The organism is Bradyrhizobium oligotrophicum S58 (assembly GCF_000344805.1).
Lineage (GTDB): Bacteria > Pseudomonadota > Alphaproteobacteria > Rhizobiales > Xanthobacteraceae > Bradyrhizobium > Bradyrhizobium oligotrophicum.
Genome location: NC_020453.1, coordinates 7,880,051 through 7,937,721 on the forward strand (window position 1 = coordinate 7,880,051; position 57,671 = coordinate 7,937,721).

Consider the following 57,671-nt stretch of genomic DNA (forward strand, 5'->3'; position numbering starts at 1 on the left):
TACTGCCGCATCTCCGGCCGGATCTCCTCGAGCAGGAATCGCATATGCGCGGAGATCGGGTAATTGCGCAGCACCGCATGGCTCTTCTGAACGAGATCGCGGATGCCGAGCAAGGTGAGCGCGCCGAAGATCAGAAGCGGCACGAGAACCAGATCGAAGATCTTGCGATCGTAGATGCCGAGGATGAGCAGCATGGCCGTCACCACGCTGCAGATCGTGAGCACGATGAAGCGGGGAGAAAACGGAAGCAGCAGCGTATCCATGGGATACCTCATGGGAGGTCGGGGGCCGTCGTGGTCACGAGTTATACTTCGTGTATCGCGAAGCAATCGTTACAGAGGCTAGCACACCGCACGACCGGCGGTGCGACGGCATCGATAGCCGTAGGCTATCGCGTTCGCTGCTGCGAAATCGATCCGCCCGGCCCATTCCTGCGTCGGCGGATTGAAGCAGGGCCGCGAACTCCGCGCCACCGCCCGCCGGACCGATTGACCTGGTGGCGCCGATATGTATCAACCTTCGGTGAACAAGCCGGCATGCGCCTCGCGCAGCTGGCGCTTCAACAGCTTGCCGCTGGGGTTTTTCGGCAGGGCGTCGACGAACACGATGCGCTTAGGGGTCTTGAAGGTGGCCAGCCTGCTCGACGCCTGCCTGAGCACGGCATCCTCCGTCAATTCGTGGCCGGACTTGACGACGACCACGGCGACGACCGCCTCGACCCAGCGCGGATGCGGCAGGCCGACCACCGCGACCTCCGACACCTCCGGAATGAGATAGAGCGCCTCCTCGACCTCGCGGCTGGCGACGTTCTCGCCGCCGGTCTTGATCATGTCCTTCTTGCGATCGACGATGGTGATGTAGCCTTCGTCATCGATGGTCGCGAGATCGCCGGAGTGAAACCAGTCGCCCTGGAAGGCCGCCGCCGTTCGCTCGTCGTCGTGGAAATAGCCCAGCATCAGATGCGGCGAGCGGTGCACGACCTCGCCGACAGCCCCCGGCGCAACGTCGTTCATGTCGTCGTCGACCACCCGGGTCTCGACGTTGAGCACGGCGCGACCGCAACTGCCCGGCTTGCGCAGCTGATCATCGGGTCCAAGCATCGTCGCCAGCGGCGCGATCTCGGTCTGGCCGTACAGATTCCACAGCCGCACCTTGGGCAGCCGCTGCGCGAGCTCGCGCAGCACCTCGACCGGCATGATCGAGGCGCCGTAATAACCCTTGTGCAAGCTGGATACGTCCGTGGTCTCGAACAGCGGCGAACGCAGGATCGAGATCCACACCGTCGGCGGCGCGAAGAACGAGGTGATGTGATATTTCGCGATCAGCGGCAGCAGATTGTCGGGCGTCGGAAACGCCGTGATGATGTTGGTGGCGCCGACATAGATCGAGGGCCCGAAGAACACGTCGAGCTGCGCGCAGTGATACAGCGGCAGCGCATGCAGCGTGACGTCGTCAGCAGCAATGCCGGCGTCGACCACGCAGCTCACATACTGCCAGATGACAGCATCATGCGTCAGCATGGCGCCCTTCGGCAGCGATTCCGTGCCCGAGGTGTAGACGATCTGCGCGACGTCGCTGCCTGCGATTTCGACCGCGGGCACGGCCGCCGTCGAGGCGGCAAGCTCAGAAAAGTCGATCATGTCGCCTTGCCGCTCGCTCGGGCCTTCCGACGGCAGCCAGATCAGTTGCTCGACGGCCGGCACCAGCGCCTTGGCCGCACGAGCCACGCCGGCAAAGCCGCTGTCGGTCGCGAGCAGTCGGACGCCGGCATGCGTGAGGATGTAGGCAACCTCCTCCGGCTTGAGCATGAAATTGATCGGCACCAGCACGGCGCCGAGCCGCGCCAACGCGAAGCGCAGCGCGGCAAACGCATGCGAGTTGCGGGCGAGGATGGCAACGCGCTCGCCCTTGCCGACGCCGCGGGCGGCGAGGCCTGCCCCGAGACGATCGGCGACGGCGTTGAATTCGGCATAGGTCCAGCTGACCTCGCCGCAGATCACCGCCGTCTTTCCGGGCGTGCGCGCAGCGCTCCGCCGCAGCAGGTCACCGAGCGTCTGCCTGCGAACGATGGACTCCATGGCCGCTCCCCTTGTCGTCACGGGGATGGCCGCCGTTCAGGCAATCCAACTCCCCTCCCTGCTTCGCGCCGGACGTCTGAAGGTCCGGTTCTGCGGCCGAAAATCGCACAGCCGCTCGGACGCGTGCAAGGAGGATATTGCCAACGAAAAGAGCGCCCCGATTGCGTCGAGGCGCTCTTTCGAAAATGTCAAAGTCGAAAGCTTGACGGCTCAGCGCTCGACGAACGCCTTCTCGATCACGAAATGCCCGGGCGCGTTGCCGCTGCCTTCGAGGAAACCGCCGGACTCGAACATGGTCTTGAGCTCGTCCAGCATCCCCGGGCTGCCGCACATCATGATGCGGTCCTTGGCGATATCGAGCGGCGGCTGGCCGAGATCGTTGAACAGCTGCTCGGAGGAGATCAGGTCCGTGATGCGGCCGCGGTTGCGGAACGGCTCGCGAGTCACGGTCGGGTAATACTGCAGCTTGCCGTCGAGCAGCTCTCCGAACAGCTCGTCGTCGCGCAGCTTGGCCACGACGCTCTCGCCATAGGCGAGCTCGGCGACCTGGCGGCAGCCATGGACGAGCACGATGCTCTCGAACCGGTCATAGACATCCGGGTCCTTGATCAGGCTCACGAACGGCGCAAGGCCGGTGCCGGTCGACAGCAGCAGGAGCCGGCTGCCGGGCAGCAAATTGTCCGGGATCAGCGTACCGGTCGCCTTGCGGCCGACCAGGATCGTGTCGCCTTCCTTGATCTGCTGCAGGCGCGACGTCAGCGGGCCGTTCTGGACCTTGATGCTGAAGAATTCGAGCTCTTCCTCGTGGTTGGCGCTCGCCATGCTGTAGGCACGCAGCAGCGGGCGGCCTTCGACCTCGAGCCCGATCATGGCGAACTGGCCATTCTGGAACCGGAAGCCGGCATCGCGGGTGGCTCGGAAGGAGAACAGGGTGTCCGTCCAATGCTGAACGGAAAGAACTTTCTCTTTGTAGAACGCGCTCATGATGTTCGTTTCTTCACGCAGGCTGAGATTGGAAGAAATGGCTAGCGATGGTAAAAGTCCGCAACTCCCTGTAACTCTTTGGGAATTTCGCCGACTGATGTACACAAAATCGGCCGGAAATCAACCCGCTGCAATGCACAATCGATAGCGGGTAAATGCATGCCAGCCCGTTGCTTCTTATGTCATCGCCAAACTCGTTTGTATACTAATGATCTACGCAATTTACTTGCGGCGCCGGCGCTTTCACAGCACTTAAATTCCGCAACCCTGACCAATGCCTAGGCAATGCCAACTGCGCCCCGGATCCTGATCAATGCGGTCAAGCGCTACTGCGCCGAGCACGGGATCGCGCTCGACATCCGCGCCGACGGCTGGCTGCTCGTGCTCGGCCATCCCGCCGGACGCCACCTGATCTTCGGCTATGACGTTGGGCTGAACAGTGCCGTGGCGCACAGAGTGGCCAGCGACAAGGCGGCGACCGCGGAGCTGCTGACGCTGTCGGGCGTGCACGCCGTGCCGCATACGTTCGTCATCGCGCCGGCGTTGAGCGGGCGCGCCGAACCATCCTGGCCTGCGCTGTTCGAACTGCTCGATGTGCATCCGCAAGGCCTCGTCGTGAAACCGAACGAAGGCACGTCCGGGCGCTTCGTGACGCGCGTCGCTCGACGCGAGCAGCTGCTGGATGCCGTGACCAGCCTGTTCGCCGCCAGCCTCAGTGTCGCGATCTCGCCTTTGCTCGACATCCAGGACGAGGTCCGCGTGGTGCTGCTCGATGGCGTCCCGCTGCTCGCCTACCGCAAGGAGCGAGCACGCGTGATCGGCGACGGCACGCAATCGCTTCAGGCGCTAGCGCTCGCGGGCGTGGCTCCCGAAGGTCGCGGTCGGATGCTCGCGCGCCTGCGGACCGAGTTCAGCGCGGCCGAGCTCGCGGCGGTCGTGCCGGCCGATGAGGGCCGGCTGCTTGACTGGCGGCACAATCTCGAAGCGGGCGCGAAACCGGTGCTGCTGGAGAGCGGCCCGGCACACGAGGTCTGCGTGATGCTTGCAAGGGCCGCAGCGACGGCGATCGGCATCCGCTTCGCCTCCGTCGATGTGGTGGCGGTGAACGGAGGCTGGCAGGTGTTGGAGATCAATTCCGGGATGATGATGGAAGCGCTCGGCAGCTTCCATCCAGATCTGGTCTACAAGGTCTACAGTGCCGCGCTCGACAAGGTCTTTGCGAAGCCGTGACAAATGCCATTGGCTTCGGCGATCGCGTCAGTTGTTCGCGCCCGGACTGTCGTCGAGGACGTGGAAGGCCTGCTCGAGCTGCGGCGAGATCGCCACGTTGAGCCGCTCGCCGGTCGGCAGGCGACCGACGAACCACTTATTGTAGAGCGGAATGAGATCGTGATTGGAGCCGAGCCTCCGGAACGCGCGCTCGACCACGGCGGCGAGCTGCGGCTCCCCCTTGCGGAACATGATCCCGTAGGGCTCGTAGGACAGATAGTCTCCGGTCACGCGGAACTTGTCCTGCGATTTGTGCCGCGCGATCAGGCCGGAGAGCAGGATGTCGTCGGTGGCGAAAGCATCGACCTTGCCATCCACCAGCATCTGGTAGGACTGCTCGTGATCGGGCGCGGTCACGATCGTAAGGCCAAGCGCGAGTTTCGTGTCGACCTGGTGCATGGCGGCTTCGTTGGTGGTGCCCTTGGTCACCACCACGGTCTTGCCTTTGAGATCGGTCGCCACCGAGATCGCCGAGCTCTTCGCCACCATCAGCTTGGTGCCGGCGACGAACATCAGCGGCGAGAAGGCCACCTGCCTGGAGCGTTCGGCATTGGCGGTGGTCGAGCCGCATTCGAGATCGACCTTGCCGTCGAGCACCGCTGCGATCCGGTCGTCGGAGGTCACCTTGACGTAGTCGATCCGCAAGGCGGGATCGTCGATTTCGGTGCCGATCTCCTCGACGATCGCTTCGCACAGTTCGAGGCTGTAGCCGATTGGCCGCCCCGCCTGATCCAGGAAGGAAAACGGCGGCGAGCTCTCGCGATAGCCGAGATGGACGACGTGCCTCAACTTGATGGCGGCAAGCGTCGGCGACAGGCCCTCGCTGCTGCTCTGCGCCACGACAGGACGCGCAAAGGCAAAAGCCAGCACCACTCCGGCAGCAACCCATGCGACGCGTGCGCGACAGCGCATGGCCCCCTCCATCAGTTTCCGGCCATGGCCGGGACCTCGCCGGGGATCATGTCCGGCGGCACCACGTCGGACGGCCCGAGCGCGTGCTCCGGCCCGAGCTCGCCTTCCCATTTCGCAACCACTGAGGTGGCGAGCGTGTTGCCGATCACGTTGGTGGCGCTGCGTCCCATGTCGAGGAACGTGTCGATACCCATGATCATCAACAACCCCGCCTCGGGGATGCCGAACTGCGACAGGGTCGAGGCAATCACCACCAGCGACGCCCGCGGCACGCCGGCGACCCCCTTGGAGGTCACCATCAACGTGGCCAGCATCGCCAACTGGGTGCCCAGCGACATCTCGATCTTGTAGGTCTGGGCGATGAAGATGCTGGCGAACGTGCAATACATCATCGTGCCGTCGAGATTGAAGGAGTAGCCGAGCGGCAGCACGAAGCTCGATATGCGCTTCGAAGCGCCGAACCGGTTCAGGCCTTCGAGCGTCTTCGGGTAGGCGGCTTCCGAGCTCGCGGTCGAGAACGCGATCATCAGCGGCTCGCGGATCAGCTTCAACAGATGGCTGTAGCGCGGCCCGATCACCACGAAGCCGACCACCACCAGGATCGCCCACAGGATCAGCAGCGACAGATAGAAGCCGCCCATGAACACGATCAGCTTCCACAGCACGCCGAGCCCGTTCTTGGCGACCGTTGCGGTGATCGCGGCCCACACGGCGAGCGGCGCGAACAGCATGACGTAACCGGTCACTTTCAGCATGATGTGGCCGATGTCGTCGATCAGCTGCAGCAGCGTCTTCGACCGCTCCGGCAGCGCGCCCATGGCCACCGAGAAGAAGACCGCGAAGATCACGATCTGCAGGATCTCGTTCTGCGCCATCGCATCCGCAATCGAGGTCGGGATCAGATGTGTCAGGAATTTCTCGACAGAAAAGGCCGACACCGGCAGCCCTGTCGATTGCGTCTTGTCCGGCAGGGTTCCCGGAAAATTCGCGCCGGGCTGCAGCAGGTTGACCATCACGAGGCCGAGCAGGAGCGACACGAAGGAGGCGCTGATAAACCAGCCCATCGTCTTGGCAAAGATGCGCCCGAGCTTGGCGCCGGAGCCCATATGGGCGATGCCGCCGACCAGGGTCGCAAACACCAGCGGCGCGATGATCATCTTGATCAGGCGCAGGAACAGCATGGCGATCAGGTTGATGTCGGCGGCGAGCTCGACCCGGCTATCCGGCATCAGATTGAAGATCAGCGTCCCCATCACGATGCCCAGCACCATCGCAATCAGGATGTATTGCGTGAACCTGTTCGACATTCCCTACCCCCAAACAGAACTCCCGGCGGCGTCGAGTTTGGCAGATTTTGACAAGGGCGCAATATGTCGCATCCTGTTAGGACGGGGATTTGCCGATGGAGCATCGATGCGAGACGAGCACGCAGCGCACAATCTGAGCAGGTGACTACATAGCGCGCGCACATTTGCACCGAGAACCGGCAAGACGGCCGACCGGCGAGCGCCGGGCCGCGGGGAACACGCTGATGGCGCTGACCAGCCTTCCGGCCGGCGAGAACCGCGGCGGGCCGCATTGTCCGGGTCCAGTCGTTCCCGCGACCGCAGATTCCACTGGCGCACTCCGTGCCGACGGATTAGTGTCCGGTCCAAAATAAACAGTATACTGTCAATTGGGAGAACGCCCTTGCGCATCGCCGTGCTCGGCGGCGGCCCTGGCGGGCTGTACTTCGCCTATCTGTGGAAGAAGCGGCATCCAGCCGCAATCGTCGATCTGTTCGAGCAGAACCCGGCCGGCGCGACCTGGGGCTTCGGCGTCGTGTTCTCCGACCAGGCTCTGGAATTCCTGCGCGCTGACGATCCCGAGACTGTGGATGCAATTGCGCCGCGGATGGAGAGCTGGCGCAACATCACGCTGGATCTGCACGGCGAGCGCGTCGAAATCGACGGCGTCGGGTTTTCCGCGATCGGCCGGCTCGAACTGCTCAAGCTGTTGCAGGCGCGCGCCGAGAGCGTCGGGGTCATGGCCCGCTATGGCACGACCATCCAATCGCTCGATCAGCTCCAAGGCTACGACTTGATAATCGCCGCCGACGGGCTGAACTCGCTGGTACGGCGCAGCTTCGAAGGCGATTTCGGCTTCTCGGTCTCCTATTCCAGCAACAAGTTCGCGTGGTACGGCACATCGAAGACCTTTGCCACGCTGTCGCAGACCTTCGTCGCCACCGACCGCGGCACCTTCAACGCGCATCATTATCGCTATGCGCCCGACATGAGCACGTTCCTGGTCGAATGCGATCGCGCGACCTGGCAGGCCTACGGCTTCGCCGAGATGTCGATCGATGAGTCCCGTGATATCTGCGAGCAGGTATTCGCCGCCACCCTCGACGGCCATTCGCTGGTTTCCAATCGTTCGGTGTGGCGCAACTTTCCCTGGGTCTGGAACGAACATTGGTGGCACCGGAACATGGTGCTGATCGGCGATGCCCTGCATACCGCGCATTTCTCGATCGGCTCGGGGACGCGGCTGGCGATCGAGGACGCTATCGCGCTGGCCAAGGCGCTCGATACCGAAAGCAGCCTCTCGGACGGGCTCGCGCGCTATCAGGCGGAGCGGCAGCCGATCGTCAAGAAGCTGGTCACCGCGGCCCGCACCAGTGCCGACTGGTACGAATCATTTCCTGTTCACATGAAGCTCGATCTGATGGATTTCGCCTACAGCTACATCACCCGTTCGGGACGCATCGATGACAACCGGCTGCGGGCGATGGCGCCGCAATTCATGGCGCGCTACGCAGCATCTCGCAACGAAGGAGGTCGGGCATGACGAACGGGATTGCCGATCAGGTTCCTTCCGACAGCGCCGGCGCCCGCGAAATCGGGTTCGCGATTCCCGCACGCTATAATGCGAGCCGCGTGCTGTTCGACAACCTCGCCCGGGGCAACGCGAACAAGCTAGCCTTGATCGGTCCAGCCGGCCGGCGCAGCTATGCCGAATTGTGTGCCGACGCCTGCCGCTGGGGCCATGGCTTCACCTCGCTCGGGCTGAGCCGCGGCGACCGCGTTCTGCTGTTCCTCGACGACACGCTGGCCTATCCGGCCGCGTTCTTCGGCGCCGTGCGCGCGGGCTTCGTACCGCTCCTGGTCAACACGCTGACGCCGCCGGACCTGCTGCAATTCTATCTTGCCGATTCCGGCGCCAAGGTCGCGGTGGCCGACGCCGAATTTGCCGGACGGTTCGACGCGCAGGCCTGTACGGAGACGGCGCTGCAGACGCTGATCGTGGTCAATGGCGAGCCGCCCACGACCGCGGCGGCGTCGACGGTGGCGGTCGATCAATGGCTGCCAACCTTCGCCGATCAGCTGGCAGAGGCCGACACCGATCGCAACGAGATGGCGTTCTGGATGTATTCGTCCGGCTCCACGGGGCGGCCAAAGGGAATCGTCCATCTGCAACACGACATGGCCTATAGCGAGCAGGCCTTTGCCCGGACCGTGCTGCGGCTCAAGCCGAACGATATCTGCTTCTCGGTGCCGAAGATCTTCTTCGCCTATGGCTTCGGCAACGCGATCACCTTTCCGTTTTCGGCCGGCGCAACCACCCTGCTGCTGCCGGGTCAGCCGAAGCCGGCCGCCATCTTCGACGCGATCAACCGCTTCCGTCCCACCGTGTTCTTCGGCCTGCCGACCCTCTATACCGCGCTCACCAAGGCCGACGGCGCGAGGGAAGCTGACTTCTCGTCACTGCGCCTGTCGGTCTCCGCAGCCGAAGTGCTTTCGGCCGACGTCTTCAATGGCTGGAAAAGTCTGACCGACCTGGAGATCGTCGAAGGCCTCGGCTCGACCGAGGTGCTGCACGTCTATCTCTCCAACCGAGAGGATCGGAAGAAGCTCGGCGCCGCCGGCCTGCGGGTGCCCGGCTACGAGATTGCGCTGCGGGACAGCGACGGCCACGATGTGGCGACCGGCGAGGAAGGCATCCTCTGGGTCCGCGGCGATTCCAACACGCCGCTTTACTGGAACAGGCCGGACAAGACCGCGGAGACGATCCGCGACGGCGGCTGGATCTACACCGGCGATCGTTTCATCCGCGACATCGACGGCTTTCATTTCTTCCGTGGCCGCGCCGACGATCTGATCAAGATCTCCGGGCAGTGGGTCTATCCGCTGGAGGTCGAGCTCTGCCTCGCCGAACACCCGGACATCCGGGAATGCGCCGTGTTCGCGCATGAACTTCCGGACCGGCGGATGAGCCTGAAAGCGGTCGTCGTCACCAACGGGAGGTTCCATGACGAGGCGGTGACCACCAAGGCGCTGCAGGACTACGTGAAGGCAAAGCTGCTGCCATACAAATATCCGCGCGAAATCGTATTCATCGGCGAACTGCCGAAGACCGGCACCGGCAAGATCGACCGTCAGGCGGTGATGCGGCTATGAGCGACCTCAGCCAGAAACACCGCCAACGGCTGCGATCAGCCGGTCTTGCCGAGATGCTCGAGCGCATCCTCCGCGCGGAGCGGCACGCGCGAGACCTCGTTGTTGAGATCGACGAGCTGCGACAGCAAGGTCATCAGCATCTTCCGGTCAGCCGGCTTGAGCGGCGCCAGCATTCTCGCCTGCGCCCGGTCGACGGAGGGCATGATGTTTCGCAGCAGCGCCGCCCCCGCCTTGGTCAAATGCAGCAGCTTGACGCGCTTGTCTTCGTCCGACGGCGCGCGTTCGACATAGCCCTTGGCCTCGAGCCGCTCGATCACGCTGCCGAGCGTGGAGCGATCGAACGCAATGACGGCCGACAGCCTGGTCGCATCGATGCCGGGATGGGTCTGGATCGCGACCAGCGCGGCATATTGCACGGGCGTGAGGTCGAACTCGCGGCATTCCTCGACGAAGATCGAGACCGCGATCTGCTGCATGCGCCGGAACAGATAGCCGGGCTTGGTGTAGACCGCGTCCATCGTGATAGCAGGCGGCTTACTCGGCATCGGGCTGGCGCTCCGGAGCGGCTTGCGCGAAGGCCGGCAACGCTTTCGCTGCGGCTTCCGCCTGCAGCAGTCGCGGGAACGCCCCGACGTCGACGCCGAAGCGGCGCGCATTGCCGAGCTGCGGCACCAGGCAGAGATCTGCCAACGTCGGCGTCGCGCCAAAGCAAAACGGGCCCGGCTCATGCTTGACCAGCGCCTCGCAGGCCGCGAGACCTTCGCGGTTGGCCCAGCCTGCCCAGGCCGTGACCTTGTCCTCGGGCAGGCCGAGTTCGCGCAACCGCGCCAGCACCTTCAGGTTCTGAACCGGGTGGGTGTCGCAGGCCAGCACCTGTGCGAAGGCGCGGACCTGGGCACGGCGCAAGGGATCCTTCGGCAGCAGCGGCGGCTCGGGGTGGGTTTCGTCGAGCCATTCGATGATGGCGAGCGACTGGATCAGCGCGGTGCCGCTGTCGTCCTCCAGCGTCGGAACCAAGCCCTGCGGATTGAGCGCGAGATAGACGGGCGAGCGCTGTTCGCCCTTGCGGAGGTGATGCGGCAGGTGCTCGGCGGTGAGGCCCTTGAGGTTCAGCGCGATCCTGACGCGATAGGACGCGCTGCTGCGGAAATAGCCGTGCAGCTTCATCATGGCACTCCTCCCGATATCACAGCTCTTGCTGCAATTGACGGTAGCGGAATTGACAGTATACTGTCAATCAAGAACGATATCTGACACGGGAGGCGCGCATGGCCGCAGTTTCGACTCCGGAACGCGAGGCGTTCTACAACAAGATCGACGGCGAGAACATGACGGCGCTGTGGACCGTGATGAGCGATCTCATCACGCCGGAACCCAAGAGCGCATGCCGTCCGCACCTCTGGCAGTTTGCCGCCATTCGCGACTACATGGTCGAGGCGGGGCGGTTGATCACGGCCAAGGAAGCCGAGCGCCGGGTGCTGATCCTGGAAAACCCCGGCCTGCGCGGGCAATCGAAGATTACGACCTCGCTCTATGCCGGCGTCCAGATGGTGATCCCCGGCGACATCGCGCCGGCGCATCGCCATAGTCAATCGGCGTTGCGCTTCGTGCTCGAAGGCAAGGGCGCCTTCACGACCGTCGACGGCGAGCGCACGATGATGCAGCCGGGCGACTTCGTCATCACGCCGTCGATGACATGGCACGATCACGGCAATGAAACCTCGGAGCCGATGTTCTGGCTCGACGGCCTCGACATCCCGCTGGTGCAGTTCCTCGACGCGTCATTTGCCCAAGGCGCGCAGGAGGACCAGCAGAAGGTCGCGCGTCCTGCGGGCGACAGCTTCGCGCGCTACGGTCACAACCTGCTGCCGGTCGACGCCACCAGCAAATCCAGGACATCGCCGATCTTCAACTATCCCTATTCTTACACGCGCGAGGCGCTGGAGAGCGCCAGGCGACGCGAGGAATGGGATGCGTGCCACGGGTTGAAGCTGAAATTCTCCAACCCGGAGACCGGCGATTTCGCGATGCCGACGATCGGCACCTTCATCCAGCTCCTGCCGAAAGACTTCAAGACCGCGCGTTATCGTTCCACCGACGCGACGGTGTTCACCGCGATCGAGGGCAAGGGGCGCAGCCGCATCGGCGATCAGATCTTCGAATGGGGCCCGCGCGACGTGTTTGTCGTCCCCAGCTGGCAATGGGTCAGCCACGAGGCGGACGGGGATGCGGTGCTGTTCTCGTTCTCGGACCGGCCGGTGCAGCAGAAGCTCGATCTGTTCCGCGAGGATCGCGGCAACGCCTGATGCTCAGCGCCAGTGCAGCAGGCGCGCTTCGAGCATGCTGATCAGCCGGCCAACGGCGAGGCCGAACAGCGACAGCACCAGGATCCCGGCCATCAGCTGATCCGTCTGCATCAGGTTTCCGGCCTGCAGCACGAAGGTGCCAATGCCGGTCTCGGCGCCGATCATCTCGGCCGAGACCACCAGCATCAGCGCCACCGAGGCGGTGATGCGAAAGCCGGCGAGGATCGACGGCAGCGCGCCGGGCCAGATCACGCGGCGCACGATGAGCGGGAACGGCACGTCGAAACTCTGCGCCATCCGGATCAGGTTGCGCGGCACCGCATCGACGCCGCTATAGACCGAGATCGTCGTCGAGAAGAACACGCCGAGCGCGATCGTCGCGATCTTCGGCTGCTCGCCGATGCCGAGCCACAGGATCAGCAGCGGCAGCACCGCGATCTTCGGAATCGGAAACAGCGCCGAGACGAAGGTGATGCCGATGCTGCGCGCGATGCGCCACAGTCCGATCGCGAAGCCTGCGACGATGCCCGAGGCGGTGCCGAGCGCCCATCCGGAGAGGATGCGCAGCAGCGAGGCCGAGACGTGCTGCCACAACGCGCCGCTCTCGGCGAGCCGATAGAGCGCGCGCGAGATGCCGAGCGGCGTCGGCAGGAACAGCGGATTCACCAGCCCGAGGCTGCCGATCAATTGCCAAAATCCGAGCGCCGCGGCCAGTGCGAGCACGCCCGCCCAGCGGCTCGCCGCTGGCGTGAAGCCGCCGCCACGAAAACGCACCGGCTTCGTGTCGGCGCCGCCAACTGCGTGTGGCGGTTCATCGGGCACACGATCAAGCATGCTGAACCTCGCGCTCGGCATCGATCGCCTCGGTCCGGATCAGCGCCCACAGTTCGTTCTGCAGATCCAACAGTTGCGCGCGGATATCGACATTGCCGCGATCGCGCCGCGCCGCGGGGACGCTGACGAGCTTCCGGATGCGGCCGGGGCGGCGCGACAGCACGACGATGCGGTCGGCGAGGCGCACAGCCTCCTCTAGGTTATGCGTGACGTAGACCGCGCCCATGCTGCCGTCGGCAAGCAGGTCGACGAAGTCCTCCATCAGGAGCTCGCGGGTCTGCGAATCCAGTGCCGACAGCGGCTCATCCATCAGCAGGATTGCAGGGCGCACCGCGAGGGCACGTGCGATGCCGACGCGCTGGCGCATGCCGCCGGACAATTGCTTGGGAAAGACACTGCGAAAATCGGTCAGGCGCGTCCGGCGCAACGCGTCATCGACGGCAGCGGTCCGCTGCGGGGCGGACAAGGATGTATGAAGCAGCGGAAATGCGACATTGTCCTCGACGCTCGCCCAGGGCAACAACGCGAAGTCCTGGAACACGAAGGTCAGCGGATTGAGGCTGCCGGACGGAGGTGCCCCGCGCAGCAGTGCTTGCCCAGTCGTCGGTTGCAGCAGCCCGCCGAGGATCGACAGCAGCGTGCTCTTGCCGCACCCGGACGGGCCGACGATGGCGACGACTTCGCCGGCACCGACCGTGAAAGAGACGTCGTCGAGCACATCGAGCGTGTCGAAGCGATGACTGATGTTCTCGGCGATCAGGTCCATGTCAGACGATTCCGCTGCAGCTCCGGCCTGCCGTTTCCCGATCAGTCCGGCTTCACATAGTCCTTTGCGATGATTGCGGCGGCGTCATAGCCCGGGTCCGCAAAGCCCTGCGCCTGCAGCCATTTGATCTGGCTGTCGATGTTCTTCACGTCGAGCTTGCCGTCGGGATCGATATAGGCGCAGTTGCCGACCACCTGCTCGACGGGCAGGTTGGTGTACTTGCCGATGATCTCGAGCAACGGCTTCGTCTTCTCATCAATGGCGGCATTGCCGTCCTTCACCGAGGCGAGCACGACGTCGTGATACTCGCGCTCGGCGCGTTGAAGAGACGCCAGCAACCTGGTCACGACAGCGGTGTTGGCCAGCGTCTTCGGCCCCGCGAAGACGCCGGTCACCTGCCACGGCGTCTCGTCGCCGACCCAGCCGAGGTGCTTGACGGAGCCCTCCTCCATCAGCTTGCGCGCGACGGAGACCGGCATCAGCGCGGCATCGACGGCCTCACCCTTGATTGCCGCCGACATGTTGGACATCGACTGCAGCGGGACGATCTTCACGTCGGAAAGCTTGAAGCCGTATTTGTCGGCGAGCAGGCCCACCGAGTAGTGAAAGCTCGAACCCACCTGCGTCATCGCTACGCGCTTGCCGGCGATGTCCTTCGGCGTCTTGAGACCCGCCTCATAGGCCTTGTTGCTGGCGAAATAGCCGATCAAGGGAAAGCCGGGCCGGTCGCGGCTCATGCCTGCGATGATCTTCAAGGCTCCCTTGCCGGCGAGATTATACAGGCCGGCCGTGAACGCGGTGACGCCGACATCGACGTCTCCCGTCGCGGTCGCCACCGCGATCGGTTGCGCCGCGTCGAAGAACTTCAGCTCGATGTCGAGCCCGGCCTCGCGGAAATAGCCCTTGTCCTGCGCGATGAAGACCGGTGCGGACGATGACAGCCTGAGGACACCGATCCGCAGCTTGGCATCGTCGGCCTGGGCAGCGCTGATCGACGCGAGGGACAACAAGGCCGCCAGGACCAGGTTTACGTACCGGAACATCAAGCTCTCCAAGATCCGGCCAGCCGCGGAACCGGCCCGACGGTGACCCGGACTTGTTGCAATATTTCACGCCGGATGTCGCGGCAAATTTTCTCGCGGTAGCGGTCCTAAAGACCGGAGCCTTGGTCACAGCATCAACCGTGAAAAAGACGGAGAAATCCTCTCAATCGCAACCCTGGAAAATGCTGTTGCCGAATAGCTTCACGTCACCTGCCGCGGGCGTCGCCGCGGACTTGCTAGCGTGCGGTAGCTTGTCTCCCGTTCGGGCGCAGCGATTGATCGCCTCAGAAAGTCTTTACCTCCGGCTTCTCGCCACTCGACAGGAACGTCGCTTCGAAGCGACCAAGCTCGCTGTCAGCGGAGCATTCGATGAGTGAGGGACCCTTGAATGGGTTTCCATATTTGCAACGGCCCTTGGCCGCTACCCGATTGATCGTCTTGTCCGGGTATTGACCGATGATCACGAGGTCGACCGGCGTGACACGTTTGTCCGGCCGGGCCCTCTCCTCCAGATCGCCACGATTCGAAAACGTGATCACACCGCCATTGAGCAAGATGAAATAGAACCCGGTGCGCTGATCGTCGTAATCGGTATTGAGCAAACGACCCGTGCACTCGAGGCTACGATCCTCGCCCGCGACGACCAGCTTCTGGCATGTTCCCTTCACGATGGCCATGCCCGTCAGGCGGGAGTCCGCGCGTCCCGAACCTGCCGACGTCAAGAGCACACCGGCGACAAGCATCACCGCAGCCAGCACTGCCGACTTCATTGAAGCCCCTCTCCTCAGACCGTCAGGCGACTATGACTCAACCTGAGGTGAGACGAAAGTTCTTTTTTTGTTCTCATTCGATTTTTCGCAAAGACGAGCCTTCGGTCCGATGGAGTTGCCACGTTCGTAAGGTTTTCGACCGTACTGACAGGTCAGGTCAGGGCATCGACCCAGGACGCAAAAGCCTTCGTCAGCTCGTCCATGACCGCCTGATCATTCCGGCCAGAGCGCGCGGGCACGTGGAAGGCATGATCGGCCTGCGCAATCAGATGCAACGTCGCGATTCGTCCCAGCCGTTGCACGACAGGCTCGAGCAGCTCCAGCTCCGCCAGCTTGTCCCGCGTGCCCTGCAGGAACAGCATCGGCAGCCGGATCGCATCGAGATGCTCGGCGCGCGCCACCGACGGCTTGCCGGCGGGATGGAGCGGAAAGCCGAGGAAGGCCAGCCCGACCACGCCCGGCAGCGGCGCCGTGCTTTGCGCCTGCGAGGTCATCCGCGCGCCGAACGATTTGCCGCCGGCGATCAGCGGCAGCCCTGGACAGAGCCGCGCGGCCTCAGCCACTGCAGCCCGCACCGCGGCCTGCGCGAGCGCGGGTGGATCGGGCCGCTTGCTGCCTTTCTCCATATAGGGAAACTGAAAGCGCAGTGTTGCGATGCCGCGTCGAGCGAGAGCTTCAGCCGCATGGTTCATGAACGCGTGCGTCATGCCGGCGCCAGCCCCGTGGGCGAACACGAAGCAGGCGCGCGCCTGTGGCGGGACGATCAACAGCGCGGACACGGCGCCCGCGCCGTCGATTGCAATGCTGAGAGAGCGCAGCTGGTGCTCGGTCATTGCCCCAGTCTGTGAGCCGCGCCCCTCTGCGTCAACTCCGCCGGCCCTGCCAGTCGCCGGATCAGGCCGCGGTCCGGATCGTCTGCAGGAAGTCGTCGACATTGCTCTTCAGCGACGCCGCCTGCTGTTGCAACTCGGCCGCCGCTGTCAGCGCCGCTTCGGCGCCGGCATCGGTCTGGCCGGCAACGGCGCGCACATCGCCGATCTCCTGCGTCACCGCCGCGGTGCCGCTGGCGGCCTGCTCGACGTTGCGGGCGATCTCGCTGGTCGCGGCGCCCTGCTGCTCGACCGCGGCGGCGATCGCGTTGGAGATCTCGGCGATCTCCTTCACCGTCGTGCCGAACTGCGCGATCGCACCCACCGTCTCCTCAGTGGCGCTCTGGATGGTCGCGATCTGGCTGGAGATCTGCTCGGTCGCCTGCGCCGTCTGCGACGCCAGGTTCTTCACCTCGCTGGCGACGATCGCAAAGCCTCTGCCGGCGTCGCCGGCGCGCGCCGCCTCGATCGTGGCGTTCAGCGCCAGCAGGTTGGTCTGGCTCGCGATCGCCTGGATCAGCTGCACGATGGTGCCGATCCGCTCCGCTGCGCTGGACAGCCCGTTGATCAGCTCGGAGGTGCGCTGGGTCTCATGCGTGGCGCGGTTCGACACTGTCACCGAACGCTGCACCTGGCCGGAGATTTCGCGGATCGAGGCCGCGAGCTCCTGCGTCGCCGAGGCCACGGTCTGCACGTTCACCGAGGCCTGCTCGGCGCGGCTGGCCACCGCTTCCGCAAGCCCGCGGCCACGTTCGGCAACGCGCGCCAGCTCCTTGGCGCTCTGCCCCATGTCGGTGGCTCGCCCGCCGACCCCGGTGATCACGCCCTGCATGCCCTGCTCGAATCGCCCGGCCAGATCGGCCATCATGCGGGCACGCTCGGCTTCGGTGGCCTCGCGCTGCGCCGCGGCGTCCTGCTCCATGCGACGGACGGTCAGTGCATTGTCGCGGAACACCTCGACCGCGCGGGCCATCCGCCCGATCTCGTCGCGCTGCTCGCCGCCGGGAATCGGCTGCTCCAGTTCGCCGGCCGCCAGCGACTGCATGCGATCCGTCATGCTGCGGATCGGGCCCGAGACGCTGGCACCGATCAGCCAGGCCAGCACGGCGCCGAGCACGACCGCGCCCGCCGCCGTCACGATGACGGTCTGCTTGGTCTCCTGGACTGCGACGCCGGTTTTCGCCGCCTGCTCTGCGCGCGCCGCGCCGAGCTGCTGGTTGATGCGGCCGACTTCTGCGTCGATGGTCGCGCTAGCCTTGGCGAGATCGCCTTGCCTGGCACGCAGGTCGCCCGCGACCTTGATGACCTCCTCGAGCGCGGACGCATCAGCCGTCAGCGCCTCCTTCAAAGCGACGACCAGCATCTTCAACTTGGCCTCGCCGGTCGGAGCGATTTCGCTTTCGGTGGAGCCGACCACGGCCTGCGCATTGGCCAGGGCATTCTTGGCATCCACCGCATCGGCGGTCGTCAGCGTCGTGCCATAGCGCATCACCGAGACTCGGACCCCGTCCACTGCGGCGGCCAGGCGCAACGGCTGGAACAGACGCTCCGTGCCGGTTCGATTGGCAAGCGCAACCTGGATGCCGGCGACGTCGAGCCCGGCGGTGGCGCCGTGCGCATCGGTTTTGGCCGTAGTAGCGCGCAGCCGGTCGACCGCTTCAGCCGCAGCAGAGAACGCGGACCGGTAGCTGGCCAATGCAGCACGGACGGGCGCGATGCCCTCGGCAATGGCCGGCAGCTTGCCATAGCGCTGCTCAACCTGATCAGCGAGCCGGCTGACGGTTTCGATTGCATTGGTCGCAAGATCCTTGTCGCCGATGTTCCAGGTCCGGATGAACTTCTCCACCGCACCATTGGCGCCGAGCAGTGCCGCGCGCACCTGCGACATGCCGGCATCTCCAGCTGCGCTGGTGACGAGTTCGTCCACCGTGCCGCCGATATGCCCGACCTGACTCATGGCAAAGCCGCCGAGCAGCACGAGGAAGGACAGGACCAGGGCGAAGCCACCGAAAATGCGCGGCCGGACGCCGATCCACGAGAGTGAAGATGACAGTTTCACGGAAATCACCTGGGACTTAGCGAGTGGACCGGATGGCGGCGATCAGCTCTTTGCCGAACCGCTTTTCGAATTCGGGATCGAGCGTCTTCACCGCATCGACGAAAGCCTGACGATCGATCTTGTCGACGACCTCCATTCCAGCGGCACGCAGCTCCTGCAGCTTTGCCTCGTCGACCTGCGCCTGCCACGTCGCTTCGGCGCCGGCCTTGGCGGCCGCCATCAACGCGTCCTGATCGGCAGGATCGAGCTGCTCGAACATCGCGCGATTGGCCACGAATGCGACCGGCGCGAAGAAATGACCGGACATGGTCAGGTATTTCTGGACCTCGAAGAAGCGGCTGGTCGAGATCGTGGTCAGCGGATTCTCCTCGCCGTCCAGCCGTCCGTCCTTCAAGGCGCCATAGACCAACGGGAAGTCCATCGGAATCACTTCGGCACCAAGCGCCTTGAATGCCATCTTATAGGTCTCATTGGGAATGACGCGGATCTTGAGGCCCCTGATATCCTCGGGGCTGCGGATCGGACGCTTGGAATTGGTGAGATTACGGAAGCCCTGCTTGCCGAGCGCCAGCAGCACCAGCCCCTTGTCGGCGAATTTGGCGGCGATCTGTTTGCCGATCGGACCCTGCATCACCGCCTTGGCATGCGCCTCGTCGCGGAACAGGAACGGGATGTCGAACACGCTCAGTTCGGGAACGACCGCGCCGACGACGCCGCCGGTCAGCACCGCCACGTCCAGAGCCCCTGATCGGGTCGCCGCAAGGATGATAGGCTCGCCGCCAAGCGCATTGCCCGAACGCCCATCGACAATGAAGCGGTGACCTTCCGCGAGCTTCTCGCGGAATAGTTCGGGGCCGGACGCCACCGAGATCATCCGCGGCGTCGCCGCGCTGTGATGCGGCACAAGCAGTGCCACCGCCGTCAGTACGGCGATCCCAAGCTCACGAATCGTCTTCCTCATCTTTCCACCGCTGCGTTCAGTACCCGCACGTACATACCGAAGAATGGTAGGCAAGGTATTAAGAACGGTATCGCGGTGCTACATGCGGAAGGGATATTGCTGATTGGCAAGTCAACGACCGAAGGCCCGCACGCATGGACGTGCGGGCCTCGTTGCCAGGTAGTCCCGAGATTCGGAATTGCTAATCCAGGTAGTTCCGAAATCCGGAGCTCAGGCCGCGGTCCGGATCGTCTGCAGGAAGTCGTCGACATTGCTCTTCAGCGACGCCGCCTGCTGTTGCAACTCGGCCGCCGCAGTCAGCGCGGCTTCGGCGCCGGCATCGGTCTGGCCGGCAACGGCGCGCACATCACCGATCTCCTGCGTCACCGCCGCGGTGCCGCTGGCCGCCTGCTCGACGTTGCGGGCGATCTCGCTGGTCGCGGCACCCTGCTGCTCGACCGCAGCAGCGATGGCGTTGGAGATCTCGGCAATCTCCTTCACCGTGGTGCCGAACTGCGCGATCGCCCCCACCGTCTCCTCGGTGGCGCTCTGGATGGTCGCGATCTGGCTCGAGATCTGCTCGGTCGCCTGCGCCGTCTGCGACGCCAGGTTCTTCACCTCGCTGGCCACGATCGCAAAGCCTCGTCCGGCGTCGCCCGCGCGTGCCGCCTCGATCGTCGCGTTCAGAGCCAGCAGATTGGTCTGGCTCGCAATCGCCTGGATCAGCTGCACGATGGTGCCGATCCGCTCGGCTGCGCTCGACAGCCCGTTGATCAGCTCGGAGGTGCGCTGGGTCTCATGCGTGGCGCGGTTCGACACCGTCACCGAACGCTGCACCTGGCCGGAGATTTCGCGGATCGAGGCCGCGAGCTCCTGGGTCGCCGATGCCACGGTCTGCACGTTCACCGAAGCCTGCTCGGCACGGCTGGCGACCGCTTCCGCAAGCCCGCGGCCGCGCTCGGCGACGCGTGCGAGCTCCTTGGCGCTCTGCCCCATATCGGTGGCACGCCCGCCGACCCCGGTGATCACGCCCTGCATGCCCTGCTCGAAGCGCCCGGCCAGATCGGCCATCATGCGGGCACGCTCGGCTTCGGTGGCCTCGCGCTGCGCCGCGGCGTCCTGCTCCATGCGGCGGACGGTCAGCGCATTGTCGCGGAACACCTCGACCGCGCGGGCCATCCGCCCGATCTCGTCGCGCTGCTCGCCGCCGGGAATCGGCTGCTCCAGCTCGCCGGCCGCCAGCGACTGCATGCGGTCGGTCATGCCGCGGATCGGGCCCGAGACGCTACCGCCGATCAGCCAGGCCAGTACCGCGCCGAGCACGACCGCGCCGGCCGAAGTCACGATGACGGTCCGCTCCGTCTCCTGGACTGCCACGCCGGTTTTCGTAGCTTGGTCGGCGCGTGTCGTGCCGAGCTGCTGATTGATCCGGCCGACCTGAACGTCGATCGCCGCGCTGGCCTTGGCGAGCTCGGCCTGCTTGGCGCGCAGGTCAGCGGCGACCTTAATCACCTCTTCAAGCGCCGCCGCATCCGCCGTCAGGGCTTCCTTGAGCGCTGCCACGAGCGCCTTGAGCTTGGCGTCCTCGACACCGGCCATCTCGGCTTCGGTGTCGGCCACAGCAAGCTTTGCATAGACGAAGGTGAGCCTGGCGTCGTCGGCATCGCCGTTCGACAGGGTGCTCGTATAGCGCATCACCGAGATGCGGACTGCGTCCACGACGCTTGCGAGGCGCAGCGGATTGAGCAGCGGCTCCGCACCGGCGCGATTGGCCAGGGCGACCTGGATGCCGCCAAAATTGATTCCGGCGACCGCGCCCAACGCGTCGGTCTTCCCGGTCGCCGCGCGCAGCCGGTCCACAGCGTCGGCAGCTGCGGCAAACGACGCGCGGTAGGCCGCGAGCGCGCTACGCACCGAGCCGACGCCGTCAGCGATGACCTTCAGCTGGCCGGACTGCTTCTCGACCTGATCGGTGAGCTCGCCGACGCCGTCGATCGCCTTGCCCGCCGCATCCTTGTCGCCGACGCTCCAGGTCCGGATGAACTTCTCCACCGCGCCATTGGCGCCGAGCAATGCGGCCCGGACCTGCGACATCCCGGCATCACCGGCCGCGCTGGCGACGAGTTCGTCCACCGTGCCGCCGATGTGCCCCACCTGGCTCATGGCAAAGCCGCCAAGCAGCACGAGGAAGCTCAGGATCAGCGCAAAGCCGCCGAAGATCCGCGGGCGGACACCGATCCACGACATCAAGGAAGAAAGTTTCATGGCGCTGCCCGGCTGTTTCACTGAGTGGACCTGATGGTGGCAAGCAGCTCCTTGCCGAAGCGCTTCTCGAAGTCGGGATCGAGCGGCTTGACCGCTTCGACGAAGGTCTTGCGGTCGAAGGTCTCGATCACCTCCATGCCGCCCTTGCGCAGCTCATCGAGCTTCTGCGCGTCGAGCTGGGCCTGCCAGGTCACCTCCGCCGCCGCTTTTGCGGCTGCGATCAGCGCATCACGGTCGGCAGCGTCGAGCTGCTCGAACATTGCGCGATTGGCGACGAAGGCGATCGGCGCAAAGAAATGTCCGGTGAGCGTCAGATATTTCTGCACCTCTTCGAAGCGATTGGCCGCGATGGTTGCGACCGGATTTTCCTGGCCATCGAGGCGCCCGTCCTTGAGCGCGGCATAGACCAGGGGAAAATCCATCGGCATCACGTCGGCGCCAAGCGCCTTGAAGGTCATCTGGTAGACCGGGTTGGGGATCACGCGGATCTTGAGGCCCTTGACGTCGTCGACGGTGCGGACCGGCCGCTTCGAGTTGGTGAGGTTGCGGAAACCCTGCTTGCCGAGCGCCAGCAGCACCAATCCCTTGTCGGCGAATTTGGCGCCGATCGCAGCGGCGACCGGTCCTTGCGCCACCGCCTTGGCATGCGCGGTGTCACGGAACAGGAACGGGATGTCGAACACGCCGAGCTCAGGAACGACGGCACTCGCAATGCCGCCGGATACAACGGCAATGTCGACCGCTCCGCTCCGCGTTGCCGCCAGCACCGCCGCCTCGCTGCCGAACGCGTTACCGGCACGCTCATCGATGATCAGCCGTTTGCCGGCCAGCGCCTGCAGCTTCACGCGGAATTCGTCGGACCCGACCTGCTGCGGGTTCTGAACCTGCGAGTTGAAGACCAGCGACACCATTCGCGGAGACGCCGCGGCGACAGAATGCGACCCAAGCAGGGCGGTCGCCGCAAATCCCGCGACGCAAAATTCAAGAAGCTGTCTGCGCATGACACACCGCACTCGTTATCCCGGACGCAGAGTTAGCAGCGAGAGATGGTTAAGACGTTAAGACGCGGCCGGCGCCGTACTAAGTCCTGCTATTTAGACTTGATTAGTAACTCACGATAACGACGCCGCGCAGCAGGTTCAGGCCGCTCTCACTGTCGCGAGGAATCTGTCGACCTCCGTACGGAGCCGCTTGCTGTCATTGGCGAGCGACTGCGCCGCGGACAGAACGCTGGACGAGGCCTGGCCGGTATCGGCCGCACCGCGCCTGACGTCGGTGACGTTCGTCGACACCTGCTGTGTACCGTGCGCCGCGTGCTGAATGTTGCGCGAAATCTCCTGGGTCGCGGCGCCCTGCTGTTCCACTGCCGACGCGATCGTCGACGACACTTCGGACAGCCGCTCGATCGTCGAGCTGATCTGGCTGATCGCAGTCACCGATTCCTGGGTCGCCGCCTGGATGCCTGCGATCTGCTGGCCGATCTCGCCGGTCGCCTTGGCGGTCTGCTCGGCCAGGGCCTTCACCTCGGAGGCGACCACCGCGAAGCCGCGACCGGCTTCGCCCGCGCGGGCCGCCTCGATGGTCGCATTGAGCGCAAGCAGGTTGGTCTGACCGGCAATTGCATTGATCAGCTCGACGACGTCGCCAATGCGGTTCGCCGCCTTGGACAGCTCGCCGACACGGTCGGTCGTGGTCCGGGCCTGGTCGACGGCATCGCCGGCCATGCGCGCCGACTCCTGCACCTGCCGGCTGATCTCGTTGACGGAGGATGACAGCTGCTCGGTCGCCGACGCCACCGATTGAACGTTGCTGGACGCCTGCTCCGAGGCACCGGCGACGACTTCCGCGAGCTCGCGCCCACGATCGGCGGTTCCTGTCAGCGTCGTCGCCGAGGACTCCAGATTGTCCGACGTCGCGGACACGGTTCTGACGATGTCGCCGATCGCCTGCTCGAACGTGTCTGCCAGGCGATGCATGTCTGCCTTGCGCTGCTCGGCCGCGCGCTGATCCTGGTCGATCTTCGCTTCGGCCTCGCGCTGCGCCCGCTCGGCCGCAAGCAGCTTGAAGCGCTCCACCGCGCGCGCCACGTGACCGATCTCGTCCTTGCGCCGCACGCCCGGGAGCACGACGTCGAAATTGCCGTCGGCGAGCTGGATCATCGCCTTTTCGAGCGAGATGATCGGCCGGCTCAAGGAGTAGGCGAAGCCGAGCGCGAGCAGAATGCCGAGCACCAGCGTGGCGCCCGAAGCTGTCATCATCATCGTGCGCGAGCCCGCAACATGAGCCTCGGCCTCGTTGCGATATTCATAACCGTAAGCCGCGACCAGCTCGACCAGGTCGTCGACGCTCGCCAGCGCCTCGTTGCCGAGCTTGCTGAGCAGGAATGTGGTGGGAATCTCCGTGGCACCGTCCGGCGCCGGCTTGAGGATCTTGAGCGCGGCATCGGACCAATCACGCAGCCTCCTGGTCGCCTGCTCGCGCGCGGTATCGACGCCGTTCGATTTCACGCGCTCGCGGACGATGTCGAGGTCTTCCAACATCGCCTTGACGAGCTTCTCGAACCTTTCTCCCGCCGCCTTCGATGTTCCGACGCTCTCCGCCCGGTTCAGGACGAGTAGCGCCGCGTTGAGCTCGGCATGCACCGAGCGAGCGTGATTGATCGCCATCAGCGGGCCGTCATAGAGACGGACCACGAGATCGCCGGCCGAGGTGATGCCCCGCAGACCGTAGAGCGCCAGGCCGCAGGCCAATGTGAGCATGATGCTCAGGACTGCGAGGATCCTCAACCGGATCGACATTTCTCAGTGCTCCAGGACTTGTTAGACAGGACTTGTTAGACAGAACTTGGTCGACGGGATTTGGTAGACAGGGCTCAGTCGACGACCTTGACAGCCATCTTCATGCGCGGATGGATGGCGCAGATGACGGCAACGTCCCCCGCCTCCTTGAACGCCACGTCGGTCGAGGAGCCGGGCGCCTGGGAGCCGAGATTGAACTCGTTGCCCTTGCTCGTGGACATGATGTTGTGCGGGATCGTATCGTCATTGAGGAAGGTGAGAGCATCGCCCTTCTTCACGGTTACGCTCTCCGAGGAGAAGACGCGCCCCTGCTGATGGATGACCTGAGTGGCGGCCAGCGCGCCGGTGGAGAGGCCCGCGAGAACGGCGAGGGCGAGAATGGTTCGTGCGCGATACATGTTGATTCCCATCGTTAGCGCGGCAGCACCGGAGCTGCCGTCGGGGTGAGATTGCTGGTGAGAGTCTTCAGAAACGCGACGAGATCAGCCTTGTCCTGAGCCGTCAGCCCGAGCGGGCGCATCAGGTCCGACCGGCTCGGCCGATCGACGCCGCCGCTGTCATAGTGGTCCACCACCTGTTCGAGCGTCGCCAGCGAGCCGTCATGCATGAACGGCGCGCGTCGCGTGATCTCACGCAGGCCGGGCGTCTTGAAGGCGTGCTGCATCTTGATCACGCCGGGCGCGAACTCGCCGCGGCCGATGTCCTTGCTCGGCAACCCGATGTCCTGGAAGCCGTCATTGGTGAAGTTCCAGCCTTCATGGCAGGTCACGCACTGCGCCTTGCCATTGAACAATGCGAACCCGCGCTTGGCCTCCTCGGAGATCGCCTTCTCGTCGCCGTCGATCCAGGCGTCGAACGGCGCGCGCTCCGAAACGACGGTGCGTTCATAGGTGGCGATCGCCTTGGCGAGCGTCTTCGGCGTCATGCCGTCGCGCGGAAAGGCAGCCTCGAACAGCGGCTTGTATTCCGGGATCGCGTTGAGACGCTGCATCAGATGATCCAGCGGCATGTTCATCTCACCCGCGGCCTGGATCGGGCCGAGCGCCTGCTCCTCCAGGGTCGCCAGCCGGCCGTCCCACATGAAGATCTCGCCCCAGGCTGCATTCACGACGGTCGGCGAATGACGGCCGAGCTTGTTCATGCCATTGCCGACGCCCACCGCAAGGCCGTCACCCCAGCCGTAGCTCGGGCTGTGGCAGCTGGCGCAGGACTGCGCCATCGAGACCGACAGCCGCGTGTCGAAATAGAGCTTCTTGCCGAGCGCCGCCTTCTCGGGCGTGTAGGCGTTGTCCTTCGGGAAAGGGATCGTCAACGGACGGCGGTACAGCGCCTTCAGCGTGTCCGTGCTCGACGGCCCCTTCTGCTCCAGCGCGACCCGCTTGGTCTCGCCGACGAGGGCCGCGCCGACGCCTGCGCTGGTAAAGCCGACGATGAGGGAGAGAGCTGTGCTGAGGGTGGTGCCGAACGAAAGGGATCGAGCTGTGAGGCTGCGCAACGTCATCGATTTTCCTGAAATGCTTCCGGGACGGCGAATGCTGAGCGATTCGATTCAACTCAGCCGATGACACCTGCTTCGGATTAAGGAAAACTTGATCAGCTCAGGTGTTTCACTGCCGGAGAACTACGGGACCTGGAACTCCGGGGCGCGTTCCGGACAAGGAACTTTGTAGTTGCGGAGATGTCCCGGCGACGAGGAAGTGCAGCGCACAGCAAGCGGCGAGCGCGCCACATCAATTCCGTTTTTCCTAAATAAGATGATTGCGCAGTTCCGCAACGGCGGCGGACTGGATTATCGACGCATCGCGCCCGACATCAGGATCTTCGTCCCCACGACCGACGGGACGGCGGCAAGCAGCGCATTCGCGACGTCCGGCGCCTCGATCGGCTTGTAGTTCGCCGGAATCAGGAAGCCGATGATCCCGTTCAGCGTGTTGCCCCATTCCTCGCCGGGCCGGCTCGGCTGCCCCAGCTCCGCCCGCGGACCGACCAGCAGCGAGGGCCGCGCGATGACGAGGCCCTCGAATGGGAGCGCGGTCAGATCGTCCTCGAGCTCGCCCTTCACCCGGCTGTAGAAGATGCGCGACTTGGCATCGGCACCCATGGCGCTGACCAGCCCGACGCGTTTGGTGCCACTTGCGAGCGCAGCCCTGGCGACGGCGAGATTGGCGTCGTGATCGACGGCGCGAAAGGCCGCCTGGCTGCCGGCCACCTTGATGGTGGTCCCGAGCGCGAGATACAGCTCGTCGGCCGGCGGCAGAGGCGGCAGCGCCGCGAAATCCACGACATGGGCTGTCAGTTTGGGCGACGCATCCGGCGGCGCCCGGCGGCCGACGACATGCACGTGATCCACGCTCGGATCGGCAAGCAGGCCGCGAAGCAGCTCCCGGCCGATGAGGCCGGTGGCCCCCGCGATGGTCACAATGCGGTTCGTCATGCCAGGTCCTCGCGCGCAGCGTGCCGATCAGGATACGCGTGATCGCGTCGATCCGGAAGACGGCAAGGGCACGACGCCGAATGGCATGACGCCGCACAGGGGACCTGTCCTGCGCGGCACCGGTACGTCATGCGCGCAACCTCAGACGCCCTTGCGCCGCTCCGCCGCCTTGGCCATGGCGGCAGCAAACGCACCGCCGCCGGACGGCTTCTCCTCGCGCGTGGTCATGCGCGCCGCCGCAGGCGGACGCGCGCTGGTCCGCTTCTCGCCCTTCGCCGGCAGCGGATCGGACAGCCGAAGCGTCAGCGAGATGCGTTTGCGCGGCACGTCGACCTCGAGCACCTTGACCTTCACGACCTGCCCCGGCTTCACCACCTCGCGCGGGTCGTTGATGCGCTTCTCCGACATCGCCGAGATATGGATCAGGCCGTCCTGGTGCACGCCGATATCGGCGAAGGCGCCGAAGGCGGCGACGTTGGTGACCGTCGCCTCCAGGATCATGCCCGGCTTGAGATCGGTGATCTTCTCGACGCCTTCCTGGAAGGTCGCGGTCTTGAACTCGGGACGTGGGTCGCGTCCCGGCTTCTCCAGCTCCTTGATGATGTCGGTGACGGTCGGGACGCCGAAACGCTCGTCGGCGAACTTCGCCGGGCTCAGCGCCTTCAAGGTCTTGGTCTCGCCGATCAGCGCCTTGATGTCGCTCTTGGTCGCCTCGAGGATCTTCTTCACGATCGGATAGGATTCCGGGTGCACGCCCGACGCATCGAGCGGGTTGTCGCCGTCGCGGATGCGCAGGAAGCCGGCGCACTGCTCGAACGCCTTCGGCCCGAGCCGCGGCACTTCCTTCAGCTTGTCACGCGTCGGGAACGGGCCGTTGGAATCGCGATGCGCGACGATGTTCTGCGCCAAGCTCTCGCCGATGCCGGAGACGCGCGCCAGCAGCGGCGCCGAGGCGGTGTTGAGATCGACGCCGACCGCGTTCACGCAGTCCTCGACGGTGGCATCGAGCGCGCGCGCGAGCTCATACTGATTGAGGTCGTGCTGATACTGGCCGACACCGATCGAGGCCGGCGGCACCTTGACGAGCTCGCCGAGGGGATCCTGCAGGCGGCGCGCGATCGACACCGCGCCGCGGATCGAGACGTCGAGATTGGGGAATTCCTTGGCGGCGAATTCCGAGGCCGAATAGACCGACGCGCCGGCTTCCGACACGATCGCCTTGGTCAGCTTGAGATCCGGCTTCAGCTTCATCAGATCGTTGACCAGCTTTTCGGTCTCGCGCGAGGCGGTGCCGTTGCCGATGGCGACCAGATCGATGCGATGCTTGATGCAGAGCTGCGCCAGGGTCAGCATGCTCTCGTTCCACTGCCGCTGCGGCTCGTGCGGATAGATCGTGGCATGATCGACGAACTTGCCGGTGCGGTCGATGACCGCGACCTTGACGCCGGTGCGGAAGCCCGGATCGAGCCCGAGCGTGGCGCGGCCGCCGGCGGGGGCTGCGAGCAGGAGATCGCGCAGGTTCGCGGCGAACACGCGCACCGCTTCCTTCTCGGCCTCCTGCCACAGCCGCATGCGGATATCGAGCGCGAGCGAGGTCTTGATGCGGGTGCGCCAGGCCCAGCGCACGGAGTCGGACAGGAACTGATCGGCGGGGCGGCCCTGGCGCGAGATGCCGAACGTCACCGCGATGCGGTTCTCATACAGCGTCGGGTCCTTGGAATCCTCCGGCTCGCCATCGCCGAAATCGAGCTGCAGCACCTCTTCCTTCTCGCCGCGCAGCATCGCCAGGATGCGGTGCGAGGGCAGCTTGGTGAACGGCTCGGAAAAATCGAAATAGTCGGCGAACTTGGCGCCCTCAGTCTTCTTGCCGTGCCGCACCGACGATTTGACACCGCCGCGGCCCCACATCTCCTCACGCAGCGAACCGACGAGGTCGGCATGCTCGGCGAAGCGCTCGACCAGGATCGCACGGGCGCCTTCCAGCGCCGCCTTGACGTCCTTGACCGGATTGTCGCCGTCCTTCTTGATGAACGCCTTCGCTTCGACTTCCGGAGCCTTCATCGGATCGCCGATGAGCATGTCGGCGAGCGGCTCGAGCCCGGCCTCCTTGGCGATCTGCGCCTTGGTGCGACGCTTCTCCTTGAACGGCAGATAGATATCCTCGAGACGCGCCTTGGTGTCGGCGGTCGCGAGCGCCAGCTCGATCTCCGGCGTCATCTTGCCCTGCGACTTGATGCTCTCGATGATCGCGGTACGCCGCACGTCCATCTCGCGCAGATAGCGCAGCCGCTCTTCCAGATTGCGCAGCTGCGTGTCGTCCAGCATCCCCGTCGCTTCCTTGCGGTAGCGCGCGATGAACGGAACGGTCGCGCCGCCGTCGAGCAGGTCGATCGCGGCCTGGACCTGGGCATCCCTGACGGAGAGTTCAGCGGCGATGATGGCGGCAAAATTCGGCACGGTGTTCTTCCGAGATTCGTGACGGGGCTGATTGGATAGGAGTGCACGCGCGCCAGCGCAAGCGGCAGTCCGACGCTCTGTGGGCAACCGTGACAAAAAAGACTGGTTGCGAATCATGTAAAACGCTGTCGCGACCGTGGCATCTCGTTGCACATGCGGAGCAAATCGCAGATTCTTAACGGCTGAGGACGATTCGTGCAGGCCACCGCTGCGACATATCTCGACGATCTGAATCCGGAGCAACGCCGCGCGGTCGAGCATGGCGGCGCCTTTGCTGCGCCGGGCCGGCCGCTGCTGATCATCGCCGGCGCGGGTTCGGGAAAGACCAACACGCTGGCGCATCGCGTCGCGCATCTCCTCGTCAACGGCGCCGACCCGCGTCGAATCCTGTTGATGACGTTCTCGCGCCGCGCCGCCAGCGAAATGAGCCGGCGGGTCGAGCGCATCGCCCGCAAGGTGCTGGCCGGCAAGGCCGAAGCAATCACGGCCGCGCTCACCTGGGCCGGCACGTTTCACGGCCTGGGCGCGCGGATGCTGCGCGAGCATGCCGAGCGCGTCGGCCTCGATCCAGTGTTCACGATCCATGATCGCGAGGATTCCGCCGACCTGATGAATTTGGTGCGGCATGAGCGCGGCCTCTCCAACACGCAGCGGCGGTTCCCGACGAAAGGCACCTGCCTTGCGATCTACTCGCGCTGCATCAATGCCGACATGCCGCTCGACGAGGCGCTGGTACGGCACTTTCCCTGGTGCGCGGAATGGGCGGCCGAGCTGAAGGGGTTGTTCGCGGCTTACGTCGAGGCCAAGCAGGCCAATGCCGTGCTCGACTACGACGATCTGCTGCTCTACTGGGCGCAGATGATGGCGGACGAGACCATCGCCCGGGAGATCGGCGACCGCTTCGACCACGTGCTGGTCGACGAATATCAGGATACGAACCGGCTGCAGTCGCAGATCCTGTTGGGGTTGAAGCCTGATGGCGCGGGGCTGACCGTGGTCGGCGACGACGCGCAGTCGATCTACGCGTTCCGCGCCGCTACCGTGCGCAACATCCTCGAATTTCCCGATCAGTTCAGCCCGCGCGCCGACATCATCACGCTCGACCGCAACTACCGTTCGACGCAGCCGATCCTCTCGGCGGCGAATGGCGTGATCGGGCTGGCGCGGGAGCGCTTCACCAAGAATCTGTGGACGGATCGCGTTGCGTCCCGCAAGCCGCAACTGGTCACGGTGCGCGACGAGACCGACCAGGCGCGCTACATCGTCGAGCAGGTGCTGGCGAAACGCGAGGAAGGCATCGTGCTGAAGCAGCAGGCCGTGCTGTTCCGGACGTCCTCGCACAGCGGTCCCCTCGAATTCGAGCTCACGCGCCGCAACATTCCGTTCGTGAAGTTCGGCGGCTTGAAGTTCCTCGATGCCGCCCATGTCAAGGACGTGCTGGCGCTGCTGCGCTTCGTCGAGAACCCGCGCGACCGCATCGCCGGCTTCCGCGTGCTGCATCTCATTCCCGGCATCGGCCCGGCCTCCGCGCAGCGCCTGCTCGATGCCGTCAGCGACGGCGCCGATCCGATCGCGCGTCTGTCCGCGCAGCCGGCGCCCGCCCGCGCCGGCGACGACTGGACGGCGTTCGTGCGCACGCTGGAGCAGTTGCGGCTTTCGGAATGGCCCGCAGATCTCGAGCGTATCAGGCTCTGGTATCAGCCGCATCTCGAACGCGTTCATGAGGACGCGGAGGTCCGCACCGCCGATCTGCTGCAGCTCGAGCAGATCGCGAGCGGCTATCCGTCGCGCGAGCGTTTCCTCACCGAACTGACGCTCGACCCGCCCGACGCGACCTCCGACCAGGCCGGAGTGCCGCTGCTCGACGAGGACTATCTGATCCTCTCCACCATCCATTCCGCCAAGGGCATGGAGTGGAATTCGGTGCACGTGCTCAACGTCGTCGACGGCTGCATGCCGTCCGATCTCGGCGCCGGGACGAGCGCCGAGTTGGAGGAAGAGCGCCGGCTGCTCTATGTCGCGATGACCCGCGCCAAGGACGATCTGCATCTGCTGGTGCCGCAGCGCTTCTTCGTCCATGGCCAGCCGGTGCGCGGCGATCGTCATGTCTATGCCTCGCGCACGCGGTTCATTCCCGAGGCACTGGTGCCGCTGTTCGAGCGGACCAATTGGCCGAAAGTGCAGCCCGGCACGGCGTATGCCAGCCAGGGGCCGCGGATCGATCTCGGAGCGCGCATGCGCGAGCGCTGGCGATGAACTAAGCGCCGCCGCCACAGCACCTGTACGGTGCCAATGACTGCACCCTCTCCCCTTGCGGGAGAGGGTGCACCGTCCGCTTGGCGATGGCTCGAATACAAACTCATCCTGCTTCAGGCTCTCGCATCCACTGCGCGCGAAACCACGCGCGTGTCTGCCGCGTCACGTCGATGTAGCCGGCCCCGCGATGCGTGATCTCGCCATCGACGATCTCGTGCAGCTTCGGCAGCGCGTGGAACGGCACTGACGGATAGGCGTGGTGCTCGACGTGATAGGGCATGTTCCAGGCGAGCCAGTGCACGGCGCGTGTGGTGAAGGTGGTGCGGGTGTTCTGGAAGGCGCTGCGGGCGTGGTCGCAGCCGGTGTGCTCGGCATAGAGATAGGGCCGCAGCACCAACTGGCCGAGCAGCAGCGGCAGCACCCAGACCCACAGCAACAGCGCACTGTGCAGCGCGAGCGAGCCGAGCAGCAACAGCGCGTAGCCAGTAACATAGACACGCGCCTCGCGCACGATGGCGGCACGGCGACCGGCCGGCACCCACGGCACCGTCACGTTGCCGGTGACGGCATGCCTCACCAGCAGCCGCAGCCGGCCGGCGACCTGGACGAGGCCGGAATAGGCGATCGCGAGCTGCGTCTCCGAGCGCGGCTTGGGGCCGACGATCAGCTCCGGGTCCCGATCCGGGTCCTGGGTGTGGCGATGATGCTCCCAATGGAACAGGCAGTAATATTCGTAGGGAAGCCCGATCAGGAAGCCTGAGACGTTGCCGACCGCAACGTTGAGCGCACGGCTGTCGAACGCGGTCTTGTGCGCGGTCTCATGCACCACCATGAACAGGAACGCGACGAGCACGCCCTGCAGCAGCATCAATGGCAGCGCCAACAGGACGCCGTAGGCAGAGGAAATCAGCCCGATCAGGGTGCCAACGATGACGACCGCGCCGTAGTGACTAAGCGAGCGCAATGCGCCTCGGACGTTGGAGCGCCGGGCCAGCTCCTGCAACATCGCCGGCGTCAGCAGTTTCGGGCGTGGCGCGAACTCGTCAGTGGGCACATCGGTCATGTCGGACTCTGGTGTCAGCTCTGAAGCAGGGTTGAGACGTTGGCGTTGATGAAATCGCGATCGGCCGGGATTCGGATCGGATTGCCGGCACGATGGCCATGAATCGACGGGATCGGCCGCAGCTCCGCCGAGCGGGCGTTGGTCAGCTTGGGCAGCTCGCGCTCATTGTCGCGCCAGTCGAAATAGCGGTCGGTCCGGCTGGGCATCAGCAGCATGCGCGCGGTGACGGCGCCGAGCGCACGATCGAGATCGCCGCCGAAGGTGGCGCATCTGCTGATGTCGCCGCCCTGCCAGATCGCGATCTGCGCCAGCAGATTATTGGCGTCGCGATGCGCGAAGGCGGTGTCCCAGGTGGCGGCGAGATAGTCCTCCTGCGACGCAAAACCCTGCTCGCGCCAGACCTCGTCGCGATAGAACTCGTAGGACATCGCCCAGCCCGCGTAGATGCGCCCCATCGCGCACAGGCCCGCCACCGGCTTCTCGACGAAGCGGCCGCTGCGAAACGCGGGATCGGCCGTCAACGCCGCCTTCACGGCGTCGAGGAACAAATGGTTGTAGGGAGAACAGCGCGCGCTGCCGCAGACGACCGCGGCGCGCTCGACCATTTCGGGATGACAAGCGGCCCAGTGATAGGCCTGCATGCCGCCCATCGACCAGCCATAGACCAGCGCGATCCGGCTGATGCCGAACTGCTCCTCTACGAGCCGCCGCTGCACCGCGACCGCGTCGTGATAGCTGATGGGCGGGAACGGCGCGTCGCCTAACAGCTCGCGTGTATTTGAGGGCGACGACGACAGGCCGTTGCCGAACAGGTTCGGAATGATGATGAAGTAGCTGTCGGGATCAAGCGCGCCGCCGGGCGCGATCAGCCATTCGGTGTCGAAATGCTGCGCACCGAACGAGGTCGGATAGAGAATGACATTGTCCTTGGCGGCATTCAGCGTGCCGTAGGTCTTGTAAGCCAACCGCAGCGACGGGAACACCACGCCCGATTGCAGCACCACGTCGCCCGCCTCGAAGATCTGATAGTCGACGCCTGAAGCCATGCACGTGATCCCGCGTATGTGTAAGAGAGCGGACTGAGCCTACGTGACGCGCGGCCCGCTCACACGCCCATTTTTTGGCATGGCATGATCGCTTTAAAGGCGCGGCAAGCCGTTGCGTCGCATCGGCCATGCGCCCACGCTCTCGCGGCCGGTTGCGCCCGAGCTTTGTCCGGATCGAACACCCTCGAAAACGTGAGGGCGCAGGGAATGCCGGGTGAAGGCCTCACCCATGGCCCGCCTGCAGAAGAAATGCAGGCGGCAGGAACCACAGGTGCAGCCGATCACCGGCATTCCCTGCGCGATGGGCTTACAGCTGCTTCGCGATCTCCCTGGGGACCGGCTGTCTTGCCCCCATCGTCGGCGCGGTGCGCTTCCGCACCAGCTCCGGCTTGACCTCAGCATCGGGAGGCCAGGACCACGCGACTTGACTGTCCGCATCAAATCGTTCGTCGGCGCGACAAAGCCACGCTGCGATCCGACACGGCCACCGCATCCCCGCCTCGCGTCTCGTGACGACCGCGCGTACGCCCCTCATCGATGAGGCAGGATGGACGCAATAGAGCACACCTTCTGGAAAAACGAAAGAGAAATTTTTGATCCTGGCCCGGGTCTCGCCATCCTCGCCACAACCGCCGTCATTCCGGGCCAAGGCCGAAGGCCTTGAACCCGGTATGACGGGGGAGGCTGCGACCAGGCGTTCGAGGACGGAGCCTTGTCGCAGCCGAAACCCTGTGTTTCGCCACGGCCCGCTTGCAATCCGGCTCCGGCCTTCCAGTTCAGAGCCGGAGGCCCTATGACGGCCCGACGCAACGGAATGAGACATGACCACAGCAATCGAATTCGGCCTGGACACGTTCGGCGACGTCACGCGCGGCACCGACGGCGCCATGGCCGCGCATGCCCAGGTGATCCGCGACGTGGTCGAGGAGGCCGTGCTGGCCGACCAGCTCGGGCTCGACTTCATCGGGCTCGGCGAGCACCATCGCGGCGACTTCGCGATCTCGGCGCCGGAGGTGGCGCTGGCGGCGATCGCGGCGCGCACCACGAAAATCAGGCTTGGCTCGGCGGTGACGGTGCTGAGCTCCGACGATCCGATCCGCGTGTTCCAGCGGTTCTCGACGCTCGATGCGGTCTCGAACGGTCGCGCCGAGGTGATCCTCGGCCGCGGCTCGTTCACGGAATCCTTCCCGCTGTTCGGCTTCGACCTCAAGGATTATGAGGCGCTGTTCGAGGAGAAACTCGATCTGTTCGTCAGCTTGCTGCCGCAGCAGCCGCTGACATGGCAGGGCAATCTGCGCCCGCCGCTCAGGGATCAGCTGGTCTATCCGCCAGTGGAGCACGGACGGCTGAAGGCCTGGATCGGCGTCGGCGGCAGTCCCGAATCGGTGGTGCGCGCGGCGCATTACGAGCTGCCGCTGATGCTCGCGATCATCGGCGGCGACCCGAAGCGGTTCACGCCCTATGTCGAGCTGTATCATCGTGCGATCAAGCAGTTCGGCCGCGAGACCAAGCCGATCGGCGTGCACTCGCCGGGCTATGTCGCCGACACTGACGAACAGGCACGCGAGGAGCTGTGGCCGGACTACAAGACCATGCGCGACCGCATCGGCCGCGAGCGCGGCTGGCCGCCGATGGGCCGCGACGAGTTCGTCCAGGAGGCCGACCACGGCTCGCTCTATGTCGGCTCGCCCGAGACGGTGGCGCAGAAGATCGCCGCGACCATCAAGGCCCTCGGCCTGTCGCGCTTCCAGCTGAAATATTCGGCGGGGCCGCTGCCACATGCGAAGCTGATGCGCAGCATCGAGCTGTATGGCAGGGTGGTGGTGCCGCGGGTGAGGGAGCTGTTGGCGGCTACGGCCTGATGATCATGGCTTTGGTCGCGCTTGAGGAGCGTCAGTCGCGCAACAAACACCGCTGTCGTCCCGGCCTCCGCGCCGGGACCCATACCGCGTGATCTGTCTGTGGCGCACGCTGGGCGTCGTTCTTCGCCAAACAGCGGCCGGGGTGATGGGTCCCGGGTCTACGCCCGGGACGACAGCGGAGAGTTGGACAGAGCGCCCCTCACCACGCAGTCCCTTTCAGCATGCATCCATTGCGACGGGCAGCAGCAACTCACGCTCGCCCGCAACGACCCGCGCCAGATCCGCGGCCGTCCGCGCCAGGACACTGTCCCACGCCATCGGCCGCTCCTGACGAAACAGCCGCATGGTCGGATACCACGGGGTGTCGGCACGGTCGCGCAGCCAGCGCCAGTCGAGCGCATAGGGCAGGAGCACCCACACCGGCTTCGCAAGCGCGCCGGCGAGATGCGCCACCGAGGTATCGACGGAGATGACGAGGTCGAGCGCGGCCACGGCGGCTGCGGTCTCGGCGAAATCCCCGAGCAGCGGTGCGAGGTCGACGACGTCGCTGCCGAGATCGGCGAGCGCGGGTGCATCATCCGGCCGCGGCTCCTTCTGCAGGGAGTAGAGCTGCACGCCGGGCGTGACCAGCCGCGGCAGCACGTCCCTGGCCGCCAGCGAGCGCTGGCGGTCGCCCTTGTGCCTGGGATTGCCGGCCCAGACCATGCCGACCTTGAGCTGCGGCGCGTGTCCGAGCACGTTGCGCCAGGCCGCAACCTTGATGGGATCTGCGGCGAGATAGGGCACGTCCGCCGGGATGGTCTCCAATGTCGTGCCGAAGATGCGCGGCAGATCCATCAGCGGCAGCTGCAGGTCAAATGGCGGCAGCGGTTCGCCGCGCGCGACAACCCTGACGCCGGCGAGACTGCGCAGCAGCGGCGCGATCGCCGGCTGCACCTGCAGCACGATGTTGCCGCCCATCGTCTTGACGCGATCCACATAGCGCACGAATTGCAGCGCATCGCCGATGCCGTATTCAGCGAACAGCAGCAGCGTGCGCCCGCCGAGCGGCTCGCCCTGCCATTCCGGCATATCGAAGCGTGGCATGCCCGCGGAGAGATCAGGACAGTCGCGGCCCCAGCGATGCTCGGCAAAGCCGTTGACGAGGTCCCCGCACATCAACAGAAAATGCGAATGATTGTAGCGCGCCAGCGCATTGTCCGGCGCGAGCGCGACCGCTGTGTGCGAAGCCGCCAGCGCCGCGTCGATGTCGCCGGCATTGCGTAGCGCCACCGCGAGATTGGCGTGACCCTTGGCATAGACGGGATCGGCGGCGATCGCGCGGCGATGCGCCGCGACGGCCTCATCGATCTCGCCGCGCATCTCATGGATGATTCCGAGATTGGTATGCGCCGGGGCGTGATCGGGCTGCAAGGCCAGCGCGTGCTCGCAGGCCGCGATCGCGGCGTCGAGATGGCCCGTCCCGCACAGGCAGGCGGCGAGATTGCTGAGCACGACGACATCGGTGGGGGCGAGCATCGCGGCGCGGCGGTAGGCCTCGACGGCCTCGGCCGGGCGGCCGGCCTCGTGCAGCGCGTGGCCCAGCAGCCGCGCGGCATTGGCGTCGCCGGGCGTGAGCTCGCCGGCGCGGCGGTAGTGGATCGCCGCATCGGCGTAGGCGCGCTGCTTGTAGAGCACATCGCCGAGCGCGAGATGGAGGCCGGCATCGGCCGGCTGCGCGGCCAGCGCGTGCAGATAAGCCGGGACAGCCTCGTCGTATCTGGCCTGATCGGCGAGCACATGCGCCAGCGCCCGCCACGCACCGGCATAGGATGGATCGCGCGCGAGCAGCTCGCGATAGGCCGCTTCCGCCTCGGCAGGCCGACCCTGCCGGTTCAAGGCGAGCGCAAGATTCCAGCGCGTGCGCAACAAGGCCGGATCGAGCGCCAGCGCGTGGCGATAGGCGGCTTCAGCCTCGGTGAAGCGCGCAAGCTCCAGCAGCGCGCTGCCGAGCTTGCTGTGAACGGCGGCATCGTGCGGCCGCAACGCCGCGGCGCGCGCAAAGCCGTCGGCAGCGCCTTCGCGCTCACCCTTCACGGCGAGCGCGTCGCCGAGCGTCACATAGGCCGGCGCATGGTTGGGATCGCGTGCGAACACGCGTGCCAGCAGCTCGGCACCGTCGGCCATACGGCCGTCGGCAAAGGCAAGAATCGCGGAGAGATGCAGCGCCGGAAGATGAGCCGGTGCGGCGTCGAGAATATCGCCGCAGAGAACCCTGGCCGGACCGGCCCGCCCGGCATTGTAGTGATCAGCCGCCTCGATCAGCAGCCGCTCGACAGAAACAGCCCCCATGATGTCCCCACGTCTCGCACCCAGATGCCAAGTTGAACGTGTGGCGCGCGCATTTCAGGCGTGGGCACGATGCGCGAGCGAGCGAAGATCTGCACTGGAGGCGAGCACAACCCTGATCATCAGCCCCGCTCCATCTGCATCGGATCGTTAGCAAGACTCGCGCTGCACGGAGCAGAGGCCATCGCAATGCCCCTGGAATTGTGTGTCTTTGCGACGACAGACACCGACGAAAGGACGTCGCTAACAAACCGTTAAGAATCTGAAACAAACCGCCAATAGTGACGGCGGCGGGACAAAACGCCGCAGATGCGGCGGCGGGGGTCCCGCCGGATTCCAAGGCGTCTCCGGCATCGATCTTCTTTGTCTGGGGACCATACGGAATGTCGTCGTCTGCGTATCTGAAGTTCTGGAAATATGCCGCGCTGGGCTCGGCGCTGCTGCCGATCGCCGCCAAGGCCGGCGACATCCCCACCACCCCGCCGGTGAACTTCACCAATTCGAGCACCGCGACGGTCGGCTCGACCATGGTCAACGTGGTCGATTCCTACACGAACCTGATGCTGAACGATCCGACGCTGACCAACGGCACAGGCGTCATGGAGCAGAACCTCGCGACCGTGATCCGCATGACCAATGCGCGCACCGCGGCGCAGACGCTGGAGGCGATCCATGACGACCGCACCAGCCAGCAATACAGCGTGCTGAACGGGCTCGGCGTGCTCACCGGCTATTTCATGACCGGCACCGGCGCCTCGGCCAGCGGCACCACGCCGAACAGCCTGACGCCGACCACCTATGCGCCGTATACGCTGCAGAACTTCCAGTCCAACATCAACTATCTGAACAGCGCGAGCTGGGGCGCGACCAGCTTCGGCAACGGCACCGCGACGCCGCTCGCCTCCGCCGTGAACTTCGTCAACAACGTCGTGCGCGCCAACTCGTCGACCGAGCCGTCAAAGCGCACCTTCGAGCGCTACATGGGCTCGACCGCGCCGGTGACCAACCCCGCCGCGTTCGGCGCCTCGGTGAACCAGACCACGGTGAGCCCGCTCGCGGCGGCGTTCGGCAACTACAACGCCACCACCAAGAGCGGACTGACCACGGCCGACACCGCCAACATCGTCGTCCCCACTTATTACGGCAACCTCACGATCCCCGCGGTCTATGGCAACGCCACCAACTGGGTGCGCGGCTTCACCGTGACCCAGGCGATGATCGACGCGCAGAATACCGCGAACGGCACCAGCCTGGGCTATCTGACGGTGCCCAATGTCGGCACCATCACAAATGGCGTGCTGCAGCCGACACAGTTCAATGTCGGCGACTACGTCCCCGGCATCGGTGCCGCCGCCCGGCCCTACCGGCTGTCGACCGACGTCAACGTGCCGACGCCGCTGCTGCAGATCATCAACAGCACCAACCCCTATGCCGATGGCGGCTTCATCAGCGGGCACACCAATTCCGGCTACACCCAGGCGCTCGGGCTCGCCTTCCTGGTGCCGCAGGAATATCAGAGCCTCTTGGCGCGCGCGGCCGATCTCGGCAACAACCGCATCCTCGCCGGGATGCATTCGCCGCTCGACGTCATCGGCGGCCGCGTGTTCGCGACCGCGATCGCGGCGACCAACATCTACAACGCGCTGTATGATTCCAACGGCGACCGGATCGACTGGACCAATCCCGCCAACACCTCTGCCTACGCGGTCTACCAGGCCTATACCCAGACGCAGTCCTATCTGTCGCAGTCCTGCGGCACCGTCAGCGTGCAGGCCTGCATCCTGCAGGCGCAGGGCGGCGCGGCCGCGATCACCGCGGCCTCGAAGGACATCAATCTCTCGAGCACCGATCCGTCGAGCTACACCTATCGGATGACCTATGGCCTGCAACTCGCCGGCGTCAGCACCACCCTGCCGGAGAACGTGCCGGTGCAGGCGCAGGTGCTGCTGCTGACGCGCTTTCCCTATCTGAGCGATGCGCAGCGCACCGAGATCCTGAAAACGACGGCGCTGGCGTCCGGCTATGCGCTGCTCGACGGCAACACCTGGGACGGCTGGGGCCGCATCAACCTCTACAAGGCGACCTATGGTTATGGCGCGTTCAACAGCCCCGTCGCGGTCAACATGGATGCGGCGCAGGGCGGCTACAATGCGTTCGACATCTGGAGCAACGACATCTCCGGCACGGGGTCGCTGACCAAGAGCGGATCGGGCACGCTGGTGCTCGCCGGCAACAACAGCTACAGCGGCGGCACCACGATCAACGGCGGCGCGCTGGTGGTCGCGGCCGGCGCCGCGGTCACGAGCCCGATCAGCGTCGGCGCGGGTGCCACCCTGAGCGGCCTCGGCACGCTCGGCGGCGTCACGGTGGCCGGCACGCTCGCGCCGGGCTATCAGGCGGTGACCGGCCTCACCGGCCAGGCCGGCCAGCTCACGGTGCTCGGCAGCCTCGCCTTCACCACCGGCGCGACCTACGCGCTGCAGTTCACGCCCGGCAGCTTCAGCTCCACCGGCGTGTCCGGCACGGCGACGCTGAACGGACAGGTCACGGCGAGCTTCGCCAGCGGCGTCTACGCGACAGGAACGAAGGTCGCGATCGTCTCGACTGGATCGGGCATCAACGGCAAGTTCTCCGGCTTCAGCTACACGATGGCGGGCACCACCAACGTCACGCCGACGCTGAGCTATGACGGCCAGAACGCCTATGTCGCCCTCAACCAGGCGGCACTGCCATCGCTGCCGGCGACCGGCGTGAGCAGCAACGGCCGGCAGGTCTATGCCGCGCTCAGCAATGCGGTCAACAAGGGCGGCACACTGCCCGTCTCACTGCAGTCGATCTACTTCCAGAGCGCGGCAGGGCTCGGCGCGACGTTCAACCAGCTCGCCAGCCAAGGCGCGCCGGCGGCGACCGCGAGCCTCAGCCAGAGCATGACCGGCTTCCTCACCACCGCGCTCGACTTCGGCGGCAATGGCCGTACGAACGGCTTCGGAGCGGGCAACGACGGCTCGCCGATGATGTCCTATGCCGCGGCCGATGCCGGCGCGGCGGCCAAGGCGTCGCGGATGTTCGCCAAGGCGATGCCGGTCGAGCCGAGCTGGGCGGTGTGGGGCGCGGCGTTCGGCGGCGGCGGCCGGATCGGCGGCGATGCCGTGGCGGGCAGCCAGGATGTGTCGTCCACGATCTACGGCCTCGCCACCGGCGCCGACTATCGGCTCGCACCGGACATGACGGTCGGCTTCGCGCTGTCCGGCGGCCAGACCAGCTTCAACGTCGCACAGGGCGGCGGCTATGGCAGCTCGGATTTCATCCAGGCCGCGGCCTATGCGACCAAGCGCTTCGGCCAAGCGTACGTGTCCGGCAGTCTTGCTGCCGGCGCGCATTGGATGTCGACGACCCGCAGCCTCGCCACCGGCGCGGTCGAGACGCTGCGCGCGAGCTACACGGCGCCGACCCTCGCGGCACGCGCCGAGACCGGCTATCGCTTCGATCTCGGTTTCGGTGGCCTGACGCCCTATGCCGCCGTGCAGCTGCAGCAGGTGTGGAGCCCGTCCTACACCGAGACCAGCTCGCTCGGCGCCGGCGGCTCGGCGCTCACCTTCGCCGCGCGGGATTCGACCTTGCCGCGCACCGAGCTCGGCCTCTGGGCCGACCGCCGTGTCTCCGAGACGTTCCTGATGCGCGGCCGCGCCGCCTGGGCGCACGACACCAACCGCGACGCCTCGGTGACCGCGACCTTCCAGACCCTGCCCGGCGCGAGCTTCGTCACGACGGGCGCACGGATCGCGGCGAACTCAGCGCTGTTGTCCGGCGTCGCCGAGGTCGCATTGACCTCGCATCTCACGCTGTCCGGCCAGATCGACGGCCAGTTCGCGCCGTCGGCCACGTCATGGGCCGGGACCGGGCGCATCAAATATCAATGGTGAGCCGACGGTGCGCCGTCTTATCGAGCCGCGTCCGAAAGGACGCGGCTTTCTCATTGCCTCGAGCAAGCCGTGTCGTCAGCCCGCCGCGGCCTGCAGCCGGGTCGCCGCCGTGCGGGCGCGGTCGACATCGGGCGTGCGATAGGCCGCTTCCGGAATGGTCCCGAGCCGCGAATCGTGAACGCGCGGGCCGAGGCCATAGAACTGCTGGAAGCTCATAATCAGCGGCCGCCATTTGTCGGGATCGATGCGGTCGCGGGCACCGTCCATCAGGATGGCCGGATCGACATGGACCCGCTGCACGCGGACCTCGAAGCACTGGATGTGCCCCTTCAGGATCGCATCGTCATCGGCGATGCCATGCACCGCCTCGACCCGCGCCTCGAGCTGGACCGGGCATTCCGCAACGCGCGGCGCCGCGACGGTCTCGGACGCGATCTCCGTCAGCCCCGCCTTCGCAAACTTGTCCGGCTGGTGGCGATAGCCCTTGCGCTGCTTCATCGGCGGCACCGGATCAGATCCCGTGGTCAGCGCCAGGCGATCGACCGCGGCGACGAGATCGACCGACGGCAGGTTCAGCACGCACTCCCCGGTACGCCGCATGTTCTGCGGCGTCTTCGATCCGGCGGCGAGGCCCAGCATGCAGCGCCAGCCGAGCCAGAACGCAGAGGACATCGGCGCGAGATTGCAGCTGCCGTCCTCGTTGACCGTGCTGATGAGGACCACGGGCGTTCCGAAGTAGAGGATGCCCGGCTCGATCGTCGTATGCATGGGTAGCTCTCCAGGTGATGCATCTCGGCGGCGAGGTCGCGCGCCGCGCGGAGAGGGCTCAGGCCGCCCGTCTCGCCCTGAAGGTGCCTCGATCGTAACGAGGTGCTCCACCCGATTCCCGAACGGGCCGGATCAAGTACACAACGGCTTGAGCTGGAGATCTGCGCGCGCAAGGCTGCGGCAGATGGCGATCCCGGCATGACTCGAACATGCGACCTACGGTTTAGGAAACCGCCGCTCTATCCAGCTGAGCTACGGGACCGGAGCCTGCACCGAAGTGCACCTGCTTCGCCGCCTCCATAGCAGACCCGGACACCGACCGGAAGCCTCCCGTCGGTCCTTGGACGAGACAGCCCGCCGCGGCACGACGCCACCCGGTATTGTGACGGGACGACGATGGGGAACGCCGCTGCATGATGCCGGTTGAGGCGGGGGCGTGCCGGCCCGATCACACCCCCGTTGGGAGCGGCGGATTGACTATCCGGGAGGCAGCCAATGGTCTAAGAGAGCGGCGCCGATGCGGAACCGGCCTCGGGATCGCCGTATTGGTCGTGCCTGAGCGCAGCTCGTGGGCGCGGGACAGCCGTCCTGCGACACCGGGCCGCCCAGCCGGGCACGCCCGCCCAATTTCAGCCGAGGGAAATAGAAACGTCGATGCTCATCCGGTCGGTCATTTCAGGCGCGCTCGCAAGCTTCCTCTCCATCGCCGCCGCAGGCGCGCAGGACACCCGCAATCTGCTGGAGTCCAAGGAGTCGCTCTACAACAACATCTATGTCTATGAGCAGGCGCCTTACCGCAGCATGACGTTCGGCCATAACCGGCGGATCTATACCGAGAGCGTCTACAACACCCGCGACGAGCTCGATCTGCCGGTCGACTATACCCGCTTCATGACCGCGAGCGTGATGTACACCAAGGACATCCGCTCGATCCTGGAGATCGGCTTCGGCGGCGGCCGTACCGCCTGGTACCTGCATCGCTTCCTGCCCAAGGTGCAGGTGACGTCGGTCGAGCTCGATCCGACCGTGCTGGAGCTTGCCAAGAAATATTTCGGCATCAAGGAGGAGCCGAACTTCCACGTCGCCAACCGCGACGGAAGGCTGTTCGTGCAGGAATCCAAGGAGCGCTACGACATCATCCTGATCGATGCCTATCGCGGTCCGTTCGTGCCGTTCCATCTCTTGACCAAGGAATTCTACCAGCTGGTCAAGGACCACCTCGCCGAGGGCGGCGTGGTGGCGCAGAACGTCGAGCCCTCGACCATGCTGTTCGATGCCGCGGTCAAGACCATTCACAGCGTCTTCCCGCAGGTCGACTTCTACGAGGCCGGTGGCAACATCGTCATGGTCGCCTATCCCGGCGACGAGCGGAAGCCCGAGGATCTCGCCGGCATCGCGCAAGAGCGCGACAAGGAATTCGGCTTCCGCTACAAGCTCGCCGACATGCTGGCGCAGCGCAAGCGCATCGACATCGACAATGGCCAGGTGATCGACGCCAAGGCCAAGGTGCTGACCGACGACTTCGCCCCTGTCGAGGCCCTGAAGACCATCGAGCGTCACAACAGGAAGCTGCCGTGAGCGCGCCGGTCTCCCGCGCAGGCCTGCTGGCGATCTATCTCTGCTCCTTCCTGGTCGGCTGCGTGCTGATGGGCTTCGAGATGCTCGGCAGCCGCTATCTCAATCCCTATTTCGGCAGCGGCATCGGCGCCTGGGCGAGCCTGATCTCGACCGTGCTGTGCGCGCTCGCAATCGGCTATTTCGCCGGCAGCGCCATCGTCGACCGCCAGCCGACGACGCGCACCATCGGCACCATGATCCTGATCGCGGCGGCCTACATGGCGCTGGTGCCGGCGACGGCCGATTCGGTCATGGCCGACATCCTCGACACCATCGGCGACGGTCCGACCGCCACGCTGATGGCGTCGACCGCGCTGCTGCTGGTGCCGCTGACCTTGCTGGGCACGTTCTCGCCGATCGCCGTCAGCCTGCTGACGCGCTCGGCCAACGAGGCCGGCCGCGTCGCCGGTCTCGTCTACGGCGTCTCGACCATCGGCAATGTCGTCGGCACGCTGGTCACGACGTTCGCGCTGATCCCGACCATCGGCTCGCGTGCGATCACCTATTACTTTGCCGTGGTCCTGGCTGGCTGCGCCGGCATCCTGTTCATCCCCTTCGACAAGAAGGCATCCTGACGTTCGTTTTGAAGAGATTGCATCGTTGAAGAGATTGCGGATGACCGAGTTCTGGCCTCGTTGGACAGCCACCGCGGCAATGGCCGCCCTCCTCCTGGCATCGCCGGCAGCACGGGCCGCGGAGCCGCAGATCGAGCTGTGGGACGGCCAGCGCGCGATGACTGTCATCGCCGATCTCCTGCGCTTCACACCGCGCGCGATGGGCGAGCCGGGCCATCAGCAGACGATCGACTACATCAAGGCGGCGATGGCCAAGAGTGCCGCCGATGCCGTGCTGACGCAGAGCTTCACCGCCAAGGGCGATGACGGCAAGGCGATCCCGCTCACTAACATCATCGCCCGCTTCCAGGTGCAGAACCCGCGCCGCGTCATCGTCGCCACGCATTACGACAGCATCATCAAGGCCTATCGCGACGCCAAATCGCCGGACGCGCCGATGCCCGGCGCCAACAATTCGGCCTCCGCCGTCGCGCTGCTGCTGGAGACGGCGCGCGTGCTGTCGCTGTCGCCGAAGCTCGACATCGGCATCGACATGATCTTCTTCGACGGCGAGGAGGGACCGAAATCGCTCGGCGCCGGCGATCCGACCTGGCACGCGCTGGGCTCGCCGCATTTCGCAGCGAATCTGAAGGACTACTACCCGTCGCGCAAGCCGGAGAAGGCGGTCGATTTCGACATGGTCTGCGACAAGGATCTCAAGCTGCAGCCGGAGCCGTCGTCGGTGGCCTCGGCACTGCCGGAGGTCAAGAAGTTCTGGAGCCTCGGCAGCCGCATCGCGCCGCTGGCGTTCTCGCCGGAGCTCACGTCCTACCCGATCAGCGATGACCACACGGCGCTGCAGCAGGCGGGCATTCCGAGCTTCCTGGTCATCGACTTCGACTACGAGCCCTATTTCAACACCACGCAGGATACGATCGAGCAGTGCTCGGCGCAGAGCCTCGAGACCGTCGGCCGCACGTTGCTGCGCTATCTCTATACGCCCTGAGCGACCCGGCGCGGGGAGATGCAGGCCGCACGGATCGCAGCCGCCAGCCCGTGCGGATCATCGGTCCCGAGGCGGCGGACATCGTCGCGGCCAATGCGCAGCTCCACGGCATCGAGCCCGGATACGGTGTAGAAGCGCGTCCCCGAAACGATGCCGACGCCGAGCCCGTGCCACCAGCGGTTACGCGCGACGGCGATCTCCGTGATGGCGTCGAGCGCAACATGATAGCGCCACAGGCCGGGGCCGAAGAACCAGCGCAGCTCGCCATCGCCGACCTCCACCGTCAGCGACGAGAACAGCACCGCGATCACGAGCTCGGTTGCGAGCAGAAGCATGGCGACGCTGCCGTGGTCCGCGTTCCACAACAGCACCGCGCCGAACGCGCCCGATCCGAGGCACGTCGCGATGGCCACGACGCCCCATTGCCTGTGACGGTACCGCACGGCCATCTCCCCCAAAGCTGGCGGGGTGAATATAACGTGCAATAGACCGCAGTCTCGCCTTTCGCGCGAAGAAGCGGTGGAGATCTGCGGCGTTCACCGGCCGGGCGGCACGCCAGTCAAGCCATCGCGAGCTCCGGCTGCGGCTTCTCGGCCGGCACGGGCTTGCGTGACAACAGGCCGGGCCGCAGCGCCTCCGCGGCCTCCGCACCGGAGATGACCACCGCCTCGACGCCCGCGCCGGAATTGCCGCCGCCGGCGATGACCAGATTGCGCAGCGGGGCCTTGGCGCCCTTCAGCCGTCCCGCCCGGGCCACGCCATAGATCGCGCCGGCGCTGGCGAGATCGTAGCGCGCATAGGTCACCGGGCTGGCGTCGGTCCGGTAGACGATGTGCTGCGACAGGCCGGGGATGATGGTCTCGGCGGCCGCGATCATGGCGTCGCCGAGCTGCTGCTTGCGCGTCTCGTAGTCCTGCGAGCGCCGCCATTCCTTCCAGTCACCGCCGCCCTGCTGCGGAAACCAGTCCTTGGCATCGTCATTGGGAACGATGGTGATGATGGTCATCGTCGAATGCCCCTCGGGCGCCGCCGACGGATCGAGCTTGGACATCACCGCGAGGCCGATGCCCATCGGCGTGTCGAGATGGGTCGCCGGCGCAATGTCGGGCACGAAGTCGAGCCCGACATGGACGGAGAAACAGGAATTGGCGGGTTCGATCGCGCGGGCGTGCTCGCGAAACGCGGCCGGCAGATCGGCGGGCTGCAGCAGCTCGGTGAAGGTGCGGCCGAGATCGGCATTGCACACCACCGCCTGCGCGCGGACCGTGCGGCCATTGCCGAGCTCGACGCCAGCCGCGCGACCCTGCTCGACCAGGATGCGCGTGACCTTGGATTTCAGCTGCACCTCGCCGCCACGAGCCGTGATCGCAGCGCTGAGCATATCGGCGAGGTGCCCGGAGCCGCCGACCGGGTAGAAGCCGCCCTTGAAATAATAACCGAAGATCGGGACCATCTGGGCGCAGCTCAGCCGTTCGCTGCCGTCGCCGAGATAGCCCGACAGCGCGTTGAGAGTGGCGATCAGTTCGGGATCGCTGACATGCGCGGCGACCAGTTCGTCGAACGGCCGGTTCATCCAGCGAAACGCCAGGGGATGCCGGCGCGGGAAGGCCAGCATCTCCTCCAGCGAGTCCGGCATGCCCGGAATGCCGCTGCGGCCGCGGCCGGTCGCATACATGCTCTCGAAGATCGCGTGGATCGTATCGAACAGCCGGACGAGCCCGTCGGCGCTGGCGGGGAAGGCGTCGCAGAGCAGCCGGACATAGGCGCGCCAATCCTCCGGCACGTCGATGCGGCGGCCGGCGAGACGATAGGAATGGGTGACGCGCTTCCATTGGATCTTGTCCGCGACGCCGAGCCGGCGCAGCACGCTATCGACCGGACCGCCGGGCCAGACGCCGGAGAAATCATGCGGCCCGGCATCGAAGCGGTACAGCACCGGCTTGTTGTCGTGATGCGCCTTGCGCAGATAGCTGTGGCAGAAGCCGCCGGGCACGACGTGGTGTTCGAACACCTTCACCTTGAGCCCGGATTCGGCGAGCAGCGCGGCGGCGGTGAGGCCGCCGATGCCGGCGCCGATCACCGCAACGTCGCAGTCGAGGCCAGCACGCGCGGCGAACACCGGCGCGGGCCAATGGTAGTCCTCGCGCGACGCCCGCATGCGCTGGATCGCCTGGCGGATGGCAAAGCGCGGACCGAAGATCGACACCAGCGCGCCCGCGACGACGATGGCCGTCGTGATCCAGGACGCCACGCCGGCCCAGCGGCACATGCCGAGCACGAGGAAGAGCACGCCCCAGAGCCCCGTCATCAGCACGTTGATCAAATGGAATTGGGGCGTCGATGCGCTCTCGGAATAAGCGGCGCGGGAATAGTCCGCGGTCCAGGGGCGACCGACGAGAAGCGAGACGAAGCTGATCACCCCGAGCCCGGCAAAGGAGAGCCACACCCCGTTCGCGGCCGTGGAATTCGGCGCGAGGTCGTTGGCGATCGCCAGCACCACGAACAGCGCCAGGCCTCCAAGCTCGAGAACCGCAAGCTCGGCCCGGTAGGCGCGCCAGAGATTGGCCGCGAGCGCCAGCCCCAGCGCCGACCACACCGCCCAGCTGGGCTGGTGCCAGGCCAGCAGCGCCCAGAACGCGACGAACGGCAACAGCGCCAGCTTGACCGTGAGGAATACCTTCATACCAGCCTCCTCCGCGCGCCGCACAGGCGCCACCCATCTTTCCATCGTCAAGATAGACATAGGACCATCGAGCGGGTCGGGTCAATGACAATCTTTCCACCGTCAAGATTAGTTTCGTCAACCAGGGCGGGATGAAGATGGTAGAAAGATGCTGATCAGCGCGGGGCCGCCACAGCCATCGTTCCGACGCCACAGCAAGGTGCAATTCGCGCACATCCCGGCCGCCAATGCTGACACGACTGTGGCAACAGGATCACGGAACGGCGGCGGGCACCGAAGAAAGTCGCAAATTGCGCAGCATAGGAGTCACACCCCGCCGCAAAATGGCGACAATCTCCCGTCATCTGAGGCGAGGAGACGCTGAGGATTGCCGTTCGTGTACCCACCCCGCCTGCCAGTACTGGTCTTTGCAGCAATCACCTGCCTGCCCGCCATTCAACCTCAACGCGCGCATGCAGATTGGTGGAGCCGCTCCCCGACGGATTTCGAGGAATGCGCCGACGCGGCTGAAAAGTCGGCGACCAAGGAAGAGAAGACTGCGGCGCTGGCGCAATGCAACGCCAAGTTTGCCGGCAGGCGGAAGCCGGGCGGCGGTTACGTCTACTACGACTTCATGCAGGACCGCAGCTTCGACATCGCCGGCCCCAATCCGACGCCAGAAGAGCAGAAATTCATCGACCTGCAATACACGCAGTATCTCGAGCGGCAGCGTCACGCCAATATGAGCTCGGCGATGATGCCGCGATCGCAGCCGCAGGGCCTGCAGCCGACCTCGCTCAGGGACATGACCGCACGTGCAGCGATCGAGCCGCCGAAGCCGGCCATGCCGGCACCGCCGCCGCGGCCGAACAAGCCGCCGGCAGCGCCTCAGGCCGGGATGACGGCGCCGCCCGGCGCCACTGCCGAGACCCGCGCCCGGATCAAGGCGGCACAATGCGCCAAGGACGGCGGACGGCGCGATTCGTTCTCGTGCAACTTCCCGGTCCTGTCGGAAAAGCTCGACGAGCTGAAGCGGATGTTCACCAGCCCGAACCAGACCGCAGCCGCGCCGGCCGCAGCGAAGCCGCCCAAGCGCGCCGACGCCAAGAACTGATCGGGCACTGATCAGGCACTGCCCCCGCGCGCGGGCGAAGCGCGATCCCTCTGGTTCAACGAGCCGCGCGCAGCGACGAGCGCTCGCTTTGGCTCCGCGTCACGATGCCCGCCCGCTTGTCTTGCCCGCTTGTCTTGCGCCGTGCGAGTCCATAGCTTTACGCGCGCGGGGCGCAGGAGGCGGTCATGGGTCTACTCGATATCCTCAACGGCATGCAGAACGGTCCGCACGGGCCCAGTCATCCGACCACGCAGAAGAACGGCGGCATGTCGCCGATGACGATGGCAATCCTGGCTTTGCTGGCGTGGAAGGCGGTGAAGCACTTCGCGCCGAGTGGTCAGCCGAATGCGGCGCCTGCTCCCACACCGGTTCCGCCGCCCCAACCGACCAATCCGCAGGGCGGCGCCCTCGGTGGTGGCGGCCTTGGTGGCGGTCTTGGCAACATCATCGCCGGCGGCCTCGGCGGACTGCTCGCCGGCGGCGCGGCCGGCAGCGTGCTGTCCGGCGGACTGGGTGATCTGTTGCGCCAGTTCCAGGAGAGCGGCCACAGCGACACGGCGAATTCCTGGGTCGGCAAGGGTCAGAACCAGCCGATCTCGCCCGGCGATCTCGCCAATGCGCTCGGCGCCGACCAGATCGACCAGCTCTCTGCACAGAGCGGCCTGCCGCGCGACGAGCTGCTCAACGGGCTCAGCCAATATTTGCCGAAGGTGATCGATCAGCTGACGCCGGATGGCCGGCTGCCGACCGACCATGAGCTGGCCGGCCGAATCTGACGGCCCTCGATGCGTTGACGGGAAGGACGGTATTCATGTTGCACATTCTGATCGTCGGGCTGATCGCCGGCTTCCTGGCGCGGCTGATCTCGCCGGGGCCGAACAATCCCTCCGGCTTCATCCTGACCATCGTGCTCGGCGTGGTCGGCGCGTTCCTGGCCACCGCAATCGGGCAGGCCATCGGCCACTACAGCCCGGACGAGGGCGCCGGCTACATCACCGCGACGGTCGGCGCCATCGTCGTGCTGTTCATCTGGAACAGGCTGGTCGCCAGCGGCACGATCCGCGATTTCAACCGATAGCGACCGCCATTCCCTCGATTGCAAGCGAAACGAGACAATCCAGAGTCCTTGCCGGGCCCTGGATTGCTTCGCTGCGCTCGCAATGACGCGGATGGTGAATGCACGCGCAACTCACACCGTCGCCGCAGAGACGCTTTACTGCGCCATCCCAGGACTGTCGCTCCCCCCGGCTAATCATGGGCTTCCACCGCTTTTGCTCCGTCATTGCGAGCGCAGCGAAGCAATCCAGGGCCAACCGAAAGGTCTGATTGCGTCGCCACCTCACGCTGATCGGAGCGATGCCGATCTCACCCCAACAAATGCATGCCGGCATCCATGCGCACGACCTCGCCGGTCATATGGCCCGACGCGGGGCTCGCAAGGAACGCGACCAGTTGCGCGATGTCCTCCGCCGACGACGCCGCACGCAGCGGCACCCGCGCCACCACGGCATCGCGCACCTGCTTGGCGCCGGCCTCGCCGCGGCCCTTGGTGAACCAGGGCGTATCGATATAGCCGGGGCAGACGGTGTTGACGCGGATCGACGGCGCCAGCGCCCGCGATAGCGACAAGGTCATCGTGTTGAGCGCGCCCTTGCTCGCGGCATAGGCGACCGACGAGCCGCCACCACTTATCCCCGCCACCGACGACACGTTGACGACGGCCGAGGCGCGCGCGGTCTGCTTCGCCGCCGCTTCGAGCAGCGGCCGTGCGGCGCGGATCATCTGGAACGGGCCGATGGTGTTGACCGCGAAGATGCGCTGGAAGTCCTCCGCTGACAAACCGTCGAGCTGGTCATGCGGCACATGCTTGGTGGTGCCGGCGTTGTTGACCACCACGTCCAGCCGGCCCCAGGGCGCAGCGGCGGCGACGATCTTGCGGCAATCCTCGTCGCGCGAGACATCGCCCTGCACGACGACGACATCGGCGCCTTCCTTGCGGCAGAGATCCGCGGTGTGCTCGGCCTCCGTCTTGCTGTTGGAATAGTTGACGACGATGCGCATGCCGGCCTTGGCCAGCAGCAACGCGGTCGCAGCTCCGAGACCGGACGCCGACCCCGTCACGATCGCGCAAAGACCCTTCGTCGACATTCCGCTTCTCCCTGTTCTCACCTTTCAGCCTTCTTAGCCAAGTTCGCGCGCGGTGCAAATCGCGCCGATCTCCGCACCACGGAAATCGCCGTCCCCATGCGGCAGACGGACATCGCGTTGCGACGCCCGCGCTTGTCATGACCGGCGCTTGCGCTCATCATGCCGCCCGACAGTCCGCCGGCGCGCTGCATTCGCGATGAGACGGACGCGCATCAGGGCGAGGAACGCTGTGGCGGAAGCTGAGAACATCGTGGTTGCGACCGCGGAGAAGATCTTCGCTGATCTCGCCGACCCGCAGACCATCAATCACGACAAGGACGGACGCTGGAAAGCGCCGCTGTGGCAGGCGCTGAGCGAAGCCGGGCTGCCGCTCGCCTGGGTCGGCGAGGACTTCGGCGGCGCCGGCGCCGATCTGGCCGACGGCTTTGCCATCATCCATTCAGCCGGGCGCTTCGCACTGCCGGTCCCGCTCGCCGAGACGCTGCTCGCGGGCTGGCTGTTGCAGCTGGGCGGGATCGCGTCGCCCGAGGGCGCGATGACGATCGCGCCGGCGAGCCCGAAAGACCGGATCACGCTCAATGCCGACGGCACGCTGTCCGGACGCGCCCGTGGCGTCCCGTTCGCCAGGATGGCGCAGCACGTGGCCGTCGCCGTCGAGAGCGCGAACGGCGTGGCGATCGCGCTGGTCGAATCCAACCGCTTGCGCATCGATGCGGGTCTCAACCTCGCCAACGATCCCAGCGAGAGCATCACGTTCGACAAGGTCGTGCCCTTGGCCTGCAGCCCCGCCCGGGCGGGCTTCGATGCGACGGCCTTGATGCTGATGGGCGGCGTCGCGCGCAGCCTGCAGATCGCCGGCGCGCTGGACCGGCTGCTTGCGATCAGCGTCAACTATGCCGGCGAGCGCGTCGCGTTCGAGAAGCCGATCGGCAAATTCCAGGCGGTGCAGCACAATCTCGCACGGCTCGCCGGCGAGAGCGCTGCTGCAAGCGCCGCTGCGACATCTGCGGCCGACGCGATCGCACGCGCCGACGCCTTCGACGATGCCGTGTTTCTCGAAGCCGTCTCGGCCAAGATCCGTTGCGCCGAAGCCGCCGAGAAAGGGGCTGCGATCGCGCACCAGGTGCACGGCGCGATCGGCTTCACCACCGAGCACATCCTGCATCGCTTCTCGCTGCGCGCGCTGGCCTGGCGCGACGATTTCGGCTCGGAGAGCCATTGGGCGGTCGCGCTCGGCCAACGCGTCGCCGCCCGCGGCGCCGACGAGCTGTGGCCGCTGGTCGCCTCGCGCTGAATCGAATCAAGAGGATTGCCAATGACCGCGCTCCGTTTCGATCCGATCCGCCTGCCAAGCGAATGCGAGGAGCTGCGCAAGGAGGTGCGCGCGTTTCTCGCGGATGAGGTCGCCGCCGGCACCTTCAACCCGTTCCAGCCGCTGCGCGAGGACGCCGACGCACGCGAGTTCTCGAGACGGGTCGGCGCGCGCGGCTGGATCGGCATGACCTGGCCCAAGAAATACGGCGGCCACGAGCGCTCGTTCCTGGAGCGCTATGTCGTCACCGAGGAGATGCGCGTCGCCAATGCGCCAGTCAGGCGCTTCTTCGTCGCCGACCGCCAGAGCGGACCGATCCTGCTGCGCTACGCGCCGGAGCATATCAAGACGGACATCCTGCCGCGCATCTGCCGCGGCGAATTGTGCTTCGCCATCGGCATGAGCGAGCCGAATTCCGGCTCCGACCTGTTCGCGGCCAAGACGCGCGCGACCAAGACGGACGGCGGCTGGCTGATCAACGGCTCCAAGATCTGGACCACGTCGGCGCACATGGCCGACTACATGATCGCGATCTTCCGGACGTCGCCGTCGACCAAGGAGAACCGCCGTCACGGCCTGACGCAGTTCCTGGTGAACATGAAGACGCCGGGCATCAAGGTGAATCCGATCGGGCAGATCACCGGGCAGAAGGAATTCAACGAGGTCGTCTTCACCGACGCCTTCGTGCCGGACGATCATCAGCTCGGCGAGATCGACGGCGCCTGGAAGCAGGCAACGTCCGAGCTCGCCTATGAGCGCTCGGGGCCGGAGCGCTTCCTGGAAACCTACTACGTGCTGACCGAGCTGGTGCGCGCCGTCGGCCCCGATCCCGACACCCGCAGCGCCGAGGGCATCGGCCGGCTGGTCGCACAGCTGCATACGATGCGGCGGATGTCGGTGTCGGTCGCCGGCATGCTGCAGGCCGGCAAGGAGCCGGTGGTCGAGGCCTCGATCGTCAAGGACATCGGCACGGTGTGGGAGCAGCAATTGCCCCACCGCGTGCGCGACCTCGCCGCCTTCGTCGAAGAGGACGCCGGCAATCGCGAGACTTTGGAGAACCAATTGACGTTCGCGATCCGCACCGCGCCCAAGCTGACCATCCAGGGCGGCACCACGGAAGTGCTGCGCGGCATCATCGCGCGCGGGCTGGGGTTGCGGTGATGGCAGAATACATCCTGGCTATCGCGAGCTGACGGCGTCGACAACCAACCCACCGTCATTGCGAGCGAAGTCGATTGCTTCCGCCGTCGCCCTTCGGGCTATGGCGGACAAGTCGCTTCGCTCGCAATGACGCCCGGAGAAGCAGAATTGGAGACCCACATGACTCACTTCCCTGACATCGGCGTCGAGATCCACGGCCATGTCGGCCTGATCGAGATCCGGCGCCCGCCGCTCAACTTCTTCGACATTGCGCTGATCAACCAGATCGCCGATGCGCTCGAAGGTTTCGATCGCGACATCGAGATCCGCGCGTCGGTGCTGGCGGCGCAGGGCAAGGCGTTCTGCGCCGGCGCCAATTTCGGCGATCCGGCGCGGCAGGCGCAGGAAGCCGCAGCAACGAAAGGTGATCCCGCCGACAGCCTCGGCCCGATCAACCATCTCTACATGCAGGCGGTGCGCATCTTCCGCTGCAGGAAGCCGGTCGTCGCCGCCGTTCATGGTGCCGCCATCGGCGGCGGTCTGGGCTTGGCCGTGTCCGCCGACTTCCGCGTCACCTGCCCTGAGGCGCGCTTCTCCGCCAATTTCACCAAGCTCGGCTTCCATCCCGGCTTCGGCCTGACGGTGACGCTGCCGGAGCTGATCGGCAAGAACAACGCCGAGCTGATGTTCTACACCAGCCGCCGCGTCACCGGCGAGGAGGCGCTCAGAATCGGCCTCGCCAATGAATGCGTACCGCAGGACCAGGTGCGCACGGCCGCGATGAAGCTCGCCTCGGAGATCGCCGAGTGCGCGCCGCTCGGCCTGCTGTCGACCCGCGCCACGATGCGCGCCGGCCTTGCCGATCGCGTGATGACCGCGACCGAGCACGAGCTCGCCGAGCAGACGAGACTGCGTGCGACCGAGGATTTCAAGGAAGGCGTCAAGGCCACCGAGGAGCGCCGCTTCGCGAACTTCAAGGGGCGGTGAGCGGTTGGTGCCGTCGCGCAACCTCTTGCGGCAGGCTCGCTGCAAACCTCGCCCCGCTTGCGGGGAGAGGTCGGATTGCATCGAAAGATGCAATTCGGGTGAGGGGGTACAGGTCTCACAACGAACACTCCCCGTGCGTCTGCCCCTCACCCCAACCCTCTCCCCGTGAAGAACGGGGAGAGGGAGCGCAGAGTCGACCGGGGCCACAGCTGGGGTCCAACTCACAAGACGAATCTCACATCGTCAGCACAAACGTCACGCCGCCAATCACGAACCGATCGTCCGACACCGCATAGCCGCGTGCACGCGCAGCGGCGCTGACGGAGGTCGCATCGGTGACGCGGAATGTCAGGCCGCTCATCAGTTCGCGCTCGCCGGGTTCGACACGGATGCCGGCGTTCGGCAGTTTCAACTGCTGAGCCCCATTGCTGCCGGCGGACGGCACCACGTCGAGGATACGCGCCCAATGCGCGGCGAGCGAGGCCGGATCGGGGCTCTGCAGCACGACCTCCGTCAGCGCCGCCGTCACGTCGCTGCGGATCGCGCGCGGCCAATCCGGGCCGGCGGGTGGATACGGACCCAATACATCGTCACTGCCCTCGGTGTGATTGAGCTCGATGAACGCCGCGCGGCAGTCGCGCGGATGCAGTTGCACACCATGATAGGGCGGATGATCGATGACATTTGCGGTGCGCACGTCGAGCGCGTTGGCTCGGGCCGCGCGGCCATCGGGATCGTCGCAGGAAAAGATTGCCATGTAGCCGCCGCTTCCACCGCTCTTGTCCAGGAAGCGTCCGGCCGCCGTGCCCTCGCGGGTCGGGGCAATCACCTCGAGCAGGATCGGCCCGACCGGCAGCAGCGCGTTTTCGAGCCCGTATTTGCCGACATGTGGATCGCGATAGCAGACCTCGAGCCCCATGATCGCGGCGATGTCGGACACGACAGGCTCGAGGCTGCGTGCGACGAGACAGATCTGGCGCAGGTGGAGGTAAGACATGGCGTACTCATCCTGGTCAGAGATTTGGCAATCGAAACCCCGGACTCGCGTCATTGCGAGCGCAGCGACGCAATCCAGAGCGTGACGCGCAGCTCTGGATTGCTTCGTCGCAAGAGCTCCTCGCAATGACGGCGATGGGCCCTACCGTCCCTGAAACACCGGCGCGCGCTTCTCGATGAAGGCTTTCGCCGCCTCCTTGTGATCCTCGGTGTCGCTGCAGCGGGAATGATGCATCGCCTCGGCGTCGAAGCAGGCTTCCAGCGTCATGCTCTCGGCGTTGTTGATGTTGCGCTTGATGTAGCCGAGCGTCACGCTCGGCCCCTGCGCCAGCGACAGCGCCAGCTCGCGGGCGGCGGCCTCGACCTCCGCATCGGCGACCACCTTCGTCAGCATGCCCAGGGCCAGCGCCTCCTGCGCCGTCAGGACCGGCGAGGTCAGATAGAGCTCCCGCGCCTTGGCGCTGCCGAGCAGCTGGGTCAGGAAATAAGTGCCGCCGAAATCACCCGACAGACCCACCTTGGCGAACGCCGTCGTGATCTTGGCCGATGCGCCGGCCACGCGCAGGTCACAGGCGAGCGCGATCGACAGGCCTGCGCCGGCCGCCGCGCCGTCAATCTGCGCTACCACCGGCTTCTGCATCTGGTGCAGCAGCCGCGACACTTCCATGCGTTCGCGCAGGGTCGAGACCTTGGTCTCGAATGACGGCGCGGTCCTGGCTTCGGCCATCGCCTTGACGTCGCCGCCGACACAGAACGTGCCGCCGGCGCCTTTCAGCAAGACGGCACGCACCTCGGGGTCATTGGCCGCGCGATGCGCCGCCTCGACCAGCCCCTTGGTCATGTCGCTGTTGAGCGCGTTGCGCCGCTCCGGACGGTTCATCGTGATCGTGAGCAGGCCGGCGTCGAGGTGCTGTAGCACAGTGGTGTTGGTGGTCATGACAAATCCTCTCTGAGATCGACCCGTCATTGCGAGGAGCGAAGCGACGACGCAATCCAGAGTCTTCGCGCAGCTCTGGATTGCGTCGCTTCGCTCGCAATGACGGCAGCTATTTCTTCACCAGCGGACAACGCGACGCCTCCAGCGGCTGGAACGCCTCGTTGCCGGGTACGGTCGCGAGCAGCTTGTAGTCGTCCGACTTGCCCTTCGACTCCGAGGGCTTCTTGACCTCGAACAAATACATGTCGTGCACCATGCGGCCATCCTCGCGGATGCGGCCGCCCTTCGCGAACATGTCGTCGATGTCAGTCGCCCGCATCAGCTTCATGACGGCGTCCGGATCGGTGGTGCCGGCGGCCTTCACGGCTTTCAGGTAGTGCGTGACCGAGGAGTAGACGCCGGCCTGGGCCGAGGTCGGCACGCGCTTGGTGCGTGCCATGAAGCGCTTGGTGAAGGCGCGGGTGTCGTCGTTGAGATCCCAGTAGAACGCTTCGGCGACGAGCAGCCCCTGCGCGGTTTCCAGTCCGACGCTGTCGATGTCGGAGACGAAGGCGAGCAGCGGCGACAGCTTCTGCCCGCCTTTGGTGAGGCCGAACTCGGCGGCCTGTTTGATCGCGTTGATGGTGTCGCCGCCGGCATTGGCGAGACCGATCACCTTGGCCTTCGAGGCCTGCGCCTGCAGCAGGAAAGACGAGAAATCCGACGTGTTGAGCGGATGACGCACGCTGC

General features: G+C 65.8%; 47 protein-coding genes and 1 tRNA gene (2 of these 48 running past the window's edge). 16 read left to right on the forward strand and 32 right to left on the reverse strand.

All coding sequences use genetic code 11. From position 1 onward, the window contains the following. From S58_RS34050 to S58_RS34060, 3 genes are all read right to left on the reverse strand, one after another. A protein-coding gene (locus tag S58_RS34050; protein ID WP_015669986.1) for an FMN-binding glutamate synthase family protein crosses the window boundary here: on the reverse strand, positions 1–263 show its beginning. Its footprint begins 1,360 nt before the window's first position; the window shows 263 of its 1,623 coding nt (coding positions 1–263); the start codon lies at positions 261–263; its stop codon lies off the left edge, out of view. A gap of 249 nt (positions 264–512) precedes the next feature. Next, positions 513–2,078 (reverse strand): acyl-CoA synthetase, encoded by a 1,566-nt coding sequence (locus tag S58_RS34055; RefSeq protein ID WP_015669987.1) that lies wholly within the window; start codon positions 2,076–2,078, stop codon positions 513–515. A 210-nt stretch (positions 2,079–2,288) separates the two neighbouring features. Continuing rightward, entirely contained in the window at positions 2,289–3,062 is a 774-nt protein-coding gene (locus S58_RS34060; protein WP_015669988.1) for a ferredoxin--NADP reductase, read from the reverse strand. A gap of 285 nt (positions 3,063–3,347) precedes the next feature. Here S58_RS34060 and S58_RS34065 point away from each other — a divergent pair, with 285 nt between their 5' ends. Continuing rightward, the gene (locus S58_RS34065; protein WP_015669989.1) at positions 3,348–4,292 is read left to right on the forward strand and encodes an ATP-grasp domain-containing protein; all 945 of its coding nucleotides are present in this window, start codon (positions 3,348–3,350) and stop codon (positions 4,290–4,292) included. A gap of 27 nt (positions 4,293–4,319) precedes the next feature. Here the strand turns inward: S58_RS34065 and S58_RS34070 are convergent, their stop codons facing one another. Both S58_RS34070 and S58_RS34075 read right to left on the reverse strand, forming a co-directional pair. Next, positions 4,320–5,243, reverse strand: a complete 924-nt coding sequence (locus tag S58_RS34070; protein WP_015669990.1) for an amino acid ABC transporter substrate-binding protein — start codon at positions 5,241–5,243, stop codon at positions 4,320–4,322. An 11-nt stretch (positions 5,244–5,254) separates the two neighbouring features. After that, positions 5,255–6,550: a dicarboxylate/amino acid:cation symporter gene (locus S58_RS34075; protein WP_015669991.1), complete on the reverse strand. Its 1,296-nt coding sequence runs from the start codon at positions 6,548–6,550 to the stop codon at positions 5,255–5,257. A 382-nt stretch (positions 6,551–6,932) separates the two neighbouring features. Between S58_RS34075 and S58_RS34080 the strand changes: the two genes are divergently transcribed. Together S58_RS34080 and S58_RS34085 are read left to right on the forward strand one after the other, a co-directional pair. After that, entirely contained in the window at positions 6,933–8,072 is a 1,140-nt protein-coding gene (locus S58_RS34080; protein WP_015669992.1) for an FAD-dependent monooxygenase, read from the forward strand. Then, entirely contained in the window at positions 8,069–9,682 is a 1,614-nt protein-coding gene (locus S58_RS34085) for a benzoate-CoA ligase family protein (RefSeq protein WP_015669993.1), read from the forward strand. The genes S58_RS34080 and S58_RS34085 overlap by 4 nt, the downstream gene beginning before the upstream one ends. 35 nt (positions 9,683–9,717) lie before the next feature. Here S58_RS34085 and S58_RS34090 read toward each other — a convergent pair whose 3' ends face one another. Both S58_RS34090 and maiA read right to left on the reverse strand, forming a co-directional pair. Beyond that, positions 9,718–10,227, reverse strand: a complete 510-nt coding sequence (locus S58_RS34090; protein WP_042340413.1) for a MarR family winged helix-turn-helix transcriptional regulator — start codon at positions 10,225–10,227, stop codon at positions 9,718–9,720. Beyond that, positions 10,217–10,849, reverse strand: a complete 633-nt coding sequence (maiA, locus tag S58_RS34095; protein WP_042341084.1) for a maleylacetoacetate isomerase — start codon at positions 10,847–10,849, stop codon at positions 10,217–10,219. Before maiA ends, S58_RS34090 begins: the two co-directional genes overlap by 11 nt. Before the next feature lie 101 nt (positions 10,850–10,950). On the opposite strand from maiA, the gene gtdA reads away from it, so the two are divergent. Further along, positions 10,951–11,988 carry a gentisate 1,2-dioxygenase gene (gene gtdA, locus S58_RS34100; RefSeq protein ID WP_015669996.1) on the forward strand — a complete coding sequence of 346 codons (1,038 nt, stop codon included), beginning with the start codon at positions 10,951–10,953 and terminating at the stop codon, positions 11,986–11,988. 3 nt (positions 11,989–11,991) lie between these two features. On the opposite strand, the gene S58_RS34105 is transcribed toward gtdA, so the two are convergent. The 14 genes from S58_RS34105 to S58_RS34170 form a co-directional block, all read right to left on the reverse strand. Beyond that, positions 11,992–12,822 carry an ABC transporter permease gene (locus S58_RS34105; protein WP_244440681.1) on the reverse strand — a complete coding sequence of 277 codons (831 nt, stop codon included), beginning with the start codon at positions 12,820–12,822 and terminating at the stop codon, positions 11,992–11,994. Continuing rightward, complete coding sequence (locus tag S58_RS34110) at positions 12,815–13,588, reverse strand: ABC transporter ATP-binding protein (protein ID WP_015669998.1); 774 nt, start codon at positions 13,586–13,588, stop codon at positions 12,815–12,817. The genes S58_RS34105 and S58_RS34110 overlap by 8 nt, the downstream gene beginning before the upstream one ends. Before the next feature lie 41 nt (positions 13,589–13,629). Next, the gene (locus S58_RS34115) at positions 13,630–14,631 is read right to left on the reverse strand and encodes an ABC transporter substrate-binding protein (RefSeq protein WP_015669999.1); all 1,002 of its coding nucleotides are present in this window, start codon (positions 14,629–14,631) and stop codon (positions 13,630–13,632) included. 284 nt (positions 14,632–14,915) lie between these two features. Further along, positions 14,916–15,401 (reverse strand): hypothetical protein, encoded by a 486-nt coding sequence (locus tag S58_RS35910; protein ID WP_015670000.1) that lies wholly within the window; start codon positions 15,399–15,401, stop codon positions 14,916–14,918. A gap of 152 nt (positions 15,402–15,553) precedes the next feature. After that, positions 15,554–16,234 carry an alpha/beta hydrolase family protein gene (locus S58_RS34125; protein WP_015670001.1) on the reverse strand — a complete coding sequence of 227 codons (681 nt, stop codon included), beginning with the start codon at positions 16,232–16,234 and terminating at the stop codon, positions 15,554–15,556. Between the two features lie 61 nt (positions 16,235–16,295). Further along, positions 16,296–18,329 (reverse strand): methyl-accepting chemotaxis protein, encoded by a 2,034-nt coding sequence (locus S58_RS34130; RefSeq protein WP_015670002.1) that lies wholly within the window; start codon positions 18,327–18,329, stop codon positions 16,296–16,298. Between the two features lie 16 nt (positions 18,330–18,345). Beyond that, entirely contained in the window at positions 18,346–19,290 is a 945-nt protein-coding gene (locus S58_RS34135; RefSeq protein ID WP_015670003.1) for a TRAP transporter substrate-binding protein, read from the reverse strand. A 210-nt stretch (positions 19,291–19,500) separates the two neighbouring features. Continuing rightward, positions 19,501–21,516, reverse strand: coding sequence for a methyl-accepting chemotaxis protein (locus S58_RS34140; protein WP_083938748.1), 2,016 nt, complete (start codon positions 21,514–21,516; stop codon positions 19,501–19,503). Between the two features lie 35 nt (positions 21,517–21,551). Next, on the reverse strand, positions 21,552–22,445 hold the full coding sequence (locus S58_RS34145; protein ID WP_015670005.1) for a TRAP transporter substrate-binding protein: 894 nt from the start codon (positions 22,443–22,445) through the stop codon (positions 21,552–21,554). A 228-nt stretch (positions 22,446–22,673) separates the two neighbouring features. Continuing rightward, a complete protein-coding gene (locus tag S58_RS34150) occupies positions 22,674–24,332 on the reverse strand; it encodes a methyl-accepting chemotaxis protein (protein ID WP_015670006.1) in 1,659 nt (552 codons plus the stop codon). A 74-nt stretch (positions 24,333–24,406) separates the two neighbouring features. Beyond that, positions 24,407–24,730, reverse strand: coding sequence for a plastocyanin/azurin family copper-binding protein (locus tag S58_RS34155; protein ID WP_042340416.1), 324 nt, complete (start codon positions 24,728–24,730; stop codon positions 24,407–24,409). A gap of 14 nt (positions 24,731–24,744) precedes the next feature. Continuing rightward, positions 24,745–25,833 carry a cytochrome-c peroxidase gene (locus S58_RS34160; RefSeq protein WP_015670008.1) on the reverse strand — a complete coding sequence of 363 codons (1,089 nt, stop codon included), beginning with the start codon at positions 25,831–25,833 and terminating at the stop codon, positions 24,745–24,747. Between the two features lie 288 nt (positions 25,834–26,121). Then, positions 26,122–26,766 (reverse strand): Rossmann-fold NAD(P)-binding domain-containing protein, encoded by a 645-nt coding sequence (locus S58_RS34165; RefSeq protein WP_015670010.1) that lies wholly within the window; start codon positions 26,764–26,766, stop codon positions 26,122–26,124. Between the two features lie 141 nt (positions 26,767–26,907). Further along, a complete protein-coding gene (locus S58_RS34170; RefSeq protein WP_015670011.1) occupies positions 26,908–29,223 on the reverse strand; it encodes a Tex family protein in 2,316 nt (771 codons plus the stop codon). Positions 29,224–29,418: 195 nt separating this feature from the next. Between S58_RS34170 and S58_RS34175 the strand changes: the two genes are divergently transcribed. Continuing rightward, positions 29,419–31,479: an ATP-dependent helicase gene (locus S58_RS34175; protein ID WP_015670012.1), complete on the forward strand. Its 2,061-nt coding sequence runs from the start codon at positions 29,419–29,421 to the stop codon at positions 31,477–31,479. A gap of 103 nt (positions 31,480–31,582) precedes the next feature. On the opposite strand, the gene S58_RS34180 is transcribed toward S58_RS34175, so the two are convergent. Continuing rightward, positions 31,583–32,542 carry a fatty acid desaturase gene (locus S58_RS34180; protein WP_015670013.1) on the reverse strand — a complete coding sequence of 320 codons (960 nt, stop codon included), beginning with the start codon at positions 32,540–32,542 and terminating at the stop codon, positions 31,583–31,585. A 14-nt stretch (positions 32,543–32,556) separates the two neighbouring features. Continuing rightward, positions 32,557–33,588 carry an alpha/beta fold hydrolase gene (locus tag S58_RS34185; RefSeq protein ID WP_015670014.1) on the reverse strand — a complete coding sequence of 344 codons (1,032 nt, stop codon included), beginning with the start codon at positions 33,586–33,588 and terminating at the stop codon, positions 32,557–32,559. A gap of 821 nt (positions 33,589–34,409) precedes the next feature. Here S58_RS34185 and S58_RS34195 point away from each other — a divergent pair. After that, positions 34,410–35,450 (forward strand): LLM class flavin-dependent oxidoreductase, encoded by a 1,041-nt coding sequence (locus S58_RS34195; RefSeq protein ID WP_015670015.1) that lies wholly within the window; start codon positions 34,410–34,412, stop codon positions 35,448–35,450. A gap of 216 nt (positions 35,451–35,666) precedes the next feature. Here S58_RS34195 and S58_RS34200 read toward each other — a convergent pair whose 3' ends face one another. Then, positions 35,667–37,781: a tetratricopeptide repeat protein gene (locus S58_RS34200; RefSeq protein ID WP_015670016.1), complete on the reverse strand. Its 2,115-nt coding sequence runs from the start codon at positions 37,779–37,781 to the stop codon at positions 35,667–35,669. Positions 37,782–38,161: 380 nt separating this feature from the next. Between S58_RS34200 and S58_RS34205 the strand changes: the two genes are divergently transcribed. Continuing rightward, positions 38,162–41,701 (forward strand): autotransporter domain-containing protein, encoded by a 3,540-nt coding sequence (locus tag S58_RS34205; protein WP_015670017.1) that lies wholly within the window; start codon positions 38,162–38,164, stop codon positions 41,699–41,701. 75 nt (positions 41,702–41,776) lie between these two features. On the opposite strand, the gene S58_RS34210 is transcribed toward S58_RS34205, so the two are convergent. Beyond that, positions 41,777–42,469, reverse strand: coding sequence for a flavin reductase family protein (locus tag S58_RS34210; RefSeq protein ID WP_015670018.1), 693 nt, complete (start codon positions 42,467–42,469; stop codon positions 41,777–41,779). A gap of 185 nt (positions 42,470–42,654) precedes the next feature. Continuing rightward, a tRNA-Arg gene (locus S58_RS34215) sits at positions 42,655–42,731 on the reverse strand. Between the two features lie 392 nt (positions 42,732–43,123). Between S58_RS34215 and S58_RS34220 the strand changes: the two genes are divergently transcribed. The 3 genes from S58_RS34220 to S58_RS34230 are packed head-to-tail and all read left to right on the forward strand — an operon-like array spanning position 43,124 to position 45,646. Then, positions 43,124–44,047: a spermidine synthase gene (locus S58_RS34220; protein ID WP_015670019.1), complete on the forward strand. Its 924-nt coding sequence runs from the start codon at positions 43,124–43,126 to the stop codon at positions 44,045–44,047. After that, positions 44,044–44,661: a fused MFS/spermidine synthase gene (locus tag S58_RS34225; protein WP_015670020.1), complete on the forward strand. Its 618-nt coding sequence runs from the start codon at positions 44,044–44,046 to the stop codon at positions 44,659–44,661. Before S58_RS34220 ends, S58_RS34225 begins: the two co-directional genes overlap by 4 nt. Positions 44,662–44,701: 40 nt before the next feature. Next, on the forward strand, positions 44,702–45,646 hold the full coding sequence (locus S58_RS34230; RefSeq protein ID WP_015670021.1) for a M28 family peptidase: 945 nt from the start codon (positions 44,702–44,704) through the stop codon (positions 45,644–45,646). On the opposite strand, the gene S58_RS34235 is transcribed toward S58_RS34230, so the two are convergent. Together S58_RS34235 and S58_RS34240 are read right to left on the reverse strand one after the other, a co-directional pair. Then, positions 45,634–46,095, reverse strand: a complete 462-nt coding sequence (locus tag S58_RS34235) for a hypothetical protein (RefSeq protein ID WP_042340419.1) — start codon at positions 46,093–46,095, stop codon at positions 45,634–45,636. The two genes, S58_RS34230 and S58_RS34235, sit on opposite strands and share 13 nt — an antisense overlap. A 110-nt stretch (positions 46,096–46,205) precedes the next feature. Then, entirely contained in the window at positions 46,206–48,329 is a 2,124-nt protein-coding gene (locus tag S58_RS34240) for a phytoene desaturase family protein (protein ID WP_015670023.1), read from the reverse strand. Positions 48,330–48,696: 367 nt separating this feature from the next. Between S58_RS34240 and S58_RS34245 the strand changes: the two genes are divergently transcribed. The 3 genes from S58_RS34245 to S58_RS34255 all read left to right on the forward strand — a co-directional run bounded on the left by S58_RS34245 (position 48,697) and on the right by S58_RS34255 (position 50,500). After that, positions 48,697–49,422 (forward strand): hypothetical protein, encoded by a 726-nt coding sequence (locus S58_RS34245; protein WP_015670024.1) that lies wholly within the window; start codon positions 48,697–48,699, stop codon positions 49,420–49,422. 185 nt (positions 49,423–49,607) lie between these two features. Beyond that, positions 49,608–50,198, forward strand: a complete 591-nt coding sequence (locus S58_RS34250) for a YidB family protein (RefSeq protein WP_015670025.1) — start codon at positions 49,608–49,610, stop codon at positions 50,196–50,198. A 35-nt stretch (positions 50,199–50,233) separates the two neighbouring features. After that, the gene (locus S58_RS34255) at positions 50,234–50,500 is read left to right on the forward strand and encodes a GlsB/YeaQ/YmgE family stress response membrane protein (RefSeq protein WP_015670026.1); all 267 of its coding nucleotides are present in this window, start codon (positions 50,234–50,236) and stop codon (positions 50,498–50,500) included. A gap of 287 nt (positions 50,501–50,787) precedes the next feature. Here S58_RS34255 and S58_RS34260 read toward each other — a convergent pair whose 3' ends face one another. Further along, positions 50,788–51,570 (reverse strand): SDR family NAD(P)-dependent oxidoreductase, encoded by a 783-nt coding sequence (locus S58_RS34260; RefSeq protein ID WP_015670027.1) that lies wholly within the window; start codon positions 51,568–51,570, stop codon positions 50,788–50,790. A gap of 229 nt (positions 51,571–51,799) precedes the next feature. Here S58_RS34260 and S58_RS34265 point away from each other — a divergent pair, with 229 nt between their 5' ends. The 3 genes from S58_RS34265 to S58_RS34275 all read left to right on the forward strand — a co-directional run bounded on the left by S58_RS34265 (position 51,800) and on the right by S58_RS34275 (position 55,009). Continuing rightward, positions 51,800–52,864: an acyl-CoA dehydrogenase family protein gene (locus S58_RS34265; protein ID WP_015670028.1), complete on the forward strand. Its 1,065-nt coding sequence runs from the start codon at positions 51,800–51,802 to the stop codon at positions 52,862–52,864. 21 nt (positions 52,865–52,885) lie between these two features. After that, positions 52,886–54,043: an acyl-CoA dehydrogenase family protein gene (locus tag S58_RS34270; RefSeq protein WP_015670029.1), complete on the forward strand. Its 1,158-nt coding sequence runs from the start codon at positions 52,886–52,888 to the stop codon at positions 54,041–54,043. 159 nt (positions 54,044–54,202) lie between these two features. Continuing rightward, entirely contained in the window at positions 54,203–55,009 is an 807-nt protein-coding gene (locus tag S58_RS34275) for an enoyl-CoA hydratase/isomerase family protein (RefSeq protein ID WP_042340420.1), read from the forward strand. Between the two features lie 235 nt (positions 55,010–55,244). On the opposite strand, the gene S58_RS34280 is transcribed toward S58_RS34275, so the two are convergent. From S58_RS34280 to S58_RS34290, 3 genes are all read right to left on the reverse strand, one after another. Further along, positions 55,245–56,006: a VOC family protein gene (locus S58_RS34280; protein ID WP_015670031.1), complete on the reverse strand. Its 762-nt coding sequence runs from the start codon at positions 56,004–56,006 to the stop codon at positions 55,245–55,247. A 141-nt stretch (positions 56,007–56,147) separates the two neighbouring features. Further along, positions 56,148–56,942, reverse strand: a complete 795-nt coding sequence (locus S58_RS34285; protein ID WP_015670032.1) for an enoyl-CoA hydratase — start codon at positions 56,940–56,942, stop codon at positions 56,148–56,150. A 109-nt stretch (positions 56,943–57,051) separates the two neighbouring features. Continuing rightward, on the reverse strand, positions 57,052–57,671 hold the 3' portion of the coding sequence (locus S58_RS34290) for an ABC transporter substrate-binding protein (RefSeq protein WP_042340421.1). Its footprint extends 565 nt past the window's final position; only the last 620 of its 1,185 coding nucleotides appear in the window; its start codon lies beyond the right edge, outside the window; its stop codon occupies positions 57,052–57,054.

Bases quoted from the DNA above. Each gene is read 5' to 3' on its own strand.
- S58_RS34140 (WP_083938748.1), bottom strand. From the start codon at position 21,516: ATGTCGTGGATCGGTGTCCGCCCGCGGATCTTCGGCGGCTTTGCGCTG.
- S58_RS34150 (WP_015670006.1), bottom strand. From the start codon at position 24,332: ATGTCGATCCGGTTGAGGATCCTCGCAGTCCTGAGCATCATGCTCACA.
- S58_RS34195 (WP_015670015.1), top strand. From the start codon at position 34,410: ATGACCACAGCAATCGAATTCGGCCTGGACACGTTCGGCGACGTCACG.
- S58_RS34165 (WP_015670010.1), bottom strand. From the start codon at position 26,766: ATGACGAACCGCATTGTGACCATCGCGGGGGCCACCGGCCTCATCGGC.
- S58_RS34075 (WP_015669991.1), bottom strand. From the start codon at position 6,550: ATGTCGAACAGGTTCACGCAATACATCCTGATTGCGATGGTGCTGGGC.
- S58_RS34250 (WP_015670025.1), top strand. From the start codon at position 49,608: ATGGGTCTACTCGATATCCTCAACGGCATGCAGAACGGTCCGCACGGG.
- S58_RS34275 (WP_042340420.1), top strand. From the start codon at position 54,203: ATGACTCACTTCCCTGACATCGGCGTCGAGATCCACGGCCATGTCGGC.
- S58_RS35910 (WP_015670000.1), bottom strand. From the start codon at position 15,401: ATGAAGTCGGCAGTGCTGGCTGCGGTGATGCTTGTCGCCGGTGTGCTC.
- S58_RS34110 (WP_015669998.1), bottom strand. From the start codon at position 13,588: ATGGACCTGATCGCCGAGAACATCAGTCATCGCTTCGACACGCTCGAT.
- S58_RS34085 (WP_015669993.1), top strand. From the start codon at position 8,069: ATGACGAACGGGATTGCCGATCAGGTTCCTTCCGACAGCGCCGGCGCC.
- S58_RS34230 (WP_015670021.1), top strand. From the start codon at position 44,702: ATGACCGAGTTCTGGCCTCGTTGGACAGCCACCGCGGCAATGGCCGCC.
- S58_RS34185 (WP_015670014.1), bottom strand. From the start codon at position 33,588: ATGGCTTCAGGCGTCGACTATCAGATCTTCGAGGCGGGCGACGTGGTG.
- S58_RS34280 (WP_015670031.1), bottom strand. From the start codon at position 56,006: ATGTCTTACCTCCACCTGCGCCAGATCTGTCTCGTCGCACGCAGCCTC.
- S58_RS34270 (WP_015670029.1), top strand. From the start codon at position 52,886: ATGACCGCGCTCCGTTTCGATCCGATCCGCCTGCCAAGCGAATGCGAG.
- gtdA (WP_015669996.1), top strand. From the start codon at position 10,951: ATGGCCGCAGTTTCGACTCCGGAACGCGAGGCGTTCTACAACAAGATC.
- S58_RS34180 (WP_015670013.1), bottom strand. From the start codon at position 32,542: ATGACCGATGTGCCCACTGACGAGTTCGCGCCACGCCCGAAACTGCTG.
- S58_RS34055 (WP_015669987.1), bottom strand. From the start codon at position 2,078: ATGGAGTCCATCGTTCGCAGGCAGACGCTCGGTGACCTGCTGCGGCGG.
- S58_RS34155 (WP_042340416.1), bottom strand. From the start codon at position 24,730: ATGTATCGCGCACGAACCATTCTCGCCCTCGCCGTTCTCGCGGGCCTC.
- S58_RS34255 (WP_015670026.1), top strand. From the start codon at position 50,234: ATGTTGCACATTCTGATCGTCGGGCTGATCGCCGGCTTCCTGGCGCGG.
- S58_RS34210 (WP_015670018.1), bottom strand. From the start codon at position 42,469: ATGCATACGACGATCGAGCCGGGCATCCTCTACTTCGGAACGCCCGTG.
- S58_RS34260 (WP_015670027.1), bottom strand. From the start codon at position 51,570: ATGTCGACGAAGGGTCTTTGCGCGATCGTGACGGGGTCGGCGTCCGGT.
- S58_RS34125 (WP_015670001.1), bottom strand. From the start codon at position 16,234: ATGACCGAGCACCAGCTGCGCTCTCTCAGCATTGCAATCGACGGCGCG.
- S58_RS34070 (WP_015669990.1), bottom strand. From the start codon at position 5,243: ATGCGCTGTCGCGCACGCGTCGCATGGGTTGCTGCCGGAGTGGTGCTG.
- maiA (WP_042341084.1), bottom strand. From the start codon at position 10,849: ATGAAGCTGCACGGCTATTTCCGCAGCAGCGCGTCCTATCGCGTCAGG.
- S58_RS34115 (WP_015669999.1), bottom strand. From the start codon at position 14,631: ATGTTCCGGTACGTAAACCTGGTCCTGGCGGCCTTGTTGTCCCTCGCG.
- S58_RS34060 (WP_015669988.1), bottom strand. From the start codon at position 3,062: ATGAGCGCGTTCTACAAAGAGAAAGTTCTTTCCGTTCAGCATTGGACG.
- S58_RS34065 (WP_015669989.1), top strand. From the start codon at position 3,348: ATGCCAACTGCGCCCCGGATCCTGATCAATGCGGTCAAGCGCTACTGC.
- S58_RS34220 (WP_015670019.1), top strand. From the start codon at position 43,124: ATGCTCATCCGGTCGGTCATTTCAGGCGCGCTCGCAAGCTTCCTCTCC.
- S58_RS34235 (WP_042340419.1), bottom strand. From the start codon at position 46,095: ATGGCCGTGCGGTACCGTCACAGGCAATGGGGCGTCGTGGCCATCGCG.
- S58_RS34160 (WP_015670008.1), bottom strand. From the start codon at position 25,833: ATGACGTTGCGCAGCCTCACAGCTCGATCCCTTTCGTTCGGCACCACC.
- S58_RS34240 (WP_015670023.1), bottom strand. From the start codon at position 48,329: ATGAAGGTATTCCTCACGGTCAAGCTGGCGCTGTTGCCGTTCGTCGCG.
- S58_RS34145 (WP_015670005.1), bottom strand. From the start codon at position 22,445: ATGGTGTCGCTGGTCTTCAACTCGCAGGTTCAGAACCCGCAGCAGGTC.
- S58_RS34135 (WP_015670003.1), bottom strand. From the start codon at position 19,290: ATGAGGAAGACGATTCGTGAGCTTGGGATCGCCGTACTGACGGCGGTG.
- S58_RS34105 (WP_244440681.1), bottom strand. From the start codon at position 12,822: ATGCTTGATCGTGTGCCCGATGAACCGCCACACGCAGTTGGCGGCGCC.
- S58_RS34200 (WP_015670016.1), bottom strand. From the start codon at position 37,781: ATGGGGGCTGTTTCTGTCGAGCGGCTGCTGATCGAGGCGGCTGATCAC.
- S58_RS34285 (WP_015670032.1), bottom strand. From the start codon at position 56,942: ATGACCACCAACACCACTGTGCTACAGCACCTCGACGCCGGCCTGCTC.
- S58_RS34090 (WP_042340413.1), bottom strand. From the start codon at position 10,227: ATGCCGAGTAAGCCGCCTGCTATCACGATGGACGCGGTCTACACCAAG.
- S58_RS34205 (WP_015670017.1), top strand. From the start codon at position 38,162: ATGTCGTCGTCTGCGTATCTGAAGTTCTGGAAATATGCCGCGCTGGGC.